This is a genomic window from Streptomyces sp. NPDC037273 (genome assembly GCF_055603625.1).
In genome coordinates, this window is the sequence record NZ_JBVJVO010000029.1 from 1 (window position 1) to 49,935 (window position 49,935).

Annotated in this window: 54 protein-coding genes; 18 read left to right on the forward strand and 36 right to left on the reverse strand. The window is 71.5% G+C overall.

Annotated features, from left to right (window positions below):
- The coding region (locus ACZ7G1_RS37960; protein ID WP_471204429.1) for a glycoside hydrolase family 26 protein at positions 1 to 1,304 on the reverse strand (1,304 nt) is incomplete at its 3' end.
- A 157-nt stretch (positions 1,305 to 1,461) separates the two neighbouring features.
- On the opposite strand from ACZ7G1_RS37960, the gene ACZ7G1_RS37965 reads away from it, so the two are divergent.
- Together ACZ7G1_RS37965 and ACZ7G1_RS37970 are read left to right on the forward strand one after the other, a co-directional pair.
- Positions 1,462 to 2,769 carry a carboxylate--amine ligase gene (locus ACZ7G1_RS37965; protein ID WP_470877831.1) on the forward strand — a complete coding sequence of 436 codons (1,308 nt, stop codon included), beginning with the start codon at positions 1,462 to 1,464 and terminating at the stop codon, positions 2,767 to 2,769.
- Positions 2,770 to 2,804: 35 nt separating this feature from the next.
- Complete coding sequence (locus tag ACZ7G1_RS37970; RefSeq protein ID WP_470877893.1) at positions 2,805 to 4,061, forward strand: FAD-dependent oxidoreductase; 1,257 nt, start codon at positions 2,805 to 2,807, stop codon at positions 4,059 to 4,061.
- 68 nt (positions 4,062 to 4,129) lie between these two features.
- On the opposite strand, the gene ACZ7G1_RS37975 is transcribed toward ACZ7G1_RS37970, so the two are convergent.
- A complete protein-coding gene (locus ACZ7G1_RS37975; RefSeq protein ID WP_470877830.1) occupies positions 4,130 to 4,363 on the reverse strand; it encodes a chaplin in 234 nt (77 codons plus the stop codon).
- Positions 4,364 to 4,551: 188 nt separating this feature from the next.
- Positions 4,552 to 4,962: a rodlin gene (locus ACZ7G1_RS37980; protein WP_470877829.1), complete on the reverse strand. Its 411-nt coding sequence runs from the start codon at positions 4,960 to 4,962 to the stop codon at positions 4,552 to 4,554.
- Between the two features lie 218 nt (positions 4,963 to 5,180).
- On the opposite strand from ACZ7G1_RS37980, the gene ACZ7G1_RS37985 reads away from it, so the two are divergent.
- The 3 genes from ACZ7G1_RS37985 (at position 5,181) to ACZ7G1_RS37995 (ending at position 7,528) form a co-directional block, all read left to right on the forward strand.
- On the forward strand, positions 5,181 to 5,591 hold the full coding sequence (locus ACZ7G1_RS37985; RefSeq protein ID WP_470877828.1) for a rodlin: 411 nt from the start codon (positions 5,181 to 5,183) through the stop codon (positions 5,589 to 5,591).
- Positions 5,592 to 5,984: 393 nt separating this feature from the next.
- Positions 5,985 to 7,025: an LCP family protein gene (locus tag ACZ7G1_RS37990; protein WP_470877827.1), complete on the forward strand. Its 1,041-nt coding sequence runs from the start codon at positions 5,985 to 5,987 to the stop codon at positions 7,023 to 7,025.
- Positions 7,026 to 7,120: 95 nt separating this feature from the next.
- The gene (locus ACZ7G1_RS37995) at positions 7,121 to 7,528 is read left to right on the forward strand and encodes a rodlin (RefSeq protein WP_470877826.1); all 408 of its coding nucleotides are present in this window, start codon (positions 7,121 to 7,123) and stop codon (positions 7,526 to 7,528) included.
- 70 nt (positions 7,529 to 7,598) lie between these two features.
- On the opposite strand, the gene ACZ7G1_RS38000 is transcribed toward ACZ7G1_RS37995, so the two are convergent.
- The 3 genes from ACZ7G1_RS38000 to ACZ7G1_RS38010 form a co-directional block, all read right to left on the reverse strand.
- A complete protein-coding gene (locus tag ACZ7G1_RS38000) occupies positions 7,599 to 9,632 on the reverse strand; it encodes a thioredoxin domain-containing protein (protein ID WP_470877825.1) in 2,034 nt (677 codons plus the stop codon).
- A gap of 117 nt (positions 9,633 to 9,749) precedes the next feature.
- Complete coding sequence (locus ACZ7G1_RS38005) at positions 9,750 to 9,980, reverse strand: hypothetical protein (RefSeq protein WP_470877824.1); 231 nt, start codon at positions 9,978 to 9,980, stop codon at positions 9,750 to 9,752.
- A gap of 910 nt (positions 9,981 to 10,890) precedes the next feature.
- Positions 10,891 to 11,157: a hypothetical protein gene (locus ACZ7G1_RS38010; RefSeq protein WP_470877823.1), complete on the reverse strand. Its 267-nt coding sequence runs from the start codon at positions 11,155 to 11,157 to the stop codon at positions 10,891 to 10,893.
- Between the two features lie 114 nt (positions 11,158 to 11,271).
- On the opposite strand from ACZ7G1_RS38010, the gene ACZ7G1_RS38015 reads away from it, so the two are divergent.
- Together ACZ7G1_RS38015 and ACZ7G1_RS38020 are read left to right on the forward strand one after the other, a co-directional pair.
- Entirely contained in the window at positions 11,272 to 12,165 is an 894-nt protein-coding gene (locus ACZ7G1_RS38015; RefSeq protein ID WP_470877822.1) for a helix-turn-helix domain-containing protein, read from the forward strand.
- Entirely contained in the window at positions 12,095 to 12,289 is a 195-nt protein-coding gene (locus ACZ7G1_RS38020) for a DUF397 domain-containing protein (RefSeq protein ID WP_470877821.1), read from the forward strand. The genes ACZ7G1_RS38015 and ACZ7G1_RS38020 overlap by 71 nt, the downstream gene beginning before the upstream one ends.
- A gap of 52 nt (positions 12,290 to 12,341) precedes the next feature.
- Here the strand turns inward: ACZ7G1_RS38020 and ACZ7G1_RS38025 are convergent, their stop codons facing one another.
- The 19 genes from ACZ7G1_RS38025 to mca all read right to left on the reverse strand — a co-directional run bounded on the left by ACZ7G1_RS38025 (position 12,342) and on the right by mca (position 27,364).
- Positions 12,342 to 12,902: a hypothetical protein gene (locus tag ACZ7G1_RS38025; protein ID WP_470877820.1), complete on the reverse strand. Its 561-nt coding sequence runs from the start codon at positions 12,900 to 12,902 to the stop codon at positions 12,342 to 12,344.
- The gene (locus ACZ7G1_RS38030; RefSeq protein WP_470877819.1) at positions 12,899 to 13,168 is read right to left on the reverse strand and encodes a hypothetical protein; all 270 of its coding nucleotides are present in this window, start codon (positions 13,166 to 13,168) and stop codon (positions 12,899 to 12,901) included. Before ACZ7G1_RS38030 ends, ACZ7G1_RS38025 begins: the two co-directional genes overlap by 4 nt.
- 9 nt (positions 13,169 to 13,177) lie before the next feature.
- Entirely contained in the window at positions 13,178 to 14,374 is a 1,197-nt protein-coding gene (locus ACZ7G1_RS38035) for a hypothetical protein (protein WP_470877818.1), read from the reverse strand.
- Positions 14,371 to 15,540, reverse strand: a complete 1,170-nt coding sequence (locus ACZ7G1_RS38040; protein ID WP_470877817.1) for a hypothetical protein — start codon at positions 15,538 to 15,540, stop codon at positions 14,371 to 14,373. Before ACZ7G1_RS38040 ends, ACZ7G1_RS38035 begins: the two co-directional genes overlap by 4 nt.
- Complete coding sequence (locus ACZ7G1_RS38045; protein WP_470877816.1) at positions 15,540 to 17,276, reverse strand: hypothetical protein; 1,737 nt, start codon at positions 17,274 to 17,276, stop codon at positions 15,540 to 15,542. Before ACZ7G1_RS38045 ends, ACZ7G1_RS38040 begins: the two co-directional genes overlap by 1 nt.
- The gene (locus ACZ7G1_RS38050) at positions 17,269 to 17,397 is read right to left on the reverse strand and encodes a hypothetical protein (protein ID WP_470877815.1); all 129 of its coding nucleotides are present in this window, start codon (positions 17,395 to 17,397) and stop codon (positions 17,269 to 17,271) included. The genes ACZ7G1_RS38045 and ACZ7G1_RS38050 overlap by 8 nt, the downstream gene beginning before the upstream one ends.
- Positions 17,394 to 17,666 carry a hypothetical protein gene (locus tag ACZ7G1_RS38055; protein ID WP_470877814.1) on the reverse strand — a complete coding sequence of 91 codons (273 nt, stop codon included), beginning with the start codon at positions 17,664 to 17,666 and terminating at the stop codon, positions 17,394 to 17,396. Before ACZ7G1_RS38055 ends, ACZ7G1_RS38050 begins: the two co-directional genes overlap by 4 nt.
- The gene (locus ACZ7G1_RS38060; RefSeq protein ID WP_470877813.1) at positions 17,656 to 18,018 is read right to left on the reverse strand and encodes a hypothetical protein; all 363 of its coding nucleotides are present in this window, start codon (positions 18,016 to 18,018) and stop codon (positions 17,656 to 17,658) included. The genes ACZ7G1_RS38055 and ACZ7G1_RS38060 overlap by 11 nt, the downstream gene beginning before the upstream one ends.
- A 24-nt stretch (positions 18,019 to 18,042) precedes the next feature.
- Positions 18,043 to 18,537 carry a hypothetical protein gene (locus ACZ7G1_RS38065; RefSeq protein ID WP_470877812.1) on the reverse strand — a complete coding sequence of 165 codons (495 nt, stop codon included), beginning with the start codon at positions 18,535 to 18,537 and terminating at the stop codon, positions 18,043 to 18,045.
- On the reverse strand, positions 18,534 to 18,893 hold the full coding sequence (locus tag ACZ7G1_RS38070; RefSeq protein ID WP_470877811.1) for a hypothetical protein: 360 nt from the start codon (positions 18,891 to 18,893) through the stop codon (positions 18,534 to 18,536). Before ACZ7G1_RS38070 ends, ACZ7G1_RS38065 begins: the two co-directional genes overlap by 4 nt.
- 4 nt (positions 18,894 to 18,897) lie before the next feature.
- Positions 18,898 to 19,248, reverse strand: a complete 351-nt coding sequence (locus tag ACZ7G1_RS38075) for a hypothetical protein (protein WP_470877810.1) — start codon at positions 19,246 to 19,248, stop codon at positions 18,898 to 18,900.
- A gap of 6 nt (positions 19,249 to 19,254) precedes the next feature.
- Positions 19,255 to 21,027 carry an HK97 family phage prohead protease gene (locus ACZ7G1_RS38080; RefSeq protein ID WP_470877809.1) on the reverse strand — a complete coding sequence of 591 codons (1,773 nt, stop codon included), beginning with the start codon at positions 21,025 to 21,027 and terminating at the stop codon, positions 19,255 to 19,257.
- Positions 21,024 to 22,244, reverse strand: a complete 1,221-nt coding sequence (locus ACZ7G1_RS38085; RefSeq protein WP_470877808.1) for a phage portal protein — start codon at positions 22,242 to 22,244, stop codon at positions 21,024 to 21,026. Before ACZ7G1_RS38085 ends, ACZ7G1_RS38080 begins: the two co-directional genes overlap by 4 nt.
- A 184-nt stretch (positions 22,245 to 22,428) precedes the next feature.
- A complete protein-coding gene (locus tag ACZ7G1_RS38090; protein ID WP_470877807.1) occupies positions 22,429 to 23,760 on the reverse strand; it encodes a hypothetical protein in 1,332 nt (443 codons plus the stop codon).
- Positions 23,761 to 23,815: 55 nt separating this feature from the next.
- A complete protein-coding gene (locus ACZ7G1_RS38095) occupies positions 23,816 to 24,169 on the reverse strand; it encodes a hypothetical protein (protein ID WP_470877806.1) in 354 nt (117 codons plus the stop codon).
- A 181-nt stretch (positions 24,170 to 24,350) separates the two neighbouring features.
- On the reverse strand, positions 24,351 to 24,590 hold the full coding sequence (locus ACZ7G1_RS38100) for an HNH endonuclease (protein ID WP_470877805.1): 240 nt from the start codon (positions 24,588 to 24,590) through the stop codon (positions 24,351 to 24,353).
- A 126-nt stretch (positions 24,591 to 24,716) separates the two neighbouring features.
- Positions 24,717 to 24,977, reverse strand: coding sequence for a hypothetical protein (locus ACZ7G1_RS38105; protein ID WP_470877804.1), 261 nt, complete (start codon positions 24,975 to 24,977; stop codon positions 24,717 to 24,719).
- A gap of 94 nt (positions 24,978 to 25,071) precedes the next feature.
- On the reverse strand, positions 25,072 to 26,304 hold the full coding sequence (locus ACZ7G1_RS38110) for a tyrosine-type recombinase/integrase (protein WP_470877803.1): 1,233 nt from the start codon (positions 26,302 to 26,304) through the stop codon (positions 25,072 to 25,074).
- 166 nt (positions 26,305 to 26,470) lie between these two features.
- Positions 26,471 to 27,364 carry a mycothiol conjugate amidase Mca gene (gene mca, locus ACZ7G1_RS38115; RefSeq protein ID WP_470877802.1) on the reverse strand — a complete coding sequence of 298 codons (894 nt, stop codon included), beginning with the start codon at positions 27,362 to 27,364 and terminating at the stop codon, positions 26,471 to 26,473.
- A 97-nt stretch (positions 27,365 to 27,461) separates the two neighbouring features.
- Between mca and ACZ7G1_RS38120 the strand changes: the two genes are divergently transcribed.
- The 4 genes from ACZ7G1_RS38120 (at position 27,462) to ACZ7G1_RS38135 (ending at position 33,354) form a co-directional block, all read left to right on the forward strand.
- On the forward strand, positions 27,462 to 27,863 hold the full coding sequence (locus ACZ7G1_RS38120; RefSeq protein WP_470877801.1) for a DUF4307 domain-containing protein: 402 nt from the start codon (positions 27,462 to 27,464) through the stop codon (positions 27,861 to 27,863).
- Positions 27,864 to 28,052: 189 nt separating this feature from the next.
- Positions 28,053 to 28,550, forward strand: coding sequence for a transcription elongation factor GreA (greA, locus tag ACZ7G1_RS38125; RefSeq protein ID WP_470877800.1), 498 nt, complete (start codon positions 28,053 to 28,055; stop codon positions 28,548 to 28,550).
- Between the two features lie 99 nt (positions 28,551 to 28,649).
- Complete coding sequence (locus tag ACZ7G1_RS38130) at positions 28,650 to 31,055, forward strand: protein kinase domain-containing protein (RefSeq protein WP_470877799.1); 2,406 nt, start codon at positions 28,650 to 28,652, stop codon at positions 31,053 to 31,055.
- A 4-nt stretch (positions 31,056 to 31,059) separates the two neighbouring features.
- On the forward strand, positions 31,060 to 33,354 hold the full coding sequence (locus tag ACZ7G1_RS38135; protein ID WP_470877798.1) for a protein kinase domain-containing protein: 2,295 nt from the start codon (positions 31,060 to 31,062) through the stop codon (positions 33,352 to 33,354).
- Between the two features lie 13 nt (positions 33,355 to 33,367).
- On the opposite strand, the gene ACZ7G1_RS38140 is transcribed toward ACZ7G1_RS38135, so the two are convergent.
- The 3 genes from ACZ7G1_RS38140 to ilvA form a co-directional block, all read right to left on the reverse strand.
- Positions 33,368 to 34,216, reverse strand: coding sequence for an ABC transporter permease (locus ACZ7G1_RS38140; RefSeq protein ID WP_470877797.1), 849 nt, complete (start codon positions 34,214 to 34,216; stop codon positions 33,368 to 33,370).
- The gene (locus ACZ7G1_RS38145; protein ID WP_470877796.1) at positions 34,213 to 35,253 is read right to left on the reverse strand and encodes an ATP-binding cassette domain-containing protein; all 1,041 of its coding nucleotides are present in this window, start codon (positions 35,251 to 35,253) and stop codon (positions 34,213 to 34,215) included. Before ACZ7G1_RS38145 ends, ACZ7G1_RS38140 begins: the two co-directional genes overlap by 4 nt.
- A 100-nt stretch (positions 35,254 to 35,353) precedes the next feature.
- Positions 35,354 to 36,583, reverse strand: a complete 1,230-nt coding sequence (ilvA, locus tag ACZ7G1_RS38150; protein ID WP_470877795.1) for a threonine ammonia-lyase — start codon at positions 36,581 to 36,583, stop codon at positions 35,354 to 35,356.
- A 149-nt stretch (positions 36,584 to 36,732) separates the two neighbouring features.
- Here ilvA and ACZ7G1_RS38155 point away from each other — a divergent pair, with 149 nt between their 5' ends.
- From ACZ7G1_RS38155 to ACZ7G1_RS38165, 3 genes are all read left to right on the forward strand, one after another.
- The gene (locus ACZ7G1_RS38155) at positions 36,733 to 37,290 is read left to right on the forward strand and encodes a MarR family winged helix-turn-helix transcriptional regulator (RefSeq protein ID WP_470877794.1); all 558 of its coding nucleotides are present in this window, start codon (positions 36,733 to 36,735) and stop codon (positions 37,288 to 37,290) included.
- A gap of 71 nt (positions 37,291 to 37,361) precedes the next feature.
- Positions 37,362 to 37,850 (forward strand): sigma factor-like helix-turn-helix DNA-binding protein, encoded by a 489-nt coding sequence (locus ACZ7G1_RS38160; protein ID WP_470877793.1) that lies wholly within the window; start codon positions 37,362 to 37,364, stop codon positions 37,848 to 37,850.
- Positions 37,847 to 38,098: a hypothetical protein gene (locus ACZ7G1_RS38165; protein WP_470877792.1), complete on the forward strand. Its 252-nt coding sequence runs from the start codon at positions 37,847 to 37,849 to the stop codon at positions 38,096 to 38,098. Before ACZ7G1_RS38160 ends, ACZ7G1_RS38165 begins: the two co-directional genes overlap by 4 nt.
- Positions 38,099 to 38,139: 41 nt before the next feature.
- Here the strand turns inward: ACZ7G1_RS38165 and ACZ7G1_RS38170 are convergent, their stop codons facing one another.
- Entirely contained in the window at positions 38,140 to 39,294 is a 1,155-nt protein-coding gene (locus ACZ7G1_RS38170; protein WP_470877791.1) for a cystathionine gamma-synthase, read from the reverse strand.
- Positions 39,295 to 39,366: 72 nt separating this feature from the next.
- Here ACZ7G1_RS38170 and ACZ7G1_RS38175 point away from each other — a divergent pair, with 72 nt between their 5' ends.
- Positions 39,367 to 40,473: a hypothetical protein gene (locus ACZ7G1_RS38175; protein ID WP_470877790.1), complete on the forward strand. Its 1,107-nt coding sequence runs from the start codon at positions 39,367 to 39,369 to the stop codon at positions 40,471 to 40,473.
- Positions 40,474 to 40,570: 97 nt separating this feature from the next.
- Positions 40,571 to 41,233 carry a peptide-methionine (S)-S-oxide reductase MsrA gene (gene msrA, locus ACZ7G1_RS38180; RefSeq protein ID WP_470877789.1) on the forward strand — a complete coding sequence of 221 codons (663 nt, stop codon included), beginning with the start codon at positions 40,571 to 40,573 and terminating at the stop codon, positions 41,231 to 41,233.
- 5 nt (positions 41,234 to 41,238) lie between these two features.
- Here the strand turns inward: msrA and ACZ7G1_RS38185 are convergent, their stop codons facing one another.
- Together ACZ7G1_RS38185 and ACZ7G1_RS38190 are read right to left on the reverse strand one after the other, a co-directional pair.
- Positions 41,239 to 41,598, reverse strand: a complete 360-nt coding sequence (locus ACZ7G1_RS38185; protein WP_470877788.1) for a DUF1330 domain-containing protein — start codon at positions 41,596 to 41,598, stop codon at positions 41,239 to 41,241.
- 74 nt (positions 41,599 to 41,672) lie between these two features.
- Entirely contained in the window at positions 41,673 to 42,725 is a 1,053-nt protein-coding gene (locus ACZ7G1_RS38190) for an NAD(P)-dependent alcohol dehydrogenase (RefSeq protein WP_470877787.1), read from the reverse strand.
- A gap of 130 nt (positions 42,726 to 42,855) precedes the next feature.
- On the opposite strand from ACZ7G1_RS38190, the gene ACZ7G1_RS38195 reads away from it, so the two are divergent.
- Positions 42,856 to 43,707 carry a helix-turn-helix domain-containing protein gene (locus ACZ7G1_RS38195; RefSeq protein ID WP_470877786.1) on the forward strand — a complete coding sequence of 284 codons (852 nt, stop codon included), beginning with the start codon at positions 42,856 to 42,858 and terminating at the stop codon, positions 43,705 to 43,707.
- 66 nt (positions 43,708 to 43,773) lie between these two features.
- Here ACZ7G1_RS38195 and ACZ7G1_RS38200 read toward each other — a convergent pair whose 3' ends face one another.
- Positions 43,774 to 45,042, reverse strand: a complete 1,269-nt coding sequence (locus ACZ7G1_RS38200; RefSeq protein WP_470877785.1) for a L,D-transpeptidase — start codon at positions 45,040 to 45,042, stop codon at positions 43,774 to 43,776.
- Positions 45,043 to 45,276: 234 nt separating this feature from the next.
- A complete protein-coding gene (locus ACZ7G1_RS38205; protein WP_470877784.1) occupies positions 45,277 to 45,618 on the reverse strand; it encodes a hypothetical protein in 342 nt (113 codons plus the stop codon).
- Positions 45,619 to 45,729: 111 nt separating this feature from the next.
- Between ACZ7G1_RS38205 and ACZ7G1_RS38210 the strand changes: the two genes are divergently transcribed.
- Positions 45,730 to 45,996, forward strand: a complete 267-nt coding sequence (locus ACZ7G1_RS38210; protein ID WP_470877783.1) for a hypothetical protein — start codon at positions 45,730 to 45,732, stop codon at positions 45,994 to 45,996.
- An 82-nt stretch (positions 45,997 to 46,078) separates the two neighbouring features.
- Here ACZ7G1_RS38210 and hutH read toward each other — a convergent pair whose 3' ends face one another.
- The 3 genes from hutH to ACZ7G1_RS38225 form a co-directional block, all read right to left on the reverse strand.
- Positions 46,079 to 47,623, reverse strand: coding sequence for a histidine ammonia-lyase (hutH, locus tag ACZ7G1_RS38215; RefSeq protein WP_470877892.1), 1,545 nt, complete (start codon positions 47,621 to 47,623; stop codon positions 46,079 to 46,081).
- A gap of 87 nt (positions 47,624 to 47,710) precedes the next feature.
- Positions 47,711 to 48,871 (reverse strand): GGDEF domain-containing protein, encoded by a 1,161-nt coding sequence (locus ACZ7G1_RS38220; protein ID WP_470877782.1) that lies wholly within the window; start codon positions 48,869 to 48,871, stop codon positions 47,711 to 47,713.
- Positions 48,872 to 48,981: 110 nt separating this feature from the next.
- Positions 48,982 to 49,776 (reverse strand): enoyl-CoA hydratase/isomerase family protein, encoded by a 795-nt coding sequence (locus ACZ7G1_RS38225; protein WP_470877781.1) that lies wholly within the window; start codon positions 49,774 to 49,776, stop codon positions 48,982 to 48,984.
- Positions 49,777 to 49,935 lie beyond the last annotated feature (159 nt).

The following is a 49,935-nucleotide window of genomic DNA, read 5'->3' on the forward strand; positions in this document are numbered from 1 at the left end:
GGCTTCGGTTCCGGCTTGGGCTCGGGCTTCGGCTCGGGCTTCGGTTCCGGCTTGGGCTCGGGCTTCGGCTCGGGCTTCGGTTCCGGCTTGGGCTCCGGCTTCGGCTCGGGGAGCGTCGGGTCCACCGGGTCCACCGGGTCCGTGGGATCCGTCGGGTCGACCGGATCGGTCGGGTCCACGGGGTCGACCGGGTCGGTCGGGTCCACCGGGTCCACGGGGTCCACCGGGTCCGTCGGGTCGACGGGGTCCGTCGGGTCGACCGGGTCGACGGGGTCCGTCGGCTGGGTCGGGAGTTCGGGTTCGGTGCCGTACAGCATTTGGCGGAAGACGAGGGACGACTGCGGGTTGTCGTCGCATTGCCAGACGCCGTGCGGACAGTAGTCGGTGATGGTGTGGTAGAGCGGCTTGTGCTGCTTCATCCATTCGAGCATGCGCCGCATGTACGTGGGATTGTCGCCGTTCCGGAAGAGCCCCCATTCGGGATAGGAGATCTGCTTTCCGTGTTCGGCGGCGAAATCGACCTGCTTCTGGAGCCCGTACGGCTCGTTGACGTGCTGGTCGAAGCTCATTCCCGGCGGCTGGTCGTAGGAGTCCATGCCGATGATGTCGACGACGTCGTCACCGGGGTAGCACTCGGTCCACGGGACGGCGTCGCGACCGCGGCTCGGGTTGAAGTCGAAGCGGAACTTCTGGCCCGGGACGGAACGCATGGTGGCGACGATCCGGTTCCAGTACTTCTTCCAGGCGGTGGGGTCGGGCGCGCACCGGTGGGTGTAGGTGGTGCCGTTCATCTCCCAGCCGAGCACGAGGACGGTGTCGGTGGCGTTGAGCGCGACGAGACGTTCGGCGAGGGTCTTGAAGTGGTGGTCGTAGTAGCCGGCGGCGCCGAGCTGGAGCTGGCGGCGGACCTCGTGGTCGGAGACGCCGGCCTCGTTCCGTTCCAGCATGGGGACGTTGAGGACGAAGAGGCGGTCGGTCTTCTCGTTGCGCCAGTCGGCCCAGGCGTCGAGGAAGCCGGGGGGTCCCTCGATGCTGCTCCACTGCTCGCCGGGGAGGTAGGTGTGGCCGACGCGGAGCTCGTGGCCGCCGAGCCAGCGCTCCAGCTGTCCGATGCGGGCGACCCCGAGCGCGCCCGAATCGAGGAAGGCACCCATGGCGCCGGCGAGTGTCGGTACCGGGTCCCTCGTGGTGACGGAGTCGGTGGCGTGGGCGGGGGACGAGAGGACGACTGAGCCCGTGGCGAGGAGGCCGGCGGTGAACACCCCCAGCCATCTTCTCGAAGTTCTCCGTTGCGCAGCTGCCATGGCCACTCCTTGGCGTCGTTCGCTTTTTGATGATCCGTCAATCCGATGCTCCGAAAGTATTCCTAATGAGCCGACCGTGAACTCGGCTTCCCTCTGATCAGTAGTCCATTAGAGGATTTCATCGCCCAGTTGGGGCACCCGAGAGGAAGGGCATGCCGTGCTGCGCCGCCAGAATTTCGACACCCGTGTCCCCGCCGTCCTGGTCCGGCTCGACCGGAACCCCTTTCATCACGGCACCCTGGGAGCCACGCGCTCGCTGGGCCGGGCGGGAATTCCGGTCCATGCCGTCATCGAATCGAGCACCAGTCCGGTCGCCCGTTCCCGCTATCTCCGTTCCGCCCGCGCGCGCCCCGCGGAGACCTCCGCCGCGGACCTCGCGGCCCTCCTCGCGCGGATGGCCGGGGAGATCACCGACGATCCGTCACATCCCGTTCTGCCGGTGCCGCTGGACGATGTGAGCGCCCTCGCGCTGGCCCGGCACCGCGCCGAACTCGCCCCCCGCCTCCTGCTGCCCGAGCAGACCGAGGAGCAGCTGCTGCGGGTCGCGGACAAGGCGGCGCTCGCCGAGACGTGTGCGGCGCTGGGCCTCCCCCATCCCCGTACCGAACTGCCCACGGGCGCCGACGAGGCCGCCGCCATGGCGTGGTCGCTCGGTCTGCCGGTGATCGCCAAGTGGAGCCGGCCCTGGCTGCTGCCGGCCGGCGGCGGTCTGCGCAGCACCACGATCGTCCGGTCGCTCACCGAGGTGCGGGAGCTGTACGCCCGTACCCCGGAGGCGGGCAGCCGGCTGCTGCTCCAGGAGCTCCTTCCGGCGGGCCGGGACCTGGACTGGTTCTTCCACGGGTACGTGGACGCGGCGGGCCGCTGCACGACGGGGGCGACCGGCCGCAAGGAGCGGTCCTGGCCGGACGGGGCGGGGCTCACGGCCGTGGGCCGCTGGTCGGTGAACCCGGCCGTGGACCGGTCGGCCCGCGAGCTCCTCGACGCGCTCGGCTACCGGGGCGTGTGCGACCTGGACTTCCGGCTGGACCGCGCGACCGGCGCGTACCACCTCCTCGACTTCAACCCCCGGCCCGGCGCCCAGTTCCGGCTCTTCGCCGACGCGGACGGCCTGGACGTGGTCCGGGCGCTCCACCTGGACCTGACCGGCCGGCCGGTGCCGCCGCACTCCCCCGCGTACGGCCGCCGGTTCCTGGTCGAGAACTACACGGCGCTCTCGCTGCTGGCCTCGCCGCGCCGCCGGTACGCCCCCGAGCCGGGTGCCGTGCGGCGGACCGAGTACGCCTGGTGCGCGGCCGACGACCCGGGGCCCGCGCTCGCCATGGGCCGGGCCTGGGTCGCCCATCTGTTCCGCAGGGCGTTCACCGCGCTCCGCGGGCTGCTCCCCGCGGGCCGTACGCGCCCGGGAGCCGTCCCGTCGGCGCCCGCGGCCCGCACCTCCTCCAACCAGCTCACCCAACGATGAAGGCGGAAGGCACGATGTCGAAGTCGTCGAAGCCGATGTACGACCTGGTGGTCGTCGGGGCCGGACCCTACGGTCTGTCCGTGGCCGCGCACGCGGCGGCCCACGGACTGAACCTCCGGACTTTCGGCCGCTCGATGGAGTCCTGGCACGCCATGCCCTCGGGCATGTTCCTCAAGTCGGAGCCCTGGGCGTCCCACCTCTCCGACCCGGAGGGCGTGTACGGACTCGACGCCTACGCCGAGACCCGGGGCGTCCGGGCCACCCACGGCGTGCCGCTGCCGGTCGACTTCTTCGCCGCGTACGGCGACTGGTTCGCCCGGCAGGCCGTGCCCGCGCTCGACGAGCGCCTGATCGCCTCGGTGGCGCCCGTCGCCGAGGGCTTCGAGCTGCGGACCGAGGACGGCGAGGGGCTCCGGGCCAGGACGGTGGCGCTCGCCGTCGGCGTCCTGCCGTTCATGGAGATCCCCGGCCCGCTGCGCGGACTCCCCCGGAGGTACGTCACCCACTCCAGCCACCACGGCGAGCTCGACCGCTTCGCCGGCCGTGACGTCACCGTCGTCGGCGCGGGCCAGGCGGCCCTGGAGACCGCCGCGCTCCTCACCGAACAGGGCGCCGCCACCGTCCGGATCATCGCCCGCGCGGACCGGCTGAACTGGAACACCCTGCCCCCGGCCCTCGACCGCGGCCTCTGGCCCTCCCTGCGCGCCCCGCACACGGGCCTCGGCTGCGGCTGGAAGAACAAGCTGTACGCCGACACCCCGGGCGTCTTCAGGCGCCTGCCGGCCACCACCCGCGAGCGGATCTTCGACTCGGCCCTCGGCCCGGCGGGCGCCTGGTGGCTCCGCGAGCGGTTCGCGGCGATCGGGGACGTACGCCTCGGGCAGCGGATCACCTCCGCCGCGGTGACCGGGGACGAGCGGCTGCGGATCGACGTCGCCGGGCCCGAGGGGACGAGGGTTCTGGAGACCGACCACGTCATCGCGGCCACCGGCTTCACCCCGAGCCTGGACCGGGCCGGCGTGCTCTCCGCCGATCTGCGCGGCGCGCTGCGCACGGTCGGCGCGGGCGGCGCGCCGGAGGTCGGCGGACTCTTCGAGTCCTCGTGGCCTGGCCTGTTCCTCGCCGGGCTGCTCACCGCCCCTTCGTACGGCCCGTCGATGCGGTTCGTCTTCGGCGCCGAGTACACGGCGGGGCGGCTGGTGAAGGGGGTGCGGCAGCGGCTGCGGTCCGGTGTCCCGGCCGGGACGGTGGGCCGGCCTCGTACCGGCGGGAAGGCACCGGTCACGGCATGAGGAAGGGCCGGCCCCGGGGAGCGGACGCTCTCCGGGGCCGGCCCCTGTGCCTGTGTGCCGCGCTGGGGTCAGGCGTTGACGCAGGTGTTGAAGGCCGCCGGGTTCAGCGCGCCGATGACGTTCACGCTGTTGCCGCAGACGTTGATCGGCACGTGGATCGGGACCTGGACGACGTTGCCGGAGAGGACGCCCGGCGAACCGATCGCCGCACCGTGCGCGTCCGCGTCCGCGAAGGCCGGCGAGGCGACACCCATGGCCATGACGATTCCGGCGATGACGGCCGCAGCCTTCTTACAGTTCATTTTCGTCTGGATCCTTTCCTCGGCGGAATGAATTTCCGCACCACAGAACACAACGAACACACCTCGGAAAGGAAACCGAAACAGCGGACACGTCTCCTCTTTCACCCCATTGCCCGCACGATCGCCCGCACACGACAGGGCCGGAAGGAACTCCGCGTTCCCTCCGGCCCTGTTCTCCGCACCGCGGATCAGCTGTTGTAGGCGCCGTTCCCGGAGAGGACCGGGATGTCCTCGACGATGTGCGAGAGCGGGCCGTCACCCTTGGCCTGGGTGGAGTTCTCCGCGCACTGCTGGTTCTGCGGGGAGGACAGGACGTTGATGTCCTGGGCCGTGATCGGGATGGCGCCGATCAGCGAACCGAGGTTGCCCTTGACCGGAACACCGAGGCAGAGCTTGTTCAGCGAGCCCTGGACGGCCGAGAACTGGGGGCTCATGTCGCCCTTGGTCTTCGAGTTGCCGAAGGACTGGTGGGCGCCGTTGCCGCTGAGCGAGGTGGTGCCGCCGTCGTTGGCGGTGGCAAGCGCCGGGGAGGCCATCGCGGCAGAAGCGCCGACAACAGAGGCCGTAACAGCCGCAGCCGCCATAATCTTCTTGATCACGGTGATTCCGTTCCTGTTCCCACCAATCGACCTGATTGATGCGACGGGATCAACTGCGGGCGGCGACTTTGGTTCCGGCGCTTCACTCGTTCGACTGGGCCCCCGTTTCGCGCTGTCGCGTGCGCTCCGCCAAGGGGGTGACACAGCGGAACCCTTGCGTCCGTGGCCAGTTGATCAGGCCGCTCCCTGCACGGAGCCGGTTCTAGAAGGGAACTCCCGTGATCAAGAAGGTTATGGCCACCGCGGCCGCGGCCGTCTCCATCGTCGGCGCCTCCGCCGCCGTCGCCTCCCCGGCGCTCGCCATCGGCAACGACGGCGGCACCACCTCGCTGTCCGGCAACGGCGCGCACCAGGAGTACGGCAACTCCGCCACGTACGGCAACATGAGCCCGCAGTTCGCGCTCGTCCAGGGCTCGCTCAACAAGCCCTGCGTGGGTCTGCCGGCCAAGGTCAACGCCGGTTCGCTGATCGGCCTCATCCCGGTCACCGTCCAGGACATCAACGTCCTGTCCTCCCCGCAGAACCAGCAGTGCACCGAGAACTCCACCCAGGCCAAGGGTGACGAGCCGCTCTCGCACATCCTGGACGACATCCCGGTCCTGTCGGGCAACGGCGTCGGCAACAACTGACGTTCCGCCTCCGCGCGACGACGTTCACACGTCAGGGGCCGCCCTCCGGGGCGGCCCCTTTCGCGCTGTCACCAGGTCGGCCAGACCGGGGTGGCCATCAGTCGTTCCCACTCGCGGTCCGGCATGCCGGGGACCGTGCGGCCCGCCTGCGTCCACTGGGTCACCAGGGCGGAATACAGCGGGAATGGGGTGCGGTCGGGAGGGGGTGGTTCACTCACATATCGGCTCTTCGGAATGAAGGCCATCCGTTCCCATTTTCCGGGATCCGGCGCCATCTTCGCTCCTTCCGCTGCGATTCCCGCATCATTACACAGGCGCCGCAGGAGAGTGATTCGAACTGTTCATGTCGCGTCGCGTACCTGTGTACGAGCAGGGTCGAAATACCGTGCGGGCATGAAATTCCCGCGTTCCCGGAGACTCCGCCGCGCGCTGCTCGCCTCGGCGGCCTTCACCGCTCTCGCCGCCCTCGCCCCCGGCGCCCTCGCCGCCGCCCCCACCGACCTTCCCGCCCCCGAGCAGGGGCTGAACCTCCTGGTGGTCGGCATCGACAGCCGCAAGGGGGTCACCGAGGAGGAGAAGGAGCACTTCAAGCTCGGCGGGCAGGAGTGCGACTGCACCGACGTCATCATGCTCGTGCACGTGTCGGCGGAGAACGACCGGATCAGCGTGGTGAGCCTGCCGCGCGACTCGCTCGCCACCTTCCCCGACCAGCACCGCGACCGGCGTACCGGGAAAATGCACGCCGCGCATCCCGCGAAGATCAACAACGCCTGGGCGGAAGGCGGTTCCGCCTTCACCGTGGAGACGGTCGAGTCGATGACCGGACTGCCCGTCCACCGCTATCTGGAGATCGACTTCCGGCGCTTCATGGACACCGTCGACCGCGTCGACGGCGGAGTCCCCGTCTGTACGGTCGACCCGCTCAAGGACCCGGTGACCGGCATCGACCTGCAGCCCGGCACCAAGCGGGTCGCGGGCGGCGAGGCGCTCCAGTACGTCCGGTCGCGGCGGGCCGACGGGAAGATGGACTTCGGGCGGATCCAGAAGCAGCAGAAGTTCGTGGTGAACACCCTGGAGCGGCTGCGCGAGGGCGTCCTCGACGACCCGGCGGCCCTCGAGGTGTTCGCCGCGACCCTGCGCGGGACCGGCGAGACCGAGCGGGGCATCTCGACGGCGGAGCTGCTGACGCTCGCCGCCCGTCTGCGGGACCTGCCGCCGGACCGCATGGAGTTCTCGACCGTCCCCGTGCGCGGCTTCAACCCGGACATCCAGGGGGTCGGCTCGACGCTCGCCTGGGACGAGGAGGGGGCGGCGGAGGTCTTCGGGCGGCTGCGCGCGGACCAGCCGCTGCCGGAGGCCTCGGCCGTGGCGCCGAGCGAGATCTCGGTGGGCACCTACCGGCCCGCGTCGGGGGCTTCGCTCATCTGCCCGTAGGCCGTCCGGTGGACTTCCCGGAACCTCCGGGCTTCTGACCAGTTGATCAGCGCGGCTCGGCACTCAGCGAGCCAGTATCCCGAAAGGCCTGAACAATGAAGAAGCTCTTGGCGACGGCTGCTGTGGCCGCGTCCGTTCTCGGCGCGACGGCGGCGGGTGCCGGTCAGGCGCTGGCGATCGCCGACGACGGCGGCACCACCTCGCTGTCGGGCAACGGCGCCCACCAGGAGTTCGGCAACTCCAGCACCCACGGCGACATGAGCCCGCAGTTCGCGCTCGTCCAGGGCTCCCTGAACAAGCCCTGCGTGGGTCTGCCGGCCAAGGTCAACGCCGGTTCGCTGATCGGCCTCATCCCGGTCACCGTCCAGGACATCAACGTCCTGTCCTCCCCGCAGAACCAGCAGTGCACCGAGAACTCCACCCAGGCCAAGGGTGACGAGCCGCTGTCGCACATCCTCAGCGACATCCCCGTGCTGTCCGGCAACGGCGCCGGCAACAGCTGAGCAACGCCGCTCGGCAACGGTGCGGCCCCGCCGTCCCTCCTCGGAGGGGTGGCGGGGCCGTACCCGTTCTCTAGCGGCCGGCGCCGAGCTTCCCCGCCAGGTCCGCCGGGTCGGTGACGGGTGCGTCGCAGGTGAAGTGACGGCAGACGTACGCGGCCGGCCGGCCGGTCACCAGCGGGCGGTCCTTGAGGAGCGGGAACTCCTCGCTGTCGGGGACACCGGCGGCGAGGACGGCGCCGGGGGCAGTGGCCAGGAGGGCGGTACGGCGCAGCTCCTGGAAGGCCCCGTCGTCCGGGGCGCCGACGACGGCGACCTCCCGGGGCCCGTCGAGGTGGGCCTCGGCGACGGCGAGGCCCCAGCCGATGAAGCGGGGCGCGCGCGGGCCGAGGGCCTTGACCACGCCGAGCGCTCCTTCGGCGGCGGCGCGGTGGGCCTCCGAGCCGGTGTGCGCCGCATAGGTGAGGAGCGCTCCGGCGGCCGCGGTCCAGCCGGACGGGGCGGCGTTGTCGGTGGGGTCCTGGGGGCGCCGGATGAGGGCCTCGGCGTCGTGGGCCGTGTCGTACAGCGCGCCGCCCTCGGCGACGAAGCGGTCGAGGACGATGTCCAGGAGGAAGCCGGCGAACTCCAGCCAGGCGCCTTCGCCGGTGACGGCGGCGAGGGCGAGGAACCCCTCGGCGACGTCGGCGTAGTCCTCCAGGACCCCCGCGTTGGTGCCGGCCCGGCCGTCCTTGGAGGTCCGGGTGAGCCGGGCCTGCTCGTCCATGTGGACCCGGACGAGCAGGTCGGCGGCCTCGGTGGCGCGCTCGACGAGGTCGGGGCGGCCGAAGAGGGCGCCGGTCTCGGCGAGGGCGGCGATCGTGAGGCCGTTCCAGGCGGCGACGACCTTGTCGTCGCGGCCGGGGCGCTCGCGCTCCTCGCGGGCGGCGAGGAGCCGGGCGGCGATCGAGGCGATCCGCTCGGCGTCGGCCACCCCGGAATCCTGCGGCAGCTGGAGGACCGAGCTGCCGTGCTCGAAGGTGCCGTCCTCGGTGACGCCGTAGTGGGCGGCGGCGAGGGCGGCGTCCTCCGGGCCCAGGACCTCGGCGAGCTGCTCCGGGGTCCACACGTAGAAGGCGCCCTCGACGTGCTTGCCCGTGCCGTCGTCGCTGTCGGCGTCGAGCGCGGAGGCGAAGCCGCCCTCGGGGGTGCGGAGCTCGCGGACCATGAAGTCGGCGGTCTCCAGGGCGACGCGGCGGGCCAGGTCGCTGCCGGTGGCCTTCCAGAGGTGGGCGTACACCCGGCAGAGCAGGGCGTTGTCGTACAGCATCTTCTCGAAGTGGGGGACGACCCAGGCGCGGTCGACGGCGTAGCGGGCGAAGCCGCCGCCGAGCTGGTCGTAGATGCCGCCGCGGGCCATGGCCTCGCAGGTGTCGGCGGCCATCTGCAGGGCGCCCTCGGCCCCCGTGCGGGCGTGGTGGCGGAGCAGGAACTCCAGGACCATCGACGGCGGGAACTTGGGGGCGCCGCCGAAGCCGCCGCGGGTGGCGTCGTACTCGCGGACGAGGCCGAGCAGGGCCTGGGCGAGCTCCTCCTCGCCGGGGGTGCCGTCGCCGCCGTAGGCGAGGGAGCGGCCCGCGAGGTCCTTCACGATCCGCTCGGCGACCTCGGCGACCTCCTCGCGTCGGCCGGACCAGGCGTCGCGGACGCCTTCGAGGACCTCGGGGAAGGAGGGCATGCCGTGGCGGGGCTCGGGCGGGAAGTACGTACCGAAGTAGAAGGGAGCGGCGTCCGGGGTGAGGAAGACGGTCATCGGCCAGCCGCCCTGACCGGTCGCGGCCTGGACCGCCTCCATGTAGACGGCGTCGACGTCGGGGCGCTCCTCCCGGTCGACCTTGACGGCGACGAAGTGCTCGTTGACCAGCGCGGCGGTGGCGTCGTCCTCGAAGGACTCGTGCGCCATGACGTGGCACCAGTGGCAGGAGCTGTACCCGACGCTCAGCAGGACGGGGACGTCGCGGCGACGGGCCTCGTCGAAGGCCTCGGCGGACCACGGCCACCAGTCGACGGGGTTGTCGGCGTGCTGCAGGAGGTACGGGGAGGTCTCATGGGCCAGTCGGTTCGGCATGGGGCCCATCCTGCCGCAGCGGTGTCGCGGTTTCCCCGTGTCCGCCGCCGTTCGCGCGCCGCGCGGGCGCACGCCTCCGGCCCGTACCGGTGGGGTACGGGCCGGGGGGCGGTGCCGCTACTTGGCGGGGGTGGCGGTGGCCGGGGTGTCCGGGGCGGCGGCCGGGTCCGGGGTCTCCTCGAAGGAGATCCTGCCCATGTGCCGGCTCATCGACTTCATCAGCATCCAGACCGCGAGGGCCAGGACGGCGAAGACGACGAAGCCGAGGACGCCGGGGGTCACCTTGTTCTTGTCCAGCTCTTCGGCGGCGAAGGGGACAAGCTGGGTCAGTGCCAGGTGTGCGCTCATGTCAGGCAATATCTCCCACTCAGATGGACGTCCCGCAGGTGGGGCCGGTGCTTCGCACGGTCGACTTATGGAACGCCCCTCGATGCTACAAGGTCCCTCTCGTCACACTTTCGGCGGCCAGTGTCTTGGGCACCAGAGGTACGTAAAACCCAATACGGTCAAGTTGTGGACACCAGGGAACGGCGCCTATGGCGTCGGTACGAGACCAGGCTCAGACGGCTCACAATCTCGGCAGGGCGATCTCTACGGACCTCCATAAACGCCGAGACGCGCAGGCTCAGCCGTCCGACGATGCGGGGCGAATCGTTGCGCCAGTCGTGACGCGCAGCGGAGCGCGGCCCCGTACCTCACCGGGCTGTGGTGAGGTACGAGACCGCGCTCGTAGGGGGGTCACGGAGCCTTGTAGTCGGGATCATCCTCGGCCGTAGGGAGCGGCCGCGAGCCTTCGGAGTGGTGGTTGACCCATCCGCAGGCACGGCACGCATAGCGCTGGTTCAATCCCTTGATCAGGACTCCGCATCGGCGGCAGTTGGTCTGCGTGATCTCCGGCCGAGCGATCTCCGGCCGACTGGGTCCAGGGTTAGCGGGCTGGGGTGTGGTGGACATGCCCGGAGGCTACCGCCGTCGTGGCGGGCGCAACCCCGGTTCCCCATGAGCATTGGCTGCACGTCCACTGGCCGTTCGGGCCCTGGATACAGCTGGCACCACAAGCCTGGCACTGCATGATGTTGTCCTCTCTCTGTAGCGGACGGGTTGGACATCCGCCCCCGGTTCGGAACGGGTGGGCCACGCCGGGGGCGGATGGTCTAGTTGCTCGGCGTCCCCACGATGGCGAGGGCGACTGCGAGCACGGTGGAGCAGGCGACGACGGCGGTGCAGATCAGTCCGGCGTAGCGCCCGAGGTATCGGATCACCAGCCCCTAGCCGCGAGGGATGAGAGCGCCTGTCCGTTGTCGAGGACGAACGTCAGGTCGGCGAGGAGCTGCTCGGCCTCGACTGGGCTCATCCACAGGGCGCCGTCACCGGCGTGCTTGCCGTCGACGCGGCTGTACAAGGGGAGAGCAATTCGCTCCTTGCTGTCCTCGCAGGTGATCCGCTGGACCTGTCCCGTTGCTCCGGGGATGCGGTCGAGCGCCAATCCTCGGCCGGGGGTGAAACGGAGTGAGGGGGCGTTCATTCCGCTGCCTCCAGAGGTGAGTTCGTCTGCTTTCCCTCACAGCTTCGGCTGGCCGGCGCTACGGTTCTAGCAGGGTGGGCCCTCCAACTGGTTTTGCAGGAAGGAGCGTTGGCCATGGCTGGAACTGAGGGCGATGACCCGGGACTCTCGCTGCAAGAGTTCTTCGGCAAGGAGCTGGCGCGGCGGCGTGAGGCCGCCGGGTTCACTCAGGCGTCGCTCGGTGAGGTGGTCGTGATCTCCCCGCAGATGATCGGCCACTTTGAGTCTGGTCGACGGCGGCCGAGGATTGAGGACGCCCGGCGAATCGACTCGGCGCTGGGTACGGACGGGTTCTTCACCCGGTGGCGCACCGAACTGGAGGAGGGGCGGTTCGCTGATCATTTCGCGGCGGCGGCCGAGTTGGAGAGGTTAGCCGTATCGCTGCGGCTCTACGCGGCCTCGCTCGTTCCCGGCCTCCTTCAAACACCGGAGTACGCCACGGCGGTCTTCGAAGCCTTCTCGCCCAACCACACACCCGCAGATGTAGAGAAGCGCGTCCGTAACCGAATCGGCCGATCGGCTGTTCTCGCCGAACCGGACGGCCCGGAGGTGTGGGCCCTTCTTGACGAGAACGTGCTGCGCCGGAAGGTCGGCGGCGGTGCGGTGATGGCGGCGCAGTTGCGGCACATCGCGGAGCTCGGTCGACTCGGGCGGGTCAGAGTCCACGTGCTCCCCTTCACCCATGGGGCACACGCCCTGATGGAGAGCATGCTGCACCTCATGAAGTTCCGGGGTGACGCGCCGGTGGCCTATGTTGAGGGCCTGTACACGGGCCGGGTTCTGGACGACCCGGCCGTGGTCGAAAGGTGCCGCACTGCTTACGATCTTGCCCTGAGCGAGGCTCTGCCGGTGGGGGCATCACTCGCCCTTCTGGACGAAGCTGCGGAGGAACACGAACATGATCAGCAAGCACGACCTGGACAAGGCAGTCTGGCGGAAGTCCCGGTTCAGCGGGGGCAGCAACGGTGACTGCGTCGAGGTCTCGGACAGCTTCCCCGGATGGGTCCCCGTGCGTGATTCGAAGGTCGCCGGCGGCCCTGCGCTGGTCTTCGGCGCGGCGTCTTGGGCGGCCTTCGTCGATGGCGTGAGGTAGTCGCAGGAGACGTGAGAGGGGCGTAGCGGTCAACCGCTACGCCCCTCTCGTTTCACCCCTCGTAGGGCTGCGCTCTCGCCGAGTCGGCTGCGGCGGCGTCTGCGGCTTCCTGTTGGTTGGTGGCGGGGCCGAGCCAGCGGACCCAGTACGAGACTTCCTTGATCTCCATGGCGACGGAGTAGGCGTCAGCGAAGGGGTACACGGTCGCTCCGGCGCTCTGGTAGGCGACGTCCGTTGCCGACCATGCGTTGGTGAAGGTGTTGGCGACGGGGTGGACGCCGTAGGTCGGTGCGGAGGGGTAGAGGATCGCGGAGAAGTTGCCGGTCTTGCCGACGAAGCGGATGAACAGGCCGAAGGTGTAGTAGCCCGGCTGCTGGATCGTGATCCCGTAGCCGATGCTGGCGGCGGCCATGTCGGCGGAGCCGTCGCGGCGGGTGACCTTCAGCGGCTTGAATCCGCCGCTGGTCTCGGTGGTGAAGTTGGAGCCGTAGCAGGCGGCCCACCGGCCCATGGGGTCGACGGCCTGGGCCATGTTCTGCATCTGCTCCCAGCCCCGGGGCGCGTCGGAGTCCTCGGGGTAGGGGATCGCCAGGTTCGGGGTGTACTTCGTCATGACGCGTCCTCGGTGGTCGTGGCGGTGGGCGGGTCCCACAGCCGGTGGAGCACGACGTTGATTTCCGGCGTGATGGCGAGGAGGCAGACGGAGCCGGTTGGGATGGCGAGGGAGACGGGCACGACGCACTCTGTCTCTCCGCCTCCGGCGGCGAGCTGGAAGGTGGCGCGGGTGCCGGTGTAGGGGGCGGTGAGCGTGCCCACCAGGAGCCGGGGCACGGCCGGGGGCGCGCCTCGGGAATTGAGTACCTGGGCGGGGGTGGGCATCGCTTCTCCTTACGCTGGGTCGCGGCCGGCCTCGGTTTGCGTGACGGCCGGGGGGCGGGTGCGCGCTCCCTCGTCGTCGTCGGCGGGCTTGTTCGCGAGGGCGAGCGTCATGGGTCCGGACTCTGCGGTGAGCGGCAGGGTGATGGTCTGGACGCGGCCTTTCCAGGCGGCGCCGGAGGTGATGACCTCGGCGACGTCTCCGAGCTCCAGGGCGGGGTCGGGGACGGCGGTGATGGGTTCGGTGCGGGAGACGGACGACGCGCCGGTGAGCATGGTCGATGCGGTCGCGCGGCACTCGGCGGCGGTGGTGAGCATCTCGGAGGTGTAGAACCGGGGTTTGCGGCCATAGGGGCCGTTGACTCGGATCGGGGATGCGGGGTCGGTGATCTCGGCGACGCCCCACGGCGCCACGGTCGCGGTGCCCCCGGCGGTGTCGTTGGTCTTGCCGGTGACGATCACGGCGTTGTACAGCCGCTCGCGGGTGGCGGAGCGGGAGCGGGTGACGACGGTGCCCCGGTCCCCGGCGGTGAGGCGTACGGCGTAGGGGGTGGTCGACGTGACCGGCCCGTAGGCGGGCGCGGCGTGCACGGCTCCGTCGTCTCCGATGTACCAGCGGGCGCCCCATGCGTCGCAGAGGTCGGTGAGGTTCTTGACGCGGTCGCGGTCCCACACGGTGGCGGGGTTGACCTTGGTGGCCGGTAGGGCGCGGTCGATGACGACGGGCAGGATGCCGTTCACGAGCCGGGTGAATTCCTGGGCGTAGGTGTTGCCCTTGGTGGGGGTCTCGGTGGTGTAGTGCCGGGCGTCCACCAGGCGCTGGGAGAGGTCGACGGCGGTTACCTGAACGGTGCGCTCGGTCTCGTCGCGGGACCAGTCGGTGACGAGGTAGTGGCCGTGGTCGAAGAGCATGGCGGTGCCGTCCGGCAGGGCGACGCCGAGCCGGACGCGGAGGGTCTGTCCGTAGATGGCCAGGGGGTGGTTCGGCTGGTCGGCGGGGTCCCATGACCGGCCGGTCATCGGGTCGCGCTGCGGCACGGTGAGGGCGAGGCGGCGGCGCAGGGTCGCGGTGTCGTCGTAGGTGAGGGTGCCCTCGGTGACGGGGACGCGGTCGGCCAGGAGCTTCCCGGCGCGGTAGGCCGATACCTGGCACAGGACCGTGTGGGAGGCGGGGAGCACGGCGCGGTAGACGGCGGGCGCGGGCCTCATTGCGGGTTCCACTCGGACAGGTCTTGCCACGTGGGGAACGCGGCGTCCACGTCGGCCCACGTGGCGTAGGCCCCGGCGACGGTGGCCCAGGAGACGTGCAGCGCCTTGGCGGTGGCGGGGATCGGGTCGACCTCCTGCACGGCCACGGCGAGGAACCGTTCCCATGCTGCTCCGTCGCCGGGGTAGACGCGGGTCTCGGTGACGTCCCCCACGGCGGCGTAGGTGGTGGCGAGCGAGGAGCCCGGCTGAGTACGCAGCAGGACGAGCCGGGAGGCGGTGAGGACGTCCACCGTTTGGCTCAACTCCCCCTCGGTGCGGGTGAGTAGGTTCCATTGGCCGGCGGGGGTCAGGTGCTTGTCGGACAGGACCACGGGAGCAGCGCGGCCGATGATGGGCAGGACCGACTGCCGGGCCGTCCGCTTGCGTTCCTCCCACGCCTGCACCTGTACGGGGACGGTGCGGCCGGACTGGGTGTCGGTGAGGAAGCATCCGCGCGTACCGGCGAGGATGACCGGCTCCGAGGTCACGGTGATGACGCTCCCGGCCTTCTCCACGGCGGTGAGTGTGTAGGTGACCGGGATGCCGAGTGGGCATTCGCGGTCTTCCAGGCTGTACGAGCCGGGATGCGTCTCGCCGACGTGGATGTCGACGGACATCACGGAGGGGGCGCCCGGGGCGTTGCGGGTGACGGTCCAGCTGACGATGTTCTGCGCCTGTGAGATCCAGGTGGACACCTGGACGTAGCCGATGGGCTGATCGGGGATGACGGCGGCCCAGATCGTCGCCGCGCCTACGTCGACTTCCACAGTGGTCGTCGCGGTCTCCGAGGTGCGGGTGACGTCCTCCCACGTCTCGACAGCCGGAGGGAGATCCGCCCACGTGGTGGCGAGGGCGGGAAGGTCGGCCCACGGGTCGCACCACGGGTTGGTGGGGGTGGTGACGGTGGCGGTGTAGACGTGGTGCCCGGCCCAGAAGTACCGGTAGGGGGATGAGGAGCCGGTGCCGCCGGACAGGGTGATGCGGACGACCGGGCCGGAGCCGTCACCGGGGTCGACCAGAACGACGCCGTCCTTCTTGGCGTTGGTCACGGTGAACACGGTGCTGGCGCGGTTGTCCGATGCGACCACGGCCGTCAGGGTCATGCGGGGCTGCGGCCACGGCGCCATCAGGCCCACCCCCCGGCGGCCAGGCGCTCGCCCTCCGTCAGGAGCGCGCGGCGGGTGATCGTCGCGGAGGTGCGGGTGATGCGAGCTTGCAGCTGCTCGCCGTCGATGGTGACGTACACGGTCGGGGACAGGAGCGTCATCGCCCGTCCGGTCTGGCCGGCCTGTGGGGCGGCGAGCATGCTCCGGGCGCCGGGGGCAGCCGGGGCGGAGCGTGAGACTGCGTCCAGGGCCTTGGACAGGAGTCCTCCGCCGGGGATCTTGTCGAGCCAGGTGATGAGGCTCTGGACCTTGGCGATGACCCATCCGGCGGCGTCGCGGATGCCCAGGAGCGAGGACTTGATCAGGCCGAGTGGCGAGGGGACCTTGATCCGGCCGAGCCAGTTGATGAGCGACGATGTCTTGTCGATGAGCCACCCGGCGGCGTCGCGTCCGGCCATCAGCGCGGCCTTGATCAGCCCGAGCGGCGAGGGGACCTTGATCCGACCGAGCCAGTTGATGAGCGACATCGTCTTGTCGATGACCCAGCCGACGGCGTCCCGCATGCTCCGGAGTGCGGCCAGGATCGCCCCGCCGATGAGCGACCCAAGGGACTTGAGCGCCTGCCATACGGTGTCGACGATCTTCCGGAAGCTCTCGGACTTCTGGTAGGCGATGACGACGGCGGCCACCAGGGCGACGATGGCTGCGAAGACGAGCGTGATCGGATTCAGCGCCATGACGGCGTTGAGGACGCCCTGCACCACGGCCCACGCCCTGGTGGCGATGGAGACGGCGTTGACGGCGGCGGCCTGGACGCCGAGCCGCGCCACCCAGATCAGGCCTTGCACGTTCGCGGTGACGAGCGCGGCGAGGTAGGGACCGGCCAGGACCAGGGCGACGGCACCGACGGCGGCGGCGTACGGCGCAACCGCGGCTATGACCCGGGCCACACCGCCGGCGAAGTCGGCCACCCCTCGTACGAAGCTCTTCAGCGCGGGTAGCGCGGTGGCGTTGAGGTAGGAGAACGCGGCGGTGAGCGCGGGAAGGAACCGTGCGCCGATGGCGGCCTTGAGGTTGTCCCACTGGGCGGTGAGCCGCTGCTGCTGCCCGGCCAGCGTGTTGGACTCCTTGGCGAAGTTGCCCGCCGCGTCGGTCGACTGCTCGTAGATCAGGCGCATGCGGGCCTGAGTCGCGGTGAGCTTCTCGGCGGCGTGCGCCGCCTGGTAGGCCTTGACGGCGGTCTCGTTGATCGAGATGCCGTACCGCTCGATGGGGTCCGACTCCCCCCGGAACGCGGACGTGAGCGCGTCCACGGCCTCCTTCGTGGTGCCGCCGAACATGCTCGCGAGGTCAGCGGCCTTCTTGATCAGGTCATTGGTGGTGCCCCCCAGGTTGTCCTGGGAGACCCCCAGGTTCTTCAGCGTCGCCCCGAGCGTGACGGCAAGCCCGGAGTACTCCCGCTTGGACAGGCCTACCGACTGGGCGGCGCCGTTCGCCCATGCCTTCATCGTGTCGGCGTTCTTCTTGAAGACGGCGTCCAGGGCGCCGTAGTTCTGCTGCACCTCGGACGCGGCCTGCACGGCGTCGGTGGCGAACTGGCGCAGGGAGTCGAGACCGGCGGCAGCGGCGGCGGCCACGGCCACGCCCTTGAGCGTGCCGGTGAGCCGGTCGAAGGCGGATTGCGCCTGCGCGGCACCCTGGGTGGCGCGCCGGGCGTCGGCCGTGATGCGGATGGCGAGGGTTGCGGGCCTACCCACGGTTGGCCTCCTTCTCCGCCTGGTGGATCTCGTCGAGGATCTGCCACATGACGGCGGTCTCGAAGTTGGTCAGCTGCCGGATCTCGGCGGGGCTGATCCCGTACGCCTTGGCGAGGATCACCCGCTCTCTGACCCGGCAGACGTAGGGTCCAGCTCATCGGCCGGGTCCAGCTCAGAGACCAGCTCCACGTCCCTGTTCTTGAGCGTCATCCACCGCTCGTCAGGGATGGTGGGGTCGTCGCGCTGGGCGATGACGACGGCCACCGCGCACGCCAGGGAGAACGGCCGGGCGCTGACGGCGGCGGCGTCCAGGCCGATCATCTCGAACGCCCGGTCGGTCTCCAGACCGGTCAGGTCCTGGAAGTCGGAAATCCAGCGGTCAGGCTCCACTTGCTCTCTCCATCAGTCGTGCGAGGGCTTGTTCGTAGTGCGCGGCCCACTGGCCCTCGCTGCGCTGCGCGGCGAGCGCGATCCATGGGTTCGCGGATATGTGGCGGGCGGGCCAGCCCCAGTGGATAGGACCGGCGTAGGGGACGGACGCGCGTCCGGCGCGAACGGTCGCCATGGTGCGGGTGCCGGAGCTGCGCATCGTGGCCGCGAGGCGGCCGGTCCGGCGGGGTGCGAAGGCCTCGGCGCGCTGCTCGACGAAGTTCGCCAACCAGGTGTGCTCGGCCTTGAGCTCATCGAGGAGTTCGGGCCCTGCTCGGCGCAGGGCCCTGCGTATCTCGCGTCCCCCATCCACGCGGTAGACGGTCCCGGCCACGGCTCACGCGCCTACGCTCGCGTCACTCTGCGTCGGGGCCGGCTGCGACTTCTGTGACGAAGTCGCGGTCGTTCCGGGCGGGGTCTTGTCGGTGCGCTGCGGCTTGCCGTTGCACGGCCACTCCGCATCAGACGTGATCCTCTTGGCCACGTCCCCGCCCACGAGCACGGCCCGCACGGTGACCGTGCCGGTGTACGTCGGGCCGGTGTCGGTGTTCGGGGTCCACGTGAACGGCTGCGCCTGGCCGTCGTGGTCGAAGGCGAAGTTGACGAAGCCCTTGGGGTCGCTGAAGTCCTGAATGCCGGTGAACTTCAGCACCCACGTGGTGGACGCGTCTCCCGGCAGGGAGTCACCGCACAGCACCTCCACCGGGTCGCCCTCGTTGAACGACGGCTCCAGGCTGACGGCGGTTGCCTGGCAGGCGATCGTCAGGAGCGGCGTAGCCTCCGGCCCGAGCGAGAGTTCTCCGCTCTTGAGCCGGGATTCGTTGACGGTCATGCGTAGACCTCCGTGGTAATCCGGTAGCAGAGGGACGGCTCGGTGGACGTGCCGGGCGTCAGCGGGTTGAAGTAAGTCAGCTCGGCGAAGGTGTAGCCGGGGCCCTCCTCCAGAGCGGCGAGCACCTCTTCGAGCAGCTCGGCCAGCGGCCCCAGCTCGACCCATGCGCCGGGGGCGCCGATCGCCCGCACGTAGAACGTGTGCTTCCGGGCGCCGCACATGGTGCCGTCCGGCTCGATGTTCGGCGGCTCCACGAGCACGCACGGCACGACGACGTTGCGCGGGTCGGTGACGACCGGCCGGTCTGTGCCGCGCTGGATCAGCTCGGCCAGGTCGACCATGGCGGCGGTGATCACGCGATCACCCGACCTGCGGCGGGGACCACGAGCCGATGCGCAGCAGGCGCTCGACGTCGGGGTCCCAGCGGCTGATGTAGGCGGTCGAGCCGCCCACGTCGGAGTAGCCGACGATGCCGGTCGGCGAGGAGCGGCGGGCGAAGAGGCGTTGCGCCTGCATCATCAGGCCCGTGCGGATGTCGTCCGGCCACTCGGCCGGCGAGGGCGTGACGCGTAGGCGCGGGATGGTGTCGACGGCCAGCGCGTTGATGGCGGCGACGGCCCCGGCCAGCCACACGGCGTCTGGGCTGCCGGTGGCTGGTTCGGGAATGCCGATGATCGCCACGACCTCGGCGGTGGTGATGCTGGTAGCCACGGCCGGTCACTTCGCCGGGGTGGTCGGCGGGGTCTGCTTGAGCGCCACGAGCTTCTTCGGCTGCGCGTTGTACGTGGCCACGTAGGCGTAGGCGGCCACCTGCGTGCCGAGAACGGACGGCTCTACCGCCTGAAGGGTGCCGCGCTGGTCCTCGTAGACCTCGATGGCCTCGGAGGCCCCGACGATGAGCGTCGCGGTCGGGAGCCCGGCGGAGACGACGGGCCGGAAGCCGACGAAGTCGGAGCCGGAGCCGGTCGGCTCGGTCGGCCGGAACGATCCGAGCGCGTTCGACGGGGAGAGCGCGGGGAACAGCGGCCTCTTGTCGCCGTCGACCATCGCGCCGATAGCCGCCCACACGTCCGGCGACATCCACACCCGGTCAGCGGCCGTCCGGCGCGCGGCCACGGCGGTGTAGACCTTCGCGGCTGCCTGGTACACGGCGCCGTTGAGCGCGGCCGGGTCCGTCAGGTCGGCGGTGACGGAGTCCGTCGCGGCGGCCACGAGCGCGGCGCACGCCACGTCTTCCGTGTCCTGGATCAGGTTGGCCATCAGGTCCTGGACGATGAGCGCGAGCGCGCCCGGGGTCGTCCAGTCGAGCACCTGACGACTGATGTTGACGTACCCGCCCTTGGTCTTCTTGGGCACGTCGTCCTCGTCGACCTTCAGCGGCCGGTTCGGAAGCTCGGTCTTCTCGGCGGTCTGGTCGCCGGTCTGGGTGTGCTGGGTGATCCGCAGCCTCTTGAAGCTGTTCGAGGTCGAGGGCATCGCACGGGGCGAGAGGGAGAGCCACACGGGCCGCTCCGGGGCGAGCTGGTCCAGCATCGGGCCGGTGATGACCTCCGGCAGCAGACCCGGCACCAGGTCGGTGGTCTCGTGGGCGACGGCGGCCAGGACGCGGCGCACGCGCTCGAACGGCGCGGCGTTGCCGTGGACCAGGAGTTCCAGGGACGCGGCGAGGTAGTCGCACGCGTCGACCCGCTCGCGGCCGACGACGACGGCCGGGAGCGTGCGCCGGTACCCGTCGGCGTCCAACCGGTTCGTGGCCGTGATGGTCGCGGTGGCGGCCGGGATGGCCGGGGCGAGCGGCGCGGCCGTCACCGGCGCCACCGGCTCCGGGGCCGGAGCGGGGGCCGGGGTGCGCTGGGCGGCCAGCATCGCGCGGAGCTCGGCCACGTCGGCGGCCGTCAGCGGGAGGTCCCCGCCCGTGGCCGGAGCCGGAGCCGGGGGCTGGGTCGGGGCCGGGGCCTGGGTGGGGTTACCGGACATGGGGGTTCCTTTCTGAGCGGCCACGCGCACGGCGCGCGCGTCGGTGTACGCGGGCAGCGCCACGAGAGAGACCTCTCGGAGCCGGGCGCGGGTGATGGTCACGCCGTCGCCGTCCTCGTCCTCGGTCCACTCCAGTGGCTCGACGCCGACAGAGAAGCCGTCGAGGATGCCCTCAGCGGCCAGGGCGAGCGCCTCGGACGCGGCGGTGTGTGAGCCGACGCGGAACGTCGCGTCGGCGTTGGCCTCGGTGTCGGCCAGCTCGGACATCACGCCGAGCGGCTGCCGGGAGTCGTGGTCCCGCAGCAGCTTGACGCGGGACAGGTCGGTGTCCGCCGCGAGCGAGCCGGGCGCGAAGGTGACGGCGGGGAACGGCCCCGAGGGGTGGGCGCGAACGCCGTAGCTGAGGATGGTGCCCCCCACGGACCGGTTGGGCTGGGCGCGGTCGGTGGGGGGCTGCTCGGCGGCGTCGTCCTCGGCGCGCAGCTCCAGCGGGGCGTACAGGTGCAGGATCATCGCTCGTCCTCGCTACTGGGAGTCGCGGCCGGCCTCGCATCGGGTGACGACGAGGGCGGCGTCGGAACGGGCCCCGTGAGCCCCTCGGCGTCGCGGGCTTCCTTCGGGGACATGACCCCCAGCGGGACCAGCCGGGCGTACCGCTCGGCACGCTCCAGCGGCACGCCCCGCAGGAACTCGGTGAAGTCGAACCGGACCTTCTGTCCGCGCGGGGTGCCGTTGCGGTCGGACATCGAGAGCCGCTGCTCGATCGCGTTCAGGTACGGCGCGAAGCACAGTTCGATGAGGTCGCGGCGCTCTGAGACCTGGGTGGAGTAGGTGAGGGAGTCGCCCGAGGAGACGGCGGCGTAGCGGGGCGGCAAGCCCAGGTGGCGACAGAGCTGAAGCGCGTTCTCTTCGCGGGACTCCACCAGCTGGAAGTCAGCCGGGGTCGTGCCCACGCCCTGGTAGTCGACCCCGTTGTTGAGCCAGCCCGTACCGCGCAGGCGCCGGGACGCTTCCCAGCGGTCCAGGAGCGCGTCTACCTCGGCGTCGGTCAGGTCGTACTGCGACGTCTGCTTGAGGATGCCGGTCGGGATCTCCGGCGACGCGTACCGTCCGGCGGCGGCCTCCAGCGCCAGCGCCATCAGGATCGTGTCCCGCCCGAAGTCCAGGAGGCCCTCGTCGGGGCCCTCGAACTGGATCAGGTCGGCGGCGTTGACCTGTCGGCCCTTGTACGTCGCCCACTCGCGGATGATCTCGTCCGTCCCCGGCTCGGTCTCCACCTGGACGTAGTCGGGGTCCAGGCGGACGACCTTGGTCGGGTACTGCGTCCAGGCGTCCCGCTCGATGACCAGCCACCAGGCGAAGGGGTAGAGGATCAGGTCGCCCACGAGCGCGGAGATGGAACGGCAGTAGGGGCGCCACGTCTCCGGCTGCTCAAGGAGCGGCCCGGAGGGGATCTCCACGCCGTCACGCCAGCGCTTGAGCGGTAGGGAGCCGATGGCCCCGGCGATGAGGCGGACGCCCCGCCTGACGGTCGGCACCCGCATCGCGATCGAGCGCGGTACGGGTCCGCTGAACCATCCGGGGTCGGTGCCGTTGATGCGGGCAGCGAGTGCCGGATTCAGTCCGTCATGGCGGGGCGGAGGGGGGTCGTCCCCGATCGTGATCGAGCGACTCGCCTGCACGGCCTCGCCACTGTGCGGCGGACGCTGGAACGGCCACGACCAACCCATACGCGGAGGCTACCTCCGCTTACTCGTGTCAGCACGTCGGAGTTCTCGAGAACTCGTGACCCACGTCACGTCACGCAAAGCGGGGCCGGCTGCGACCCAGAGTGAAGCCACGGGGCGCGGGCGGTACGTCTTCTCGATGACGTACCGGCTCCGGCGGAGACGTACGAGAGGTACGCGGCCGGGGTCAGCCGTTCGCGGAGCCGACCTGCGGTCGGGACCCGACCTCGGGTGGGTGGGCCAGCCCGTACGCAGCGAGCATCCCGGCGATCAGCGCTGCCGGGTGCTCGCCCTCGGTCGTCGTCTGCCGGGAGATCACGGACTGCTCGCGCACCTGCCGGGAGGTGGCGCACGCCAGCGCGGCGTCCAGCCGCTGATGGGACCGGTGCGCTACCGACTTCTCCACCAGCCCGTTCACGAACTCGTCGTTGGCCTGGATCAGGTCAGCGGCGCTGAATCCTTCAATCAGTGGCACGCGTACGCGGTGCTGCTCGGTCAGCGCCTTGTACGTGCTCCGGGCCGGGCCGTACGGGTCGACGACCACGGCGGCCGGGCGGTGGCGCTGGATGAGTTCCAGGAGTCGGGGCGTGAGCCACCCGACCCCGCCCCGGTGCTCCACCAGCTCGACGGCGCGGCGGCCGTCGGGCAGGGTCCCGGCGGCGACGATGACGGCGCCGGAGCCGTCCGGATTCTGCTCGACGCCGAACGCGACCGGCCCGGGGCCGAGTGGCGCGAAGGCACGGCCGGAGTCCCAGACAGCCGGAGCCAGGAAGAACGACGACGACGACACCCAGTAGTTGCCGTAGGCGCGCGCGAACTCGGCGGCGTCCATGCGGTCACGGGAGCGGCGCAGCACGTCCCTGGTGATCGTGTGGCCCACGGCAGGGTGGTGCGCGGCGTACACGTCCAGGTCGTCAAGGTCGGCGTCCTCGGGAATGCCCCACTCGAAGAACGCCGTCTCGCCGGCGGTGCCGTCGGCAAGCTCGGCGCGCAGCCGGTCGACCATCGGCCGCATCCATGTCGAGCGCCCGTTCCCGGCGGTCGAGACGTACCAGATCTGCGCCCACGGCCGGGTGGCCTGGGTCGGGTCGATGGCCTGTAGGAGCATGCGGCCGACGTCGGCGGAGAACGCCCACATCTCATCCACGCCGACCAGGTCGGTGGTCTTGGAGTGCAGCGCGTCCTCGGTCGGCGCGAACACTCTGATCTCGCTGCCGTTGCGGAAGAACGTCCCCTCCGAGCCGTTGGTCTTGCGGGTGGTCGTGATGGTCTTCAGCGGGGAGCGGTCGATGTGCTTGACGGTCTTGAGCCAGATGTCCCGGGCGTCCATCCGCTTCTGTGCCGTGAGCCACGTGGACGCGTCCGGGATCATGTTGCAGCGGTGCGCCATGACCGGGCGCATGAGCGTCGTCTTGCCCGACTGCCTTGGGACGGAGACGAGCGCGGAGGAGTAGCGGAAGCCGGTCCCCGCGTCGTTCACCTCCAGGGCGACGTTCGCCACGTACTGCTGCCACGGCATCAGCGGCGTGCCGAGCGCGGCGGCCAGGCGGCCGACGGCCGGACCGAACGACGCGCTACCGGGGGTCGGCCGGGTAGACCACTTCGGGGGTGGCCATAGCTCGCTCGAATGCTTCCCACGTGTCATCGACGGCCCCCACGGGCTGCGGTACGAGACCGGCGAGGGTCATCACGTCTACGACCTTCCCGAGGAGCTGCGCGACCGCATACGGGTCGTCGGCCGCGAGGTCGAGCGCCCGAGCGGCGACCCGTACGACGGATTCCACGGCGGCGCGGGTCGGGTCAGCCTTGCCCCCGGCGCGGGAAGCCCGGATGGCGGCCTCGGCTCCGCGCTCGCAGCGTCCGGCGGCCCGGCGGGGCTTGGGGACGCTGGCCCCCCTGGTCGTACGCGTGCGCTTAGTAGACGCCATGCTCTCCATCCTCACTGGTCAGGCGCGTATTGGCGCGCGCTGGGCGGTACCCCCCCCTCCCTTGGTCGGGGAGAGAGAACAGGGGGGCGCGGGGTGTCCTGGCGGCCCCGGATCTCAAAAAATCGGGGCGCGACGGCGCCCCGCGGTTCTCACTGTGTGTCGCGGCCGGCCTCGGTCTGAGTCACCACTCGCGCGACGGCGGCGCGTTGTAGTGGCCCTGCTCGCGGGCCAGGTTGCACGGCTGGCAGGAGGCCGCGAGGTTCTCTCGCCGGTCATCCCCGCCGTACTTGCGCGGGATGATGTGGTCAGCCTCGGTGGCAGGCTCACCGCACCACCGGCACATGGGCTCTTCGGCCAGGACCACGGCGCGCGTGCGGCGCCACTCCGAGCTGCTCCCCTGGTCGTTCAGTGCGCTGGTCACATCGTCGGCCTACCCGGTGCACCGGTCCTTGCCACGGTGGGGTGGGGTCTCTATCCGACGACGACGAACACGAGCACCAGGGCGGCGAGCATGCAGCCGGTCAGGAGCTGGAAGAGCTGACGTTCGTCAGCGGTCACGGCCAGGGTGTTGCCGAAAGCCGAACCCTCCCTCGTCTCCGGGGTTGTGAAACCGGTGCGTGTCGTGCGCACCGTGCCCCTCGGCGCTCTCCACTGCGTACCGGTAGGCGGCGCGGCGCTCGGCGGCGAGCCGGTCCGCCGGGCGCGGCGGCATCACCCGGTAGACGAGCGTGATGACCATGGCCCCGAGGATCAGGACGCAGAGGGCCATGCTCAAGCTCATGACGGCTGTGACGGCTTCGGGAGTCATGATCAGATCGTCATACCGGCGAGGGGCTGACGCACTCCCGGACACGCCGAAGGGGGCCCGGACGGGTGGTCCGGGCCCCCTTCGGCGGCGGCGTCTACTCTGCGGGTACCCACTGCTTGGTGCCGACCGTGACCACGCGGCGCGGTCCCGGCATCGGCGCGGGCTTCACCGGCGGGCGGGCGGTGAGGTCGCTCCCCAGGGCGTAGGCGATGTCGTGGACCGGGTCGCAGTCGTCCAGGTGGATGTAGCGCTCGGTGGTCTTGATGCTGCGGTGTCGCATGTACCGCTTGACGGCCATGATGTCGTTGCGGGTGGCCCGGTACATGTCGGTGGCGAAGCGGGCGCGGAGCTGGTGGGTGTGGAAGACGACCCCGTGGCGGAGCCCGAAGGAGACCATGAGGGTTCGCGTGCGGCCGACGCTCCACCAGTCGGGAACGATCCGGCCGCCGTCGGGCCAGTTCTCTCGGATGTCTGCCTCTACCTGGGCCGAGCAGCGCAGCCACAGCGGTGCCTGGCGCTGCCCCCTCTTGAACTTGGCCAGGGCGAGGTAGGACCGGCCGTCGCGGTATTCCAGGCCGCCCATGTCGGTGCCGTGCGCCTCGTGGACGCGGTGGCCCATGGTGGCCATGAGGAGCAGCAGGGAGCGCACCCGCTTGGCTTCGAGCGCGGTCTCGGCGTCCTCGCTCTGCATCTCGACTTCGGCGCAGTCGAGCAGGTACATGAGCGACTCGCGCGGGATCGGCAGAGTGGTGGAGCTGTTGCGCTCGTCCAGCTCGAAGTCGAGGCCGGCTGTGATGTCCGCCACCTTCATGAAGCGGCAGAAGGCGCGGACGGCGGCGAGTTTGGCCCGGACGGTGTTGGCCCTCAGCAGCTCGCCCTTGCGGGCCATCTGCCGGTCGTCGCACTCGTCGATGTGCGCTTCGATGTCCTCGCCGGTGAGCTCGCGCGCGGAGCAGTCGGCGCTGCGGGCGATCAGGCTCACCTGCCGGATGTAGCCCTCTACGGTGTTCGCGGCCTTGCGGCGGTTCATCTTGCGGGCCCACGCCCGCAGGTCGTCGTCCTCCAGCTTCTCGTAGTCGAGTTCCTGGCGGGCGTCGGCGAAGGATCGGGCCCCGAGTTCGAGCCACCGGCGCCAGGCCTTGAGGGACGTGCCGTAGACCTCAACGCTGTCCGGCGAGACGGACCGTCCGGCGAAGTGCCGGGCGACGGCATCGGACGGGAGATCTATCGGGTCGACGCCGAGGCGGCGGGCCATCGAGTTGATGTGTCCGGCGGAGACCCGCGCGGTGGACTCCTTGACGTGACCGGTGGCGACTCGGGAGTTCATCCACGCGTCCAGGCCATCGTGGTTCGGTCGTACTCGGGGCATGGGAGACGGACGTCCTTTCGATCTTGGTCGGCATCCCATCGGGCCCCCTCACGAAGGAGGAGACCCGACGCGCGCCCCATGCCTCGAACAGACGATCAGCTAGACCCGTTCAGACCTGCGTAGTTCATCCGGAATAACAGGCATTGTCGCGGATGCCCGCGAAGAGATCTTCCTCGGGGAGGGAGGTCGGCACCAGGGCCTTGCTGAGCTCGTACTCCTCCGTGGGCCAGACCTCCTTCTGGATCTCCATCGGGACGCGGAACCAGCCGCCGTCGGGGTCGATCTGGGTGCGGTGGGCGATGAGGGCCTTGTCGCGGGTCTCGAAGAAGTCGGCGCAGGGCACGAAGGTGGTCAGCGTGCGGGGCTGGCGCTCGAACTCCTTCCAGCGCTCCAGCCACTCCCCGTAGGGGGACTCCATGCCGCGGGCGATGAGCGCCTCGTGGAGGGCGGTGGTGCGGGGGAGGTTGAAGCCCTGGTTGTAGTAGAGCTTCAGGGGCTGCCAGAGCGGGCCGAACTCGGCCTCGGGGTACTTCACCGCGTCGGCCGCGCCGTCGAAGGCCACCATCGTGATCTTGTGGGTCATGATGTGGTCGGGGTGCGGGTAGCCGCCGTTCTCGTCGTAGGTCGTGACGACCTGCGGACGGAAGGAGCGGATCTTGCGGACCAGGGCGCCGGCGGCGGTGTCCACGTCCTCCAGGGCGAAACAGCCCTCGGGCAGCGGGGGCAGCGGGTCGCCCTCGGGGAGGCCGGAGTCGACGAAGCCCAGCCATTCCTGGGAGACGCCGAGGATCTCGCGGGCCTCGTCCATCTCCTTGCGGCGGACCTCGTGGATGTTCTTCTCGATGTAGGGGTCGCCCTGAAGCTGGGGATTGAGGACCGAGCCGCGCTCGCCGCCCGTGCACGTCACCACGATGACGTCCACCCCCTCGGACACGTACTTGGCCATCGTGGCCGCACCCTTGCTCGACTCGTCGTCGGGGTGGGCGTGAACGGCCATCAGTCGCAGCTGCTCAGTCAAGACTCGATCCTCAGTGATTCGGTGCGAAGCCAGGTCTCTATAGTGACGGAATCGGGGGAGTGAAAATTCCGCCACCCCGGCTTGGAGAGGATCGATCATGAGCGCGGTGCGAGAGCAGCTGCCCGAAGGGCGCTACGGGCGCTCCGCGGACGAGCGGGCCGACCGCAAGCTCCGGATCGTCGGCTCCGTGCTCGGCGTCCTCTTCGTCGCCCTGGTCGGCTGGTTCGGCTGGTACTACGTGATCGACAGCAAGATCAGCGGCGAGCTGATCAAGTTCGACGTGGTGAGCGACTCCGAGGTCCAGGTCCATCTGGAGATCCGCAAGGACGAGGGCGTCAAGGGCGTCTGCACGCTCCGCTCCCGCTCCGAGGACGGGGCCGAGGTGGCTCGCAAGGATGTGCGGATCGACGACCCGGACGCCCGGATCGACCGCGTCTTCTCCCTCCGCACCACCGCCCGCGCGACGAGCGCGGAGCTCCTGGGGTGTACGGCGCCGTAGCGGTGGGTAGGGACCGGGTGACGAGTCCTGGCGGGTCACCACGGTGACCTGGGGCGACGCCATCCCGATGGTTTATGTCCTCCCGCTTTCCGCCACTCATTGTTAGGCTCGTGGTTTCGCCCACCCGGGACGCCATGCATTCCCGTGTCGGGCGATGCTTTGTATTCCCAGTACCTACGAGGAGCACCTGTGACCCAGACCAGCGACAACGTCACCTGGCTCACCCAGGAGGCGTACAACAAGCTCAAGGAAGAGCTTGAGTACCTGTCTGGTCCCGCGCGTACCGAGATCGCGACCAAGATCGCCGCGGCGCGCGAAGAGGGCGACCTGCGCGAGAACGGCGGGTACCACGCGGCCAAGGAGGAACAGGGCAAGCAGGAGCTCCGGGTCCGCCAGCTCACCCAGCTGCTCCAGCACGCCAAGGTCGGCGAGGCCCCGGCGGACGACGGCGTCGTCGAGCCCGGCATGGTCGTCACGATCGCCTTCGACGGCGACGAGGACGACACGGTGACCTTCCTGCTCGCCTCCCGCGAGTACGCGAGCGACGACATCGAGACCTACTCCCCGCAGTCGCCGCTCGGTGTCGGCGTCCACGGCAAGAAGGTCGGCGACGAGGCGCAGTACGAGCTGCCGAACGGCAAGAAGGCCACGGTGAAGATCCTCAGCGCCAAGCCGTACAGCAGCTGATCCGCATTCCTTGAGCGAAGGGCCGGCCCCACCGGGGCCGGCCCTTCGTGCTGCATGCACATGCAATGATGCCGCCCTGACGTTGCGTCATCAGGGGGGATGAGCACTGTGCTGGGACCGCTGCGCGAGGGCGCGCCACGACGGATCGGACCCTACGAGGTCCTCGCCCGGCTCGGCGCCGGCGGCATGGGCGAGGTGTTCCTGGGGCGGGGCGAACCGGCCGGGACGTTCGTCGCCGTGAAGACCGTGCGGCGGGACGTCGCGGGGGATCCGGCGTTCCGGGACCGGTTCCGGCGGGAGATCCGGGTGGCCGGGCTCGTCGACAGCCGGTACGCGGCGGCGCCCGTCGGGGGTGACGCGGACGCGGAGGTGCCGTGGCTGGCCACGGCATACGTGCCCGGGCCCAGCCTGTCGCAGGCGGTGCGGCGCGGCGGGGCGCTGCCGGTCGCCACCGTGCGGGCGCTCGGCGCCGACGTCGCCCGGGCGCTGGCCGACCTGCACGGGGCGGAGGTCCGGCACCGGGACCTGAAGCCCGGCAACGTCATGCTGTCCGTCGACGGACCCCGCCTGATCGACTTCGGCATCGCCCGCAGCAACGCCGCCACGACCATGACCGCGACCGGCCTCATGGTCGGCACGCCCGCCTTCATGTCGCCCGAGCACGTGGCCGGCGCCCGGCACGTGACCGACGCCTCCGACGTCTTCTGCCTCGGCTCGCTCCTCTGCTACGCGGCGACCGGCGAGGACCCCTTCGTCGACGGTCCGCTCGCCGCCGTCCTCTACCGCGTGTCCCAGGCCGAGGCCGACCTGAGCCGGGTGCCGGAGGAGCTGCACGAGGTCGTCGCCGCCTGTCTGGCCCTCGACCCGGCGGCCCGCCCCACGCCGGAGCGGCTCGCGGAACTGCTCGCGCCGGGCCCCGCGCCGAAGGTCTTCCCGTGGCCGGAGGGCGTACGGGAGCACATCGGCGAGTACGGCCGTGAGCTCGCCCAGCTGGTGGCCTCGGGCGGGCCGCTCGTGGAGGCCCCGCCCGTCACCGGCCCCGTCGTCACCCCGGCCGTCCCCGGGCTGCACTCCGTACCGACGCAGGCACCCGTCGCGCCTCCCGCGGCTCCGCCCCGGCCGCGGCGCCGCGGGCGGATCCTGGCCGCCGTCCTCGCGCTCGCGGTGGTGGCCGGCGGCGTCGGCACGTACCTGCTGTGGCCGGAGCCGGGGAAGCCGAAGACGCCGCCCAGGGCGGCCCCGCCCGCCGCGCCGCGCATCCCGGGCGTGGACGACCGCGGCCTCGCCGACGCCTCCGGGGTCGTCCCGCAGAACGCGGCCCAGCGGCCCGCCGACTGGAAGCCCTGGCACACCAAGCTCACCGCCGCCGCCTTCGGCTGCTCGGCCGGCGAGAAGGTACTGGTGTGCCGCACGACGGACGGGCGGTACGAGGCGCTGGACCCGGCGAGCGGGCGGAGGTTGTGGGATGTCGAGCGGCCCAAGGACACGCCGGGTGAGACGTACGTCAGCCCCCACGGCTACCCCCTCGCGGCCGGGAGCGCCACCCGCCCGACGGTCCACGAGGGAAGCGTCGCCCTGGTCGCCGGGCGCACCCTCCAGGTGCGCGACGCGCGCACAGGCGCGGTGCGCTGGCAGAAGCCGGCCCAGGGGCCGCAGGGCTTCTGGGCGACCCGGCCGGTGGTCGCGGACGGGATCGTCTTCGCGGCGACCGAGGTGACGGAGGACGCCACATGGGTGCGGGCCGCGCTGACGGCGTTCTCCCTGACCGACGGGCGCCGGCTCTGGTCGAAGGAGCTCACCAACGGTCAGATCTCCTACGCCGAGCGCAAGGCGTACGAGCCGGTGGCCTACGCCCGCGGAGTCGTCTACGCGCTCAGCCAGGGCGGGCTCGTGGCGTACGACGGGAAGACCGGGACGCAGCTCGGCCAGGCCGACCCGGACGCCAAGGCCTGCGAGACGGTCAAGGTGCTCGGCGCGGCGGCCTACTGCGCCGGTGACGGGTACGGCGAGAAAACGGACACCACGCTGCACCAGCTCGACCCCCGCACCCTCGCCGTCAAGGCGTCGATGCCCGGCCCGCTCGGCAAGACCGCGCCCACGGCGATCGGCCCGCACACCGTCGTGGCCTGGGACAAGGGCCTGCGGGTCCTCGACACGCGCACCGGCGAGACGCTCGCCTCCTTCCCGGCCAAGGCGGCCCCGGCGGGCCTGGCCCACAGCTGGTCGTCGCCGCTGCTCGCGGGCGATCAGGTCGTGTACGCCGACTACTCCTCGCTCTACACCGTGAAGCTCGGCAGGGACGGCAAGCCGGGCGGGCTCAAGGTCACCCCAGTCCCCGGGGCGCCCGGTGCGCGGGCCGAGGAAGAGGACTACGACCCGAACTACGGCGAGTTCGTCGCCAAGAAGATCCGGGAGCCGGAGGTGCTGCCGGTCGGCGGCATCGCCTACGTCGTCTTCGACAAGGGTGTCGTCTCCGCCGTCGCACTCCCCGCCGAGAAGGAGTAGTCCGTTGCTGGAAGCCCTGCCCGCCGGGCAGCCCCCGCGTCTCGTCGGCCCCTACCGGCTGCTCGCCCGGATCGGGGCCGGCGGGATGGGCGAGGTGCACCTCGCCTGCCGTGCGGACGCGCCGACGGCCGATCCGCACCGGATGGTCGCGGTGAAGACCGTACGGGAGGAGCTGGAGGTCGACGCGGACTTCCGGACGCGGTTCCGGCGGGAGATCGCGGCGGCGCGGACGGTCGACGGGCCGGGGGTGGCGCGGCTCGTGGACGCGGACGCCGACGCGGTCTCGCCGTGGCTGGCGACCGAGTACGTGCCGGGCCCGTCGCTCGCCGAGGCGGTCGTACGGTCGGGGGCGCTGCCCGTCGGGGCCGTACGGGCCCTCGGGGCGGCGCTCGCCGGGGCCCTGGCCGGGGTGCACGGGGTGTCGGTGCTGCACCGGGACCTCAAGCCGGCGAACGTGCTGCTCGGCGCCGCCGGGCCGAAGCTCATCGACTTCGGCATCGCGCAGGCCTTCGAGGCGACGGCGCTGACCTCGACCGGTCTGGTGGTGGGCTCGCCCGGGTTCATGTCGCCGGAACACCTGGTGGGGAGCCGGGCCGTGGTGCCCGCGTCCGACGTGTTCTGTCTGGGCGCCGTGCTCGCGTTCGCGGCGAGCGGCCAAGGGCCTTTCCACGACGACGAGATGGCCGCCGTGATCTACCGGATCAGCCGGGCTGATGCCGAACTCTCGGGCGTGCCCGAGGAGTTGCGGCCGGTGATCGAGGCCTGCCTGCGGCTCGATCCGGACGAGCGGCCTTCGGCGGCGGAGCTCGTGTCGCTGCTCGGCGACGGGGGCCTGCCCGAGGTGTTCCCTTGGCCCGGTGGGGTGTTGTCGCTGCTCGCCGAGTACGGGGAGGCGGCGAGGAACGTCGGGGAGGCGGCGGCCTCGGGCGCGGGCGTGGCGGATCTGCCGACGCTCGGTCCTGTGGTGCCGTACTCCCCCACGGCCATGAACCAGCGGCCCAGCGCCCCGGCCGAGTCCGTGCGGCGCCGTCGCCCGTGGGGCGCGGTCGTGGCGGGCGCGGTGGCGGTGGCCGTGGTGGCGACGGCGGGCGTGGTGCTTCTGAACCGGGGCGGCGGACAGGGCGGGGCGTCCGCGGGCGGGTCCGCCGGATCGCCGCCCAGCACGAGCGCCGGACCCGGCACCTCGGCTCCCGCCACGTTGAGCCAGGTCGTCCTGCCGTACGGCTCCGAGGGCCACACCAACGACTTCGGCAAGGCCGGGACGGACCGTGCCTACCGGCCGGCGGGCTGGGCGCCCTGGACCACCGAGGTGGATCCAGGCGTGGGCGCCTGCGCGCTGTCCCCGAAGGTCCTCGTCTGTCCCGGGAACGCCGGGGCGGTGACGGCGCTCGGCGCGGCGGACGGCAAGCAGGTGTGGAAGGTGCCGGCCCGGCGCGAGAGCGACCAGAGCGGGCCCAAGTATCCGGCGGTCGTCGGCGACGACGTGTACGTGACCGGCATGGACGGGATCTCCGTGTACGGGCTCGCCGACGGCAAGGCGAAGGGGCGTATCCCGGGGCCCGAGGGCGGCTGGGGCATCAAGCACACCGACCTCGTCGACGGCGTCCTGTACTCGACGTACTTCGGCTACCGCGAGGAAGGGACGGGCCTCGTCACCGCCGTGCGGCTCAAGGACCGCCGGCAGCTGTGGAGCGCGCCCCTCGACGGGGTGCCCGAGGAGCTCGTGGTGGGCGCCGGGCGGGTGCTCGTCACGCTGGGCTCGGAGGAGGCGGTCTCGTTCGACGCCGGTACGGGGAAGAACCCGGTGAAGGTGCGGGAGGGCTGCACCACCTTCGCCGTCCACGAGAAGAGCGGTAGCGTCCTCTGCTCGGGCGGCGCACAGGGCTCGGTCGTGGTCCTCGACGTCCGCACGATGAAGCGGCTGCGCACGCTGGGCGGCGGCGGGGGCCGGCTCAAGGCCGGTCCCGCGGTCGGGGCGGACGGTCTCGTCGCGTTGATCGACGGGAACGGCGAGTTGATCACGTACGACCTGGGAAGCGGGCGGGAGCGGTGGCGCGAGTCGGCCGAGGCCACCGACCGCGTGTACCTCGTGGGCGACCGGGTCGTGACGACCGGTGCGACCTTTGTGGTGTCCTATCCGGCGGCCGGGTCTTCCGGGGACGACGACGTGGAGCGGTACCAGCCCAACCCCCCTGACGACGCCCCCACACCGAAGTCCGGCGGCGACGTGCTGGCCGTCGGAGGGGCCGTCTTCCTGGCCTTCCCCGACGGCCTTGTCGTCTCCGGCTATCTGCCGTGACGGACCCGGCGCCTCACACCGTCGCCGACCGGTACTTCCGTACGGACAGCGTGCGGAAGACGACGATGATGAGGACCGACCAGAGGATGGAGGCCCAGACGGGGTGTTGCATGGGCCAGGCGTCGGACTGGACGACGCCGGGGTTGCCGAAGAGTTCGCGGCAGGCCTGGACGGTGGCGCTGAAGGGGTTCCATTCGGCGATGGGGCGGATCCAGTCGGCCATCATGCTGGGGTCGACGAAGGCGTTGGAGACGAAGGTGACCGGGAAGAGCCAGATGAGGCCGCCGGAGGTCGCCGCCTCGGGGGTGCGGACGGAGAGGCCGATGAGGGCGCCGATCCAGGAGAAGGCGTAGCCGAGGAGGAGGAGCAGGGCGAAGGCGCCGAGGGCCTTGGGGATGCCGTTGTGGATGCGCCAGCCGACCAGGAGGCCGACGATCGCGAGGACCACCACGGTCAGCGCGGTCTGTACGAGGTCGGCGAGGGTGCGGCCGGTGAGGACGGCGCCGCGGGCCATGGGCAGCGAGCGGAAGCGGTCGACGAGTCCCTTGTGCATGTCGTCGGCGATGCCCGCGCCCGCTCCCGCGGTGGCGAAGGTGACGGTCTGGGCGAAGATGCCGGCCATCAGGAAGTTGCGGTAGACGTCCGGGTCCGTGTTGCCGCCGACGCTCATCGAGCCGCCGAAGACGAAGCTGAAGAGGACGACGAACATCACGGGCTGGATCAGTCCGAAGATGACCATCTCCGGGATGCGGGTCATCCGGATCAGGTTGCGCTTGGTGACGACCAGCGAGTCGTTGATCGACTGGACGATGCCACCGCGCGGCTTCGGGGGCGCGGCGACGGTGTCGGTGAGGGAGGTCACGAGGCGTTCTCCTTCCGGTCCTTGCGGTCCTTGCGGCCCTTGCCCTGGCCGGCGGCGGCGCCGTTCTCCTCCTCCTGCTCGCGCTCGGCCGCGTGGCCGGTGAGGGAGATGAAGACGTCGTCGAGGGTGGGGCGGCGCAGGCCGATGTCGTCGATCTCGACGCCGACGGCGTCCAGGTCGCGGATGACCTCGGCGAGCAGCTTGGCGCCGCCGGCGACGGGGACGGTGAGCTTGCGGACGTGGTCCTCGACGGAGACCTCGCCGTGGCCGAGGCCCGCGATGCCGTAGCGGGCGAGGACCTCGCGGGCGCCGGCGATCATCTCAGGGTGTTGGACGACGACCTCGACGCGTTCGCCGCCGGTCTGGGCCTTGAGCTGGTCGGCGGTGCCGCGGGCGATGACCTTGCCGTGGTCGACGACGCAGATGTCGTGGGCGAGGTGGTCGGCCTCCTCCAGGTACTGGGTGGTGAGGAGCAGGGTCGTACCGCCCGCGACGAGCTCCTTGATGACGTCCCAGAGGGCCTGCCGGTTGCGGGGGTCGAGGCCGGTGGTGGGCTCGTCCATGAACATGACGGGCGGGGCGACGACGAGGGCCGCCGCGAGGTCGAGGCGACGGCGCATGCCGCCGGAGTACGTCTTGGCGGGGCGGTCGGCGGCGTCGGCGAGGTGGAAACGGTCGAGGAGCTCGCCGGCCCGCTCCTTCGCGGCGTGCGACTTCATCTGGTAGAGCTGGCCGACCATCTGGAGGTTCTCGCGGCCGGTGAGGTACTCGTCGACGGCGGCGAACTGGCCGGAGAGGCCGATGGAGCGGCGGACCTCGTTGGGGTGCTTGAGCACGTCGATCCCGGCGACGACGGCCCGGCCGCTGTCCGGCTGGATGAGCGTCGTGAGGACGCGCACGGTGGTGGTCTTCCCCGCGCCGTTCGGGCCGAGCAGGCCGAGGACGGTGCCTTCGGGTACGTCGAGGTCGACGCCGTCCAGAGCTCGTACGTCACCGAAGGTCTTCACCAGACCTTCGGCGTAGATCGCGCCTGGCATAGGAATTCTCCCGGGGAGATTCGGGCGTTTCCGTCCGATCCTAGGCGCGCGGGGCGGACCCCGCTCAGCGAATGGGTGAGCGGGGTCACACGATCGCGGGTCAGCCGAGGACCGTGTAGCCGGCGTCCCGCAGGGCGTCCTCGACCTCCCGGCAGTGCTCGGGGCCCTTGGTCTCCAGGTGCAGTTCGACCTCCGCCTCGGTGAGGCCGAGGCGGGGATCGGTACGGACGTGACTGACGTCCAGGACGTTCGCGTCGACCACGGTCAGGACGGCGAGCAGGGTCGCGAGGGCGCCCGGCCGGTCGGTGACCCGCAGCCGCAGGCTCAGATAGCGGCCGCCGGCGGCCATGCCGTGCCGCAGGATGCGCTGGAGCAGCAGCGGGTCGACGTTGCCGCCGGACAGGACGGCGACCACCGGCCCCTGGAAGGCCTTCGGGTCGCCGAGCAGGGCCGCGACGGGGCTGGCGCCGGCCGGCTCGACGACCAGCTTGGCCCGCTCCAGGCAGAGCAGCAGCGCGGAGGACAGCTGGTCCTCGGTGACCGTGCGGACCTCGTCGACGTACTCCTGGATCAGCGCGAACGGCACGTCGCCCGGCCGGCCCACCTTGATCCCGTCGGCCATCGTCACCGGCGACTCGATCACCACCGGGTGCCCGGCGGCCAGCGAGGGCGGGTAGGCGGCCGCGCCCTCCGCCTGGACGCCGATCACCTTCACGTCGGGGCGCAGCGACTTCACGGCGAGTCCGATGCCGGCCGCGAGTCCGCCGCCGCCGATGCCCACCAGGATCGTCCGGACCTCCGGGCACTGCTCCAGGATCTCCAGGCCGACGGTGCCCTGACCGGCGATGATGTCGGGGTGGTCGAAGGGGTGGATGAAGACGGCGCCGGTCTCCCGCGCGTACTGCTCCGCCGCCGCGAGGGTCTCGTCGACGACGTGGCCGTGCATCCGGACGTCGGCGCCGTACTCCCGGGTCGCCGCGACCTTCGGCAGCGGGGCGCCGACCGGCATGAACACGGTCGCGTGCACGCCGAGGAGCTTGGAGGCGAGGGCGACGCCCTGCGCGTGGTTGCCCGCCGACGCGGCGACGACACCGGCCGCCCGCTCCTCGGGACGCAGGCCCGCGATCCGTACGTACGCCCCGCGCAGCTTGAAGGAGCCGGTCCGCTGGAGGTTCTCGCACTTGAGCTGGACCGGCGCTCCGACCAGGGACGACAGATGGCGGCTGCCCTCCATCGCGGTCACCCGGGACACCCCGGACAGCATCTTCTGCGCACCGCGCACGTCGTCCAGCATCAGATGGTGCAAGGGGTCTCGCGTACGGAAGCTCATGACACCAAGTCTCGCAGCTCACGGCCCTGGTGGCCGCCCGGGCGACAGGTGCGTCAGCGGGTTTGCGCAGCCCCGGTACGGACCCCGGCGGGGCCGCGTACTCTGTCCCCCACCGACCGACCACCCCCGCACGAGAGAGACCCACAGCCATGCCCACATCTCAGGACATGACGACTGAGCTCGACCCCGGTCTCCTCGATGCCCTCCAGCACCAGGTGGCCGTCTTCGCCCGCCGGGCCGAGCAGACCCGCCTCGCCGGCACGGGGCAGCTCCGCAACTCCATGGACCGGGCCGCCTACCTCCTGCTCAACAGGCTTGACCAGGAAGGCCCGATGGGCGTCAAGGCGCTCGCCGAGGGCATGGGCATCGACTCCTCCACCGTCACCCGGCAGGTCGCCCCGCTGGTCGACACGGGCCTCGTGAAGCGCACCTCGCACCCGGAGGACGGGCGGGCCGTCGTCCTCCAGCTCTCGCCGCGCGGCCTCGCGCGTCTCGAGGAGGTCCGTTCCTCGCGGCGCCAGCTGATGGTCGAGGTGACGGACGGCTGGACGCCGGAGGAGCGGGAGTCCTTCTGCACGCTGCTCACGCGCTTCAACAACGCTTTGTCCGTACGGCAGTCGGGGCACGGCTCCGGGGCCGGGACGGCCGAGGTGGTGCCGGCGAAGGCCGAGGCGGCGGAGGCCTCCGGGGGCGGCTCGGCGGCGTAGGCGCGGCGGCTTCCGGATCACGTGGGTGCCGGACTCTTGACCCGGCCCGCCGGCTGTCCTCCTATGAGGAGGTGGGCAGACAGCAGAGCGAGCGTGATCGCGAACGCACGTACCGCACCCGGGAGTTCGACGCGTTCGTCGCCGGGGCGGCGGGCCGGCTGCTGCACACCGCGACCCTGCTCACCGCGGAGACCCGCGCCCGCAACCCGTACGCCCAGGCCTTGCTGACCGCCGCGCTCGCCCACACGTACGCGGTGTGGGGGCGGCTGGACGACGAGGACCCCTACGAGCTGACCCGGCGCGACCTCGCCGCCCGCTTCGCCCGGAGCGCCTGGCGCCACCACGGTGGGCACGGCGGCGTCCTCTCCTCGCTCACTCCGCAGGAGCGGCTCGTCGTCGTCCTCCGGCTGTACGAGGGCGTCGCCGAGGAGCAGCTCGCCGCCCTCCTCGGCCTCTCCGAGGCGCGGGTCCGCGCCGTCTGCGCGCGGTGCGTCAGCGCGCTGCGGGCCGGTGCCGCCTCCGCTCGTGGCGGGAGCGGGGCTTCGGGGGCCGCCGCGTGAGCCGGTACGGGGACCGGGAGGCGGCGGTCCGGCGGCTCCTCGACACCCCGCATCCCCCGGTGCCCGGCGATCTGTCGCTGCGCGCCGCCGAGCGCGGGGCCCGGTTGCGACGGCGGGCGCGGATGGGGCGGCGGGTGCTGTGGGCGCTGTGCGCGGTCCTCGCCGGGGTTTTCGTGGTGTGGGCGTCGGCCGTCCGGCCCTGGGAGGCCGCGCCGGCCACGACGACGCCGGTGGTCGAGGGCTGGTGAGGGACCCGGGCCGGTCGACGGCCCGGGCCCCTACGGGGTGACTAGCCGAGGGCCTGGCGGAGGTCGGCGAGGAGGTCTTCGACGTTCTCGATGCCGACGGAGAGGCGGACCAGGTCGGCCGGGACCTCGAGGGCGGAGCCGGCGACGCTGGCGTGGGTCATGCGGCCGGGGTGCTCGATGAGGGACTCGACGCCGCCGAGGGACTCGCCGAGGGTGAAGAGCTTCGCGCGGTTGCAGACCTCGACGGCCGCTTCCTCGCCGCCCTCGACGCGGAAGGAGATCATGCCGCCGAAGGAGCGCATCTGCTTGGCGGCGACCTCGTGGCCCGGGTGCTCGGGGAGGCCCGGGTAGAGGACCTGGGTGACCTTCGGGTGCTGGACGAGCATCTCGACGATCTTGGCGGCGTTCTCGCTGTGGCGGTCCATGCGCACGGCGAGGGTCTTGATGCCGCGCAGCACGATCCAGGAGTCGAAGGGACCGGCGACGGCGCCCATCGCGTTCTGGTGGTAGGCGAGCTCCTCGCCGAGGGCCTCGTCGGCGGTGACGAGGGCGCCGCCGACGACGTCCGAGTGGCCGCCCATGTACTTGGTGAGCGAGTGGACGACGACGTCCGCGCCGAGGGCCAGCGGCTGCTGGAGGTACGGCGAGGCGAAGGTGTTGTCGACGACGAGCTTCACGCCGGCCTGGCGGGCGACGCCGGCGACGGCCTCGATGTCGGTGATGCCGAGGAGCGGGTTCGACGGGGTCTCGACCCAGATCAGCTTCGTACGGTCGTTGACGGCGTCCCGCACCGACTCGATGTCGGAGGTGTTCGCGACGGAGAAGTCGACGCCCCAGCGCTCGACGACCTTGGCGAAGAGGCGGAAGGTGCCGCCGTAGGCGTCGTTCGGGATGACGACGTGGTCGCCGGGCGCGAGGAGCGTGCGCAGCAGGCAGTCCTCGGCGGCCAGGCCCGAGGCGAAGGCCAGGCCGCGCCGGCCGCCTTCCAGGGCCGCGAGGTTCTCCTCCAGGGCCGTACGGGTGGGGTTGGCGCTGCGGCTGTACTCGTAACCGCCGCGCAGCCCGCCCACGCCGTCCTGCTTGTAGGTGGACACCTGGTAGATGGGCGGGACGACCGCGCCGGTCAGCGGGTCGGCGGTGTTGCCCGCGTGGATCGCGCGGGTCTCGAAACTCTGGTGGGAGTGCTGGTCGCTCATGGGTCAGGAGCGTAGTCCCGCGCGCGACCCGCCGCCGCGAACGTCTCACACAGTGTCCTGGACAATGGACACATGGAGATTCTCTGGTTCCTGATCGCGCTCGGCCTGCTGTTCGGCGTCCTCGGCCCCTACGTGCTGCGCCGCCGGGGTGGTGGCATCAAGGTCGTCGCGCCGGGCGCCCCGGACGCGGCGGACCCGGAGGCGTACGGCTTCGTGCGGCAGGAGGACCAGGACGTACGGCTCCCCGGCGCGGACGACGAGCTGCTGCACGTGCTCGACGTCGTGCAGGCCACGCAGGACTGGCGGGCGGCCTCGCGGCTGCTGTCCGAGACCGGCAAGGACGGCGAGGTGCGCTGGCAGCGCGTGCAGGCCTTCGCGGGCGCCGCCTCCCTCGAACTCCAGGCGCAGCCGGGCGTCGGCGGCGCCTGGCTGCGGGCCTGGCGGGCCGACGCGCCGAAGGACCCGGGCGGCGCGGCCGTGCACGCCGAGTTCCTGGTGCAGCAGGCCTGGCGGTCCTCGTCGGCGGGCACCGACGACTTCCGGATCATCCTGGAGGAGGCGCGGAAGGTCAGCGGCGAGGCCGCGCTGCTCGCGCCCGGCGACCCCGTGCCGTACATCGTCGAGCTGGCCGTGGCGCGCGGGCTCGGCTACCCCCACGAGCAGTTCGACCAGGTGTGGGCGAAGGTCATCGACCGGGCTCCGGAGCACATGGGGGCCCATCTGGCGGCGCTCCACTACTGGTGCGAGAAGTGGCACGGCTCCCGCGAGGAGGCCGACCACTTCGCGACGACGGCCGCCGCCCGCGCCCCGCGCGGTTCGCTGCTGGCCGCGCTGCCGCTGTTCGCGCTGCACGAGCACGTGCCGGACGTCGTCCTCGTCCAGGACTTCTACCGCACGGCCGTGGTGTCCAAGGCCCTCGACGGCGCCCTGTACGCGGTGCACTCCGCGCGCGCCGACGACCCGATGCTGGCGCACGTCCGCCATCTGCTCGTGTGGTTCCTGGTGCGGGCCGAGCGCTGGGCCGAGGCCATGCACCAGATCGTCCGGGTCGACGGGCACGTCGGCGCGGTGCCGTGGACGCTGAGCGGCGACCCGGCGGAGATGTACACGCTCTTCCGGAACCTGGCGGTCGCCGGGTACGAGGCGAACGGCGGGAGCCCGGCGACGCTGCCGAGGTGACCTCCGCCGCGCGGGGCGGTCCGGACGGCCGGGGTGGGGAATCCCTCCCCGGCCGTCGGCGTTGTGTCCTCTGCCGACCGTCGAGGAGAGATGCAGCATGTTCCTGTCCCGCACCCCCGTCCTCCCCACTCCCGAGCAGGCCCTCCGAGGCCGTCCCGAGCCGGAGTTCTCCGTCCCGGAGCGCCACACCGTCCTCGGCAACCCCTTGCTCGGCCCCTACCCGGAGGGCCTGGAGGTCGCCGACTTCGCCCTGGGCTGCTTCTGGGGCGCCGAGCGCAAGTTCTGGCAGACCGAGGGCGTCTGGACGACCCTCGTCGGCTACCAGGGCGGATACACGCCGAACCCGGCGTACGAGGAGGTCTGCTCCGGCATGACCGGCCACACCGAGGCCGTCCGCGTCGTCTTCGACCCCGCGAAGGTCTCGTACGAGTCCCTGCTCAAGCTGTTCTGGGAGTCCCACGACCCCACCCAGGGCTTCCGCCAGGGCAACGACGTGGGCACCCAGTACCGCTCCGCCGTCTACACCCACACCCCCGCCCAGGCCGAGCGGGCCGCCGCCTCCCGTGAGGCCTACCAGCGCGTCCTCGCCCGCTCCGGATACGGCGAGATCACCACCCACGTCCTCCCCGCCGACGACACCCGCCCCTTCTACCCGGCCGAGGCCTACCACCAGCAGTACCTCGACAAGAACCCTGCCGGCTACTGCGGCATCGGCGGCACCGGCGTCTCCTGCCCGATCGGCGTGGCGAAGGCCGAGTAGCGCGGTCAGGCGCCTTCCGGACGCCCCGCCGCCCGCAGCGCCGTCGCGGTGGCGGCGGCGTCGTACCCCTCGGGGACGCCGTCGACGAGGAGGATGTCGCCGGCCATGTGCCGGGTGCGGAGGGGGATGAGCGCCTGGTAGGCGGCGGAGTCGTACCAGGCGGTGGCGGCCGCGTAGGTCGGGAAGCCGATGACGACGAGGGCGCCGGGCCAGCTGCCCTCGCGGACTTCGCGGGTGCGGGCCCCGTGGACGAGGAAGCGGCCCCCGAAGGGGTCCAGGGTGTCCTGGATGCGCTCCATGTAGGTGAGGACCTCGTCGTCGAGGACGGGCTTCGGCTGCAGGTTTCCGATGGCGTATGCGGTCATGGGTCCAGCGTGCCGGGGCGTGCCGCGGAGGTCGATTACCTCGCGGGTCATGCCCCGGCCGGGACCCGGACCGTTCAGATGGTCGAGGTGTCGATGACGAAGCGGTAGTGGACGTCGCCGGCGACGACCCGCTCGTAGGCCTCGTTGATCCCGTCGGCGGCGATCAGCTCGATGTCCGCGCCGAGGGCGTGGGCGGCGCAGAAGTCGAGCATCTCCTGGGTCTCGGGGATGCCGCCGATCATGGAGCCGGCGAGGGTCTTGCGGCCGCCGATGAGCGAGAACGGGTGGACGAGGAGGGGCTCCTCGGGGAGGCCGACGTTGACGAGGGCGCCGTCGGTCCTGAGGAGACCGAGGTAGGCGGCGAGGTCGAGCGGCGCCGAGACGGTGGAGACGATCAGGTCGAAGCTGCCGGCGAGGGCCGTGAAGGTCTCCGGGTCCTCGGTGGCGTGGAAGTGGTCGGCGCCCAGGGCGAGGGCGTCCTCGCGCTTCTTGAGCGAGCGGCTGAGGACGGTGACGTCGGCGCCGAGCGCGTGGGCGATCTTGACGCCCATGTGGCCGAGCCCGCCGAGGCCGACGATCGCGACCTTCTTGCCGGGCCCCGCCTGCCAGTGGGCGAGCGGCGAGTAGAGCGTGATGCCGGCGCAGAGCAGCGGGGCGGCCTCGTCGAGGCCGAGCCCCTCGGGGATGCGGAGGGTGTAGTTCTCGTCGACGACGATGCGGGTCGAGTAGCCGCCGTAGGTCGGTTCGCCGTTCCTGTCCCGGGCGTTGTAGGTGCCGGTGGCGCCCTCGGAGCAGTACTGCTCAAGGCCGCCGCGGCAGTTGGCGCACTCCCGGCAGGAGTCGACGAAGCAGCCGACGCCCACCCGGTCGCCCACCGCGAACCTGGTCACGCCCGGGCCGACTTCGGCGACGACGCCGGCGATCTCGTGGCCGGGGACCATCGGGTAGCTGCCCTTGCCCCAGCCGTCGCGGGTCTGGTGGATGTCGGAGTGGCAGATGCCGGAGTACTTGATGTCGATGAGGACGTCGTGCTCGCCGACGGGCCGGCGCGGCACGGTGGTGCGCTCCAGCGGGGCCTCGGGGGCGGGCGCGGCGTAGGCGGGGACGGTGGTGACGTGCGTGCTCATGGGTTCGATGCTGCCGCACGCCGTGGACCGTACCCAGCCACCTGCCGTGCCTACGCCCGCTGTGCCTACCACTGGCGGGGTCAGGAACGTACGTCCGCGGGCCGGTGCCGGTCGCCGATAATGGGGCCGTATGGACCTCAGTGCCGAACTCGGCGAATTCCTGCGCTCCCGGCGGGCCCGGCTGAAGCCCCAGGACGTGTCGCTGCCCGATCACGGGCGGCACCGGCGGGTGCCGGGGCTGCGCCGGGAGGAGCTGGCGCAGCTGGCCGGGGTGTCGGTGGCGTACTACACCCGGCTCGAACAGGGCAACGGCCGCAACGTGTCCTTCGAGGTCCTCGACGCCATCGCGCGGGCCCTGCGGCTGAGCGCGGCCGAGCGGGACCACCTCACCCGCCTCGCCAAGCCCGCGCCGGGGCGCCGGAGGCCCGCGCGGCCGCAGCGGCTGCGGCCGGGCGTGCAGCGGCTGATGGACGCCATGACGGAGGTGCCGGCGTACGTGGTGGGGCGGCGCACGGACGTCCTGGGGTGCAACCGGATGGCCGCCGCGCTGTTCGGCGACGTGACCGCGCTGCCGCCCGGGGAGCGGAACATCGCCCGGCTGCTGTTCCTGGGCGACGACTGCCGGGACCTGTTCGTCGACTGGGAGCAGAAGGCCTGTGAGGTGGTGAGCCATCTGCGGGTGGACGCGGGCCGGCATCCGGACGATCCGCTGCTCTCGGCGCTGGTCGGCGAGCTGTCGGTGAAGAGCGAGCCGTTCAGGAGCCTGTGGGCGGCGCATCACGTGAAGGACAAGGGGCACGGCGCCAAGCGGCTGCACCATCCGCTGGTGGGCGAGCTGACGCTGTGGTGCGAGACGCTGACGCTGACCGACGACCCGGAGCAGTACCTGGTCACCTTCCACGCGGAGCCGGGGTCGCGCTCCGAGGAGTCCTTGCGGCTGCTCGCCGGCTGGGGGGCGGACGAGCGGGTGGACGCGCGCTGACGGGGACGGCGACGGCCCCCTCCCGGGCGGGAGGGGGCCGTCGCCGTGTGTGCGTGGCGGGTGGGGTCAGACCGCCGAGCCGGCCTTCCACTCGGACCAGCTCATGTTCCAGCCGTTGAGGCCGTTGTCGGGCTTGATCGTCTTGTCGTCGGAGTTCTTGACGATGACGACGTCGCCGACCAGGGAGTGGTCGAAGAGCCAGGCGGCCATCTGGTTGGGGTCACCGGCGCCCTTGACGTCGGCGAGGCCGACGCAGCCGTGGCTGGTGTTCACGGAGCCGAAGATCGACCGCGCGCCCCAGTAGTTGCCGTGGATGAAGGTGCCGGAGGTGGACAGGCGCATGGCGTGCGGCACGTCCTTGATGTCGTACTCGCCCTTGCCGTCGGAGTCGGTGAAGCCGACGGTGGCGCCGTTCATCCGGGTCTCCTTGAACTTCTCGGAGATCACCATCTGGCCGTTGTAGGTGGTGTTGTCCGGGGAGCCGGCGGAGATCGGGATGGTCTTGACCGTCTTGCCGTCCTGCTTGACCGTCATGGTCTTGGTGGCGACGTCGACGGTCGAGACCTGGTTGCGGCCGATCTTGAAGGTGACGGTCTTCTGCTGGACGCCGAAGACGCCGTCGGCGCCCTCGACGCCGTCGAGGTCCAGCTTCAGCGTGACGGTCGAGCCCTCGGTCCAGTACTGGTCGGGGCGGAAGTCGAGGCGGGTCGAGTTGAACCAGTGCCCGACGACCTCCTGGCCGGAGCTGGAGGAGACGCTGATGCCGCCCTGGACGGCCTTCTTGTCGGTGATCGACTTGTTGAAGTTGATCGAGACGGGCATGCCGACGCCGACGGTCGAGCCGTCCTCGGGGGTGAAGTTCCCGATGAAGCTGTTGGCCTGCGAGACCGTGGTGAACGAGGAGTTCTCGTGGGCTTCGAGGCCGGCCGCGTCGGCGGCGGTGGCGGCGATCTTGTAGACCGTGGCGCGCTTGAGCGGGCCGGACGGCTTCCAGCTGAGCCCGTCGGCCGCTATCTCGCCCTTGACCTCGGTGCCCTCGGCGGAGGTCATGGTGACCTGGGTGAGCTTGCCCTCGGTGACGGTGACCTTGGCGTCGTTGTTGATGGAGGCGTTCTGCACGCCGTTCTTCGGCGAGATGGTGATCTGCGCCTTGGAGGTCTTCTGCGCGGCCGCCTCGTCGACCTGGGCCTGCGACGGTGGCGTGGCGGAACCGGAGGCGCTGCCGTCCTTGTCGCCGTCGTTGCACGCCGAGAGCACCAGCACACCGCCGAGCACGGCGGCCGCGGCGGCCAGGCTCTTGCGGCGCTTGCCGATCGTCATCACACGCTTCTCCATCGTCGCCGATTCCCTGCCGATCACTACGTCTACTTCAATACCCATGACACCCCGTCCGGTTCCGGAACCGGCGGGTTTGTGGGGAACACCACTGACCGACACGCACGTCCGGAGCGTCCGGTTCCCGGTGGCCGGCGGCCTGGCCGGAAAGCACGCACGGGAAAGGCCCCGGGACATCGTCCCAGGGCCTTCGAGCAGGGTTTCCACCGGCGGCGCTGCGGCCGGTGCCCACCCCTACGGCTGGTCGTCGTCGTCTTCCTCGTCCCCATCTTCCTCGCCGAGGTCCCACTCCAGCGCATCGGGGTCGTAATCGATCTCCTCGGTGCTCCAGGAGGCCTGGACCATCTCGATGCCGGGGACGTCGCGGATCAGGTCGAAGGGCTCGACGAGGTGGGCGAGGGCCTCGGTGCTGTCCTCGGTCACGACGACGCGGGCCTGCGCCCGCTCGTCCTCGGGCATGAACTCGTCGGCGGCGATCCGGACCTTGGCGGCCTCGGCCAGTTCGGCGGGTCCGTCGATCTCCAGGACCACATCGACGCGAAGGCGTACATAGCGTGCTGACTCAGGAATGCTCATGGACCGGAGCGTAGGCGCCGGAGGGGTCTCGGCTTTCCCGCGACCCGCTGTGTTCATTAGCATCGGCGCACCTACCAATTCGCGGTTTCCGCAGGGGGGATCGAAATTTCCGTGTCCGCCGCCCGACGCCCACTGCTGACCGCCACCGCCGCGGGGACGCTGCTGTGCGCCCTGTGGTTCGTGCCGTCCGCGAACGCCACCGACGAGCAGGGCGGGGTACGGGTCGGGGTGAGCCAGGACGGCCCCGTCGCCGACGGCCGCCTCGCGGAGACCGGCCGGCTCGACACCACCCCGTACGTGATGGGCGGCACGGGTTTCCTGGGGGTCGGCGCGGGCTTCGTGGCCCTGGCGATGCGGCGCCGCGGCCGGGCGTCCTGACCGCGCTTTTCTTGTCCGTGTTACGGGCGAGGGCCCGCTCCCGGAAGTCCGGGGGCGGGCCCTCGTCGCGTGCGGCCGGGCGTTACGCCAGGGGGCCGGTGACCGGCTCCACGGCGGCGACCAGCCTGCCCTCGCGGACGAAGGCGTCGGCGGCGGCCAGGTCGGGGGCGAGGAAGCGGTCCGGGCCCGGGCCCTCGACGCCGGCGGCGCGGAGCGCGTCGATGGCGGCCTGGGAGGCGGGGGCCGGGGTGAGGCCCGCGCGGAGCTCGATGCCCCGGGTCGCGGCGTACATCTCGACCGCGATGATCCGGTTGAGGTTGCCGATCGCGGTGCGCAGCTTGCGGGCGGCGGACCAGCCCATGGAGACGTGGTCCTCCTGCATCGCGGAGGACGGGATGGAGTCGGCGGAGGCCGGGACGGCGAGCCGCTTCATCTCGCTGACCAGGGCGGCCTGCGTGTACTGGGCGATCATCAGGCCGGAGTCGACGCCGGCGTCGTCCGCGAGGAACGGCGGCAGGCCGTGCGAGCGGTTCTTGTCGAGGAGCCGGTCGGTGCGGCGCTCGGCGATGGAGCCGAGGTCGGCGGCGGCGATGGCGAGGAAGTCGAGGACGTACGCGACCGGGGCGCCGTGGAAGTTGCCGTTGGAGCGGACTTCGCCGTTGGGCAGGACGATCGGGTTGTCGACGGCGGCGGCCAGCTCGCGCTCGGCGACGAGCAGGGCGTGCGCCATGGTGTCGCGGCCGGCGCCGGCGACCTGCGGGGCGCAGCGGACCGAGTAGGCGTCCTGGACGCGGGGGGCTTCGCCTGCCTGGGCGTGGCCGGTGAGGCCGGAGCCCTTGAGGACGGCGAGCATGTTGGCGGCGGAGGCGGCCTGGCCGGGGTGCGGGCGGACCGTGTGCAGCTCGGGTTCGAGGACCTTCTCGGTGCCGAGGAGGGCTTCGAGGGAGAGCGCGGCGGTGATGTCGGCCGACTTGTAGAGGGTGTCGAGGTCGGCGAGGGCCATGACCAGCATGCCGAGCATGCCGTCGGTGCCGTTGAGGAGGGCGAGGCCCTCCTTCTCCTTGAGCTCGACGGGCGCGATGCCGGCGGCGGCGAGGAGCTCGCCGGCGGGCTTCACGACGCCGTCGGGGCCTTCGGCGTCGCCTTCGCCCATGAGCGCGAGGGCGCAGTGGGAGAGCGGGGCGAGGTCGCCGGAGCAGCCGAGGGAGCCGTACTCGTGGACGACCGGGGTGATGCCGGCGTTGAGGACGTCGGCCATGGTCTGGGCGACCTCGGGGCGGACGCCGGTGTGGCCGGAGGCGACGGTCTTCAGCCGCAGGAACATCAGCGCGCGGACGACCTCGCGCTCGACGCGCGGGCCCATGCCGGCGGCGTGCGAGCGGACGATGTTGCGCTGGAGCTGCGCGCGGAGCTCGTGGCTGATGTGGCGGGTGGCGAGGGCGCCGAAGCCGGTCGAGACGCCGTAGACGGGCTCGGGCTTGGCGGCGAGGGCGTCCACGATCTCGCGGGCGGCGGTCAGCGCGGCCACCGCGTCGGCCGACAGCTCGACGCGGGCGCCGTGGCGGGCGACGTCGATGACGTCCTGCGGGGTCGTACCGGACGTGCCGAGGACGACGACTGTCTGCATATCCATATTCAGCACCCTACGGATTGAAGACCGACATGTCACTAGGGGAATGTGTCACTGTCCCGACACGGGACGGACCCTTACCGGTCAGTCGGGTCGCGGAGGCGCGTCCGGCCGGGCCTCCGACGGGTGCTCCACCGGGGGAGCGTCGCGGAAACGGCGCCGGTCGCGGGCTCCGGGCGGGGCGTCGGCGAGCCGGATGACGGTGCCGTCGCGGCCCGCGACGACCGGCTTGGCGGAGCGGTCGGCCTTGGCCTGGTACTGGGCGGCGTCGGCGAGCCGGAAGAGCCGGCGGGCGGACTTGAGGGGGCCGATGGGGTCGCCGGTGGAGGCCACGCCGCAGGCGACGCCCTCGCCGAGCTCCAGTTCGGCGGCCCGCACGCAGAGCTCCTCGGCGACCGCGACGACCTCGTCGGCCGTCGGGCCGACCGTGAGCAGACAGAACTCGTCGCCGCCGAGCCGGGCCGAGAGGGCGCCGGGGAGCCGGGCGCCGCAGCGGGAGAGGACCGAGCCGAAGCGTTCGAGGAGACGGTCGCCGACGGCGTGGCCGTGGGTGTCGTTGACGCGCTTGAGGCCGTTGAGGTCGCAGACCACGAGGCTGACCACCGATCCGTCCATCCGGTAGCGCTCGATGGCCTCGTCGAGGCGGGTGTCGACCGCCCGCCGGTTGGCGAGCCCGGTGAGCGGGTCCGTGAAGGCCAGCTTGCGGACCTCCTCAAGCCGTTCCGCCTGGGCGATGCCGGCCGCGACGACCGCCGAGAGGACGGTCGCGAAGTCGGCGTCCGCCCGGGTGAAAGGTTTCGCCTCCGGCGGCCGGGCCACGTACAGCTCGCCCCAGGCCCGCCCGTGCAGCACGATCGGCGCGACCACACAGCAGCCCCGGCCCCGCTTGCGCAGCCCGAGGACCCGGCCGGTGGGCACCCGGTCGGAGGCGGTCTCCACCCAGGAGTCCGGCTCGCCGCCGCCCGCCCACTGCTCGTGCAGGAACTCGGTGATCTCGGGGAACTGGTGCACCGGATACGTCTCCGAGTCCGGGAACTCCTCCTCCCCCACGGCCCGCGCCCCCGCGTTCACCAGGACCTTCAGCCGGCCGTGATCCCGCTGCCAGACGGACAGGGCCGCGAACGTGCCGTCGAGCCCCTCACAGGCCCCGAGCGCCGCCGCCCGCCAGAACTCTCGCGGAGTGTGCGCCGCCGCCATCCCCTGCGCCAGCGCCACTACGGCCCGCAGCCGTACGTCCTCTCCCATTCCTCCAGCTTAGGGAGGTTTGACCCGATTTCACCTTCGAGACGTCACCGTAAGTCACATTTAGTAAAATCAGGGACGAACCGGACGGGCGTCCGCCGCGCTCCCCGGCCCTACTCCCCCGGCCAGTTCGGCTTCCGCTTCTCGTTGAAGGCCGCGACGCCCTCCGCCCGGTCGCCCGAGAAGGCCACCGAACGCCAGGCCGCGTCCTCGACCTCGAGACCCGCCCGCAGGTCCAGGCCCTGACCGAGACGCATCGCCTTCTTGGCGGCGCGCAGCCCGACCGGCGAGTTGGCGGCGATCCGGCCGGCCAGCTCCAGGGCGGCCGTCCGCGCGTCCTCCTCCAGGAGGTCCACCAGACCCAGCTCGCGGGCCTCCGCCGCCTCCACCCGGCGGGCCGTGAAGACCAGCTCGGCGGCGCGCGCCGCGCCCACCCGGCGCGGGAGCAGCTGCGTACCGCCGCCGCCCGGGATGACGCCGACGGAGACCTCGGGGAGGCCGACCACGGCGGTCGCGTCGGCGACGATGACGTCACAGGCGAGCGCCAGCTCGAAGCCGCCGCCCAGGGCGAAGCCGTGCACGGCCGCGACGGTCGGCATCGGCAGCTCCAGGACGCCGGTGTAGGCGGCGCGGGCGGTCGGGCGCTGCCGGACCAGCTCGGCGTCGGTGAAGGAGTTGCGCTCCTTGAGGTCCGCGCCGACGCAGAAGGCCCGGTCGTTCGACGAGGTCAGCACGGTGACGCGGACCGCCGGGTCGGCCGCGAGCGCCTCGCAGGCGGCGCCCAGGGAGCGGGCCATCTCGGACGAGACGGCGTTCATGGCCTTGGGCCGGTCGAGGACGAGCTCGGCGACGTGCCCGTCCCCGTCCTTCCGCACCACCACGAACTCACCAAAACGCTGCTCGGACATGACCGCACACCCTCCCGACCAAGACCCGCCCGTTAACGGCTGTTAACCGGCGTTCACGGGGAGATCCTAGGGCCTGGGGGGGGGGGGGGGGGGGGGGGGGGGGGGGGGGGGGGAGGGGGGGGGGGGGGGGGGGGCTAGGCAGCAGCGAGGGAGCGGGTG

Bases quoted from the DNA above. Each gene is read 5' to 3' on its own strand.
- ACZ7G1_RS37970 (WP_470877893.1), top strand. From the start codon at position 2,805: ATGTACGACCTGGTGGTCGTCGGGGCCGGACCCTACGGTCTGTCCGTG.
- ACZ7G1_RS37975 (WP_470877830.1), bottom strand. From the start codon at position 4,363: ATGAACTGTAAGAAGGCTGCGGCCGTCATCGCCGGAATCGTCATGGCC.
- ACZ7G1_RS37990 (WP_470877827.1), top strand. From the start codon at position 5,985: ATGAAATTCCCGCGTTCCCGGAGACTCCGCCGCGCGCTGCTCGCCTCG.
- ACZ7G1_RS37995 (WP_470877826.1), top strand. From the start codon at position 7,121: ATGAAGAAGCTCTTGGCGACGGCTGCTGTGGCCGCGTCCGTTCTCGGC.
- ACZ7G1_RS38000 (WP_470877825.1), bottom strand. From the start codon at position 9,632: ATGCCGAACCGACTGGCCCATGAGACCTCCCCGTACCTCCTGCAGCAC.
- ACZ7G1_RS38005 (WP_470877824.1), bottom strand. From the start codon at position 9,980: ATGAGCGCACACCTGGCACTGACCCAGCTTGTCCCCTTCGCCGCCGAA.
- ACZ7G1_RS38010 (WP_470877823.1), bottom strand. From the start codon at position 11,157: ATGAACGCCCCCTCACTCCGTTTCACCCCCGGCCGAGGATTGGCGCTC.
- ACZ7G1_RS38015 (WP_470877822.1), top strand. From the start codon at position 11,272: ATGGCTGGAACTGAGGGCGATGACCCGGGACTCTCGCTGCAAGAGTTC.
- ACZ7G1_RS38020 (WP_470877821.1), top strand. From the start codon at position 12,095: ATGATCAGCAAGCACGACCTGGACAAGGCAGTCTGGCGGAAGTCCCGG.
- ACZ7G1_RS38025 (WP_470877820.1), bottom strand. From the start codon at position 12,902: ATGACGAAGTACACCCCGAACCTGGCGATCCCCTACCCCGAGGACTCC.
- ACZ7G1_RS38030 (WP_470877819.1), bottom strand. From the start codon at position 13,168: ATGCCCACCCCCGCCCAGGTACTCAATTCCCGAGGCGCGCCCCCGGCC.
- ACZ7G1_RS38035 (WP_470877818.1), bottom strand. From the start codon at position 14,374: ATGAGGCCCGCGCCCGCCGTCTACCGCGCCGTGCTCCCCGCCTCCCAC.
- ACZ7G1_RS38040 (WP_470877817.1), bottom strand. From the start codon at position 15,540: ATGGCGCCGTGGCCGCAGCCCCGCATGACCCTGACGGCCGTGGTCGCA.
- ACZ7G1_RS38065 (WP_470877812.1), bottom strand. From the start codon at position 18,537: ATGACCGTCAACGAATCCCGGCTCAAGAGCGGAGAACTCTCGCTCGGG.
- ACZ7G1_RS38080 (WP_470877809.1), bottom strand. From the start codon at position 21,027: ATGATCCTGCACCTGTACGCCCCGCTGGAGCTGCGCGCCGAGGACGAC.
- ACZ7G1_RS38085 (WP_470877808.1), bottom strand. From the start codon at position 22,244: ATGGGTTGGTCGTGGCCGTTCCAGCGTCCGCCGCACAGTGGCGAGGCC.
- ACZ7G1_RS38090 (WP_470877807.1), bottom strand. From the start codon at position 23,760: ATGCCGTGGCAGCAGTACGTGGCGAACGTCGCCCTGGAGGTGAACGAC.
- ACZ7G1_RS38095 (WP_470877806.1), bottom strand. From the start codon at position 24,169: ATGGCGTCTACTAAGCGCACGCGTACGACCAGGGGGGCCAGCGTCCCC.
- ACZ7G1_RS38105 (WP_470877804.1), bottom strand. From the start codon at position 24,977: ATGACTCCCGAAGCCGTCACAGCCGTCATGAGCTTGAGCATGGCCCTC.
- ACZ7G1_RS38110 (WP_470877803.1), bottom strand. From the start codon at position 26,304: ATGAACTCCCGAGTCGCCACCGGTCACGTCAAGGAGTCCACCGCGCGG.
- ACZ7G1_RS38120 (WP_470877801.1), top strand. From the start codon at position 27,462: ATGAGCGCGGTGCGAGAGCAGCTGCCCGAAGGGCGCTACGGGCGCTCC.
- ACZ7G1_RS38130 (WP_470877799.1), top strand. From the start codon at position 28,650: ATGAGCACTGTGCTGGGACCGCTGCGCGAGGGCGCGCCACGACGGATC.
- ACZ7G1_RS38145 (WP_470877796.1), bottom strand. From the start codon at position 35,253: ATGCCAGGCGCGATCTACGCCGAAGGTCTGGTGAAGACCTTCGGTGAC.
- ilvA (WP_470877795.1), bottom strand. From the start codon at position 36,583: ATGAGCTTCCGTACGCGAGACCCCTTGCACCATCTGATGCTGGACGAC.
- ACZ7G1_RS38155 (WP_470877794.1), top strand. From the start codon at position 36,733: ATGCCCACATCTCAGGACATGACGACTGAGCTCGACCCCGGTCTCCTC.
- ACZ7G1_RS38170 (WP_470877791.1), bottom strand. From the start codon at position 39,294: ATGAGCGACCAGCACTCCCACCAGAGTTTCGAGACCCGCGCGATCCAC.
- ACZ7G1_RS38175 (WP_470877790.1), top strand. From the start codon at position 39,367: ATGGAGATTCTCTGGTTCCTGATCGCGCTCGGCCTGCTGTTCGGCGTC.
- msrA (WP_470877789.1), top strand. From the start codon at position 40,571: ATGTTCCTGTCCCGCACCCCCGTCCTCCCCACTCCCGAGCAGGCCCTC.
- ACZ7G1_RS38185 (WP_470877788.1), bottom strand. From the start codon at position 41,598: ATGACCGCATACGCCATCGGAAACCTGCAGCCGAAGCCCGTCCTCGAC.
- ACZ7G1_RS38190 (WP_470877787.1), bottom strand. From the start codon at position 42,725: ATGAGCACGCACGTCACCACCGTCCCCGCCTACGCCGCGCCCGCCCCC.
- ACZ7G1_RS38195 (WP_470877786.1), top strand. From the start codon at position 42,856: ATGGACCTCAGTGCCGAACTCGGCGAATTCCTGCGCTCCCGGCGGGCC.
- ACZ7G1_RS38200 (WP_470877785.1), bottom strand. From the start codon at position 45,042: ATGGAGAAGCGTGTGATGACGATCGGCAAGCGCCGCAAGAGCCTGGCC.
- ACZ7G1_RS38205 (WP_470877784.1), bottom strand. From the start codon at position 45,618: ATGAGCATTCCTGAGTCAGCACGCTATGTACGCCTTCGCGTCGATGTG.
- hutH (WP_470877892.1), bottom strand. From the start codon at position 47,623: ATGCAGACAGTCGTCGTCCTCGGCACGTCCGGTACGACCCCGCAGGAC.
- ACZ7G1_RS38220 (WP_470877782.1), bottom strand. From the start codon at position 48,871: ATGGGAGAGGACGTACGGCTGCGGGCCGTAGTGGCGCTGGCGCAGGGG.
- ACZ7G1_RS38225 (WP_470877781.1), bottom strand. From the start codon at position 49,776: ATGTCCGAGCAGCGTTTTGGTGAGTTCGTGGTGGTGCGGAAGGACGGG.